The organism is Serratia sp. N21D137 (assembly GCF_047530005.1).
Classification (GTDB): Bacteria; Pseudomonadota; Gammaproteobacteria; order Enterobacterales; family Enterobacteriaceae; genus Chania; species Chania fonticola_B.
On the sequence record NZ_JBLJAJ010000013.1, the window covers coordinates 1 to 57,334 of the forward strand.

Annotated in this window: 52 protein-coding genes, 2 tRNA genes and 2 pseudogenes (1 of these 56 cut by a window edge); 30 read left to right on the top strand and 26 right to left on the bottom strand. The window is 52.9% G+C overall.

All coding sequences use genetic code 11. From position 1 onward, the window contains the following. Positions 1–246: 246 nt before the first annotated feature. The 3 genes from ACMV5H_RS12175 to ACMV5H_RS12185 are packed head-to-tail and all read left to right on the top strand — an operon-like array spanning position 247 to position 1,884. Positions 247–1,263: a transglutaminase-like domain-containing protein gene (locus tag ACMV5H_RS12175; RefSeq protein ID WP_414821904.1), complete on the top strand. Its 1,017-nt coding sequence runs from the start codon at positions 247–249 to the stop codon at positions 1,261–1,263. Next, positions 1,235–1,597, top strand: coding sequence for a mercuric transporter MerT family protein (locus ACMV5H_RS12180; protein ID WP_414821905.1), 363 nt, complete (start codon positions 1,235–1,237; stop codon positions 1,595–1,597). The genes ACMV5H_RS12175 and ACMV5H_RS12180 overlap by 29 nt, the downstream gene beginning before the upstream one ends. After that, positions 1,594–1,884, top strand: a complete 291-nt coding sequence (locus ACMV5H_RS12185; protein WP_021181095.1) for a heavy-metal-associated domain-containing protein — start codon at positions 1,594–1,596, stop codon at positions 1,882–1,884. Before ACMV5H_RS12180 ends, ACMV5H_RS12185 begins: the two co-directional genes overlap by 4 nt. Before the next feature lie 3 nt (positions 1,885–1,887). Here the strand turns inward: ACMV5H_RS12185 and ACMV5H_RS12190 are convergent, their stop codons facing one another. Continuing rightward, positions 1,888–3,666 carry an ATP-binding protein gene (locus ACMV5H_RS12190; protein ID WP_414821906.1) on the bottom strand — a complete coding sequence of 593 codons (1,779 nt, stop codon included), beginning with the start codon at positions 3,664–3,666 and terminating at the stop codon, positions 1,888–1,890. Beyond that, positions 3,663–4,295, bottom strand: a complete 633-nt coding sequence (locus ACMV5H_RS12195; protein WP_414821907.1) for a response regulator transcription factor — start codon at positions 4,293–4,295, stop codon at positions 3,663–3,665. Before ACMV5H_RS12195 ends, ACMV5H_RS12190 begins: the two co-directional genes overlap by 4 nt. Positions 4,296–4,658: 363 nt before the next feature. Between ACMV5H_RS12195 and ACMV5H_RS12200 the strand changes: the two genes are divergently transcribed. The 6 genes from ACMV5H_RS12200 to ACMV5H_RS12225 all read left to right on the top strand — a co-directional run bounded on the left by ACMV5H_RS12200 (position 4,659) and on the right by ACMV5H_RS12225 (position 13,594). Next, entirely contained in the window at positions 4,659–5,051 is a 393-nt protein-coding gene (locus ACMV5H_RS12200; RefSeq protein ID WP_258557340.1) for a hypothetical protein, read from the top strand. A 229-nt stretch (positions 5,052–5,280) separates the two neighbouring features. After that, on the top strand, positions 5,281–8,628 hold the full coding sequence (locus ACMV5H_RS12205) for an autotransporter outer membrane beta-barrel domain-containing protein (RefSeq protein WP_414821908.1): 3,348 nt from the start codon (positions 5,281–5,283) through the stop codon (positions 8,626–8,628). A 331-nt stretch (positions 8,629–8,959) separates the two neighbouring features. Next, positions 8,960–11,401, top strand: a complete 2,442-nt coding sequence (locus ACMV5H_RS12210) for a glycogen/starch/alpha-glucan phosphorylase (protein WP_414821909.1) — start codon at positions 8,960–8,962, stop codon at positions 11,399–11,401. A gap of 68 nt (positions 11,402–11,469) precedes the next feature. Next, complete coding sequence (locus ACMV5H_RS12215; RefSeq protein ID WP_115157987.1) at positions 11,470–12,765, top strand: PP2C family protein-serine/threonine phosphatase; 1,296 nt, start codon at positions 11,470–11,472, stop codon at positions 12,763–12,765. Positions 12,766–12,786: 21 nt separating this feature from the next. Further along, positions 12,787–13,125, top strand: coding sequence for an STAS domain-containing protein (locus ACMV5H_RS12220; protein ID WP_021806707.1), 339 nt, complete (start codon positions 12,787–12,789; stop codon positions 13,123–13,125). Between the two features lie 28 nt (positions 13,126–13,153). Beyond that, on the top strand, positions 13,154–13,594 hold the full coding sequence (locus ACMV5H_RS12225) for an ATP-binding protein (protein ID WP_414821910.1): 441 nt from the start codon (positions 13,154–13,156) through the stop codon (positions 13,592–13,594). Between the two features lie 10 nt (positions 13,595–13,604). Here ACMV5H_RS12225 and ACMV5H_RS12230 read toward each other — a convergent pair whose 3' ends face one another. The 3 genes from ACMV5H_RS12230 to ychF all read right to left on the bottom strand — a co-directional run bounded on the left by ACMV5H_RS12230 (position 13,605) and on the right by ychF (position 17,775). Further along, positions 13,605–15,923: a response regulator gene (locus tag ACMV5H_RS12230; protein ID WP_414821911.1), complete on the bottom strand. Its 2,319-nt coding sequence runs from the start codon at positions 15,921–15,923 to the stop codon at positions 13,605–13,607. Next, entirely contained in the window at positions 15,910–16,365 is a 456-nt protein-coding gene (locus tag ACMV5H_RS12235) for a hypothetical protein (protein WP_021806704.1), read from the bottom strand. Before ACMV5H_RS12235 ends, ACMV5H_RS12230 begins: the two co-directional genes overlap by 14 nt. 318 nt (positions 16,366–16,683) lie before the next feature. Continuing rightward, on the bottom strand, positions 16,684–17,775 hold the full coding sequence (ychF, locus tag ACMV5H_RS12240) for a redox-regulated ATPase YchF (protein ID WP_414821912.1): 1,092 nt from the start codon (positions 17,773–17,775) through the stop codon (positions 16,684–16,686). A gap of 918 nt (positions 17,776–18,693) precedes the next feature. Here ychF and ACMV5H_RS12245 point away from each other — a divergent pair. Then, positions 18,694–18,939: a hypothetical protein gene (locus tag ACMV5H_RS12245; RefSeq protein ID WP_021806703.1), complete on the top strand. Its 246-nt coding sequence runs from the start codon at positions 18,694–18,696 to the stop codon at positions 18,937–18,939. Between the two features lie 25 nt (positions 18,940–18,964). Here the strand turns inward: ACMV5H_RS12245 and pth are convergent, their stop codons facing one another. Beyond that, entirely contained in the window at positions 18,965–19,555 is a 591-nt protein-coding gene (pth, locus tag ACMV5H_RS12250; protein ID WP_414821913.1) for an aminoacyl-tRNA hydrolase, read from the bottom strand. A 365-nt stretch (positions 19,556–19,920) separates the two neighbouring features. Here pth and ychH point away from each other — a divergent pair, with 365 nt between their 5' ends. Next, positions 19,921–20,199 (top strand): stress-induced protein YchH, encoded by a 279-nt coding sequence (gene ychH, locus ACMV5H_RS12255; protein ID WP_021806701.1) that lies wholly within the window; start codon positions 19,921–19,923, stop codon positions 20,197–20,199. A gap of 181 nt (positions 20,200–20,380) precedes the next feature. Here ychH and prs read toward each other — a convergent pair whose 3' ends face one another. From prs to ACMV5H_RS12275, 4 genes are all read right to left on the bottom strand, one after another. Then, positions 20,381–21,328, bottom strand: coding sequence for a ribose-phosphate diphosphokinase (gene prs, locus ACMV5H_RS12260; protein WP_002211240.1), 948 nt, complete (start codon positions 21,326–21,328; stop codon positions 20,381–20,383). A 171-nt stretch (positions 21,329–21,499) separates the two neighbouring features. Next, on the bottom strand, positions 21,500–22,366 hold the full coding sequence (ispE, locus tag ACMV5H_RS12265; protein WP_021806700.1) for a 4-(cytidine 5'-diphospho)-2-C-methyl-D-erythritol kinase: 867 nt from the start codon (positions 22,364–22,366) through the stop codon (positions 21,500–21,502). Next, complete coding sequence (gene lolB / locus ACMV5H_RS12270) at positions 22,366–22,986, bottom strand: lipoprotein insertase outer membrane protein LolB (RefSeq protein ID WP_021181100.1); 621 nt, start codon at positions 22,984–22,986, stop codon at positions 22,366–22,368. Before lolB ends, ispE begins: the two co-directional genes overlap by 1 nt. A gap of 253 nt (positions 22,987–23,239) precedes the next feature. Beyond that, positions 23,240–24,385 carry a porin gene (locus ACMV5H_RS12275; protein WP_414821914.1) on the bottom strand — a complete coding sequence of 382 codons (1,146 nt, stop codon included), beginning with the start codon at positions 24,383–24,385 and terminating at the stop codon, positions 23,240–23,242. Between the two features lie 491 nt (positions 24,386–24,876). Between ACMV5H_RS12275 and hemA the strand changes: the two genes are divergently transcribed. The 6 genes from hemA to kdsA are packed head-to-tail and all read left to right on the top strand — an operon-like array spanning position 24,877 to position 30,206. Then, positions 24,877–26,139 carry a glutamyl-tRNA reductase gene (gene hemA, locus ACMV5H_RS12280; RefSeq protein ID WP_021806698.1) on the top strand — a complete coding sequence of 421 codons (1,263 nt, stop codon included), beginning with the start codon at positions 24,877–24,879 and terminating at the stop codon, positions 26,137–26,139. A gap of 32 nt (positions 26,140–26,171) precedes the next feature. Then, entirely contained in the window at positions 26,172–27,257 is a 1,086-nt protein-coding gene (gene prfA / locus ACMV5H_RS12285; RefSeq protein WP_021181103.1) for a peptide chain release factor 1, read from the top strand. After that, complete coding sequence (prmC, locus tag ACMV5H_RS12290; RefSeq protein ID WP_094981377.1) at positions 27,257–28,090, top strand: peptide chain release factor N(5)-glutamine methyltransferase; 834 nt, start codon at positions 27,257–27,259, stop codon at positions 28,088–28,090. The genes prfA and prmC overlap by 1 nt, the downstream gene beginning before the upstream one ends. Before the next feature lie 18 nt (positions 28,091–28,108). Then, positions 28,109–28,507: a SirB2 family protein gene (locus tag ACMV5H_RS12295; RefSeq protein ID WP_021181105.1), complete on the top strand. Its 399-nt coding sequence runs from the start codon at positions 28,109–28,111 to the stop codon at positions 28,505–28,507. Further along, positions 28,504–29,313, top strand: coding sequence for an invasion regulator SirB1 (gene sirB1, locus ACMV5H_RS12300; protein WP_021806696.1), 810 nt, complete (start codon positions 28,504–28,506; stop codon positions 29,311–29,313). The genes ACMV5H_RS12295 and sirB1 overlap by 4 nt, the downstream gene beginning before the upstream one ends. A 38-nt stretch (positions 29,314–29,351) precedes the next feature. Next, positions 29,352–30,206, top strand: a complete 855-nt coding sequence (gene kdsA, locus ACMV5H_RS12305; protein WP_414821915.1) for a 3-deoxy-8-phosphooctulonate synthase — start codon at positions 29,352–29,354, stop codon at positions 30,204–30,206. An 86-nt stretch (positions 30,207–30,292) separates the two neighbouring features. Here the strand turns inward: kdsA and dauA are convergent, their stop codons facing one another. Both dauA and ACMV5H_RS12315 read right to left on the bottom strand, forming a co-directional pair. Then, a complete protein-coding gene (gene dauA / locus ACMV5H_RS12310; RefSeq protein WP_021806695.1) occupies positions 30,293–31,984 on the bottom strand; it encodes a C4-dicarboxylic acid transporter DauA in 1,692 nt (563 codons plus the stop codon). A gap of 228 nt (positions 31,985–32,212) precedes the next feature. Next, complete coding sequence (locus ACMV5H_RS12315) at positions 32,213–32,698, bottom strand: heme-degrading domain-containing protein (protein ID WP_179247600.1); 486 nt, start codon at positions 32,696–32,698, stop codon at positions 32,213–32,215. Positions 32,699–32,899: 201 nt separating this feature from the next. Between ACMV5H_RS12315 and ACMV5H_RS12320 the strand changes: the two genes are divergently transcribed. Next, positions 32,900–34,015 (top strand): GGDEF domain-containing protein, encoded by a 1,116-nt coding sequence (locus tag ACMV5H_RS12320; protein ID WP_414821916.1) that lies wholly within the window; start codon positions 32,900–32,902, stop codon positions 34,013–34,015. Positions 34,016–34,052: 37 nt separating this feature from the next. Here ACMV5H_RS12320 and ACMV5H_RS12325 read toward each other — a convergent pair whose 3' ends face one another. The 3 genes from ACMV5H_RS12325 to ACMV5H_RS12335 all read right to left on the bottom strand — a co-directional run bounded on the left by ACMV5H_RS12325 (position 34,053) and on the right by ACMV5H_RS12335 (position 35,415). Next, on the bottom strand, positions 34,053–34,433 hold the full coding sequence (locus tag ACMV5H_RS12325; protein WP_037376011.1) for a DUF1622 domain-containing protein: 381 nt from the start codon (positions 34,431–34,433) through the stop codon (positions 34,053–34,055). Between the two features lie 100 nt (positions 34,434–34,533). Beyond that, the gene (locus ACMV5H_RS12330) at positions 34,534–34,743 is read right to left on the bottom strand and encodes a hypothetical protein (RefSeq protein ID WP_021806691.1); all 210 of its coding nucleotides are present in this window, start codon (positions 34,741–34,743) and stop codon (positions 34,534–34,536) included. Positions 34,744–35,325: 582 nt separating this feature from the next. Continuing rightward, positions 35,326–35,415, bottom strand: a tRNA-Ser gene (locus ACMV5H_RS12335). Between the two features lie 166 nt (positions 35,416–35,581). On the opposite strand from ACMV5H_RS12335, the pseudogene ACMV5H_RS12340 reads away from it, so the two are divergent. Next, positions 35,582–35,814: pseudogene (locus tag ACMV5H_RS12340) on the top strand (glycoside hydrolase family 88 protein); the annotation flags it as partial. A gap of 49 nt (positions 35,815–35,863) precedes the next feature. Here the strand turns inward: ACMV5H_RS12340 and lsrG are convergent. The 6 genes from lsrG to lsrA are packed head-to-tail and all read right to left on the bottom strand — an operon-like array spanning position 35,864 to position 41,814. Then, on the bottom strand, positions 35,864–36,175 hold the full coding sequence (gene lsrG, locus ACMV5H_RS12345; RefSeq protein ID WP_021806690.1) for a (4S)-4-hydroxy-5-phosphonooxypentane-2,3-dione isomerase: 312 nt from the start codon (positions 36,173–36,175) through the stop codon (positions 35,864–35,866). A 53-nt stretch (positions 36,176–36,228) separates the two neighbouring features. After that, on the bottom strand, positions 36,229–37,104 hold the full coding sequence (gene lsrF / locus ACMV5H_RS12350) for a 3-hydroxy-5-phosphonooxypentane-2,4-dione thiolase (RefSeq protein WP_414821917.1): 876 nt from the start codon (positions 37,102–37,104) through the stop codon (positions 36,229–36,231). Between the two features lie 33 nt (positions 37,105–37,137). Continuing rightward, on the bottom strand, positions 37,138–38,160 hold the full coding sequence (gene lsrB / locus ACMV5H_RS12355; protein WP_414821918.1) for an autoinducer 2 ABC transporter substrate-binding protein LsrB: 1,023 nt from the start codon (positions 38,158–38,160) through the stop codon (positions 37,138–37,140). 44 nt (positions 38,161–38,204) lie between these two features. Further along, a complete protein-coding gene (gene lsrD, locus ACMV5H_RS12360; protein WP_021806687.1) occupies positions 38,205–39,206 on the bottom strand; it encodes an autoinducer 2 ABC transporter permease LsrD in 1,002 nt (333 codons plus the stop codon). Continuing rightward, positions 39,203–40,252, bottom strand: coding sequence for an autoinducer 2 ABC transporter permease LsrC (lsrC, locus tag ACMV5H_RS12365; RefSeq protein ID WP_115158816.1), 1,050 nt, complete (start codon positions 40,250–40,252; stop codon positions 39,203–39,205). The genes lsrD and lsrC overlap by 4 nt, the downstream gene beginning before the upstream one ends. Next, the gene (gene lsrA, locus ACMV5H_RS12370; protein WP_414821919.1) at positions 40,246–41,814 is read right to left on the bottom strand and encodes an autoinducer 2 ABC transporter ATP-binding protein LsrA; all 1,569 of its coding nucleotides are present in this window, start codon (positions 41,812–41,814) and stop codon (positions 40,246–40,248) included. Before lsrA ends, lsrC begins: the two co-directional genes overlap by 7 nt. 249 nt (positions 41,815–42,063) lie before the next feature. Here lsrA and lsrR point away from each other — a divergent pair, with 249 nt between their 5' ends. From lsrR to ACMV5H_RS12390, 4 genes are all read left to right on the top strand, one after another. Next, positions 42,064–43,029, top strand: a complete 966-nt coding sequence (gene lsrR, locus ACMV5H_RS12375) for a transcriptional regulator LsrR (protein WP_059201007.1) — start codon at positions 42,064–42,066, stop codon at positions 43,027–43,029. 52 nt (positions 43,030–43,081) lie between these two features. Continuing rightward, on the top strand, positions 43,082–44,674 hold the full coding sequence (gene lsrK / locus ACMV5H_RS12380) for an autoinducer-2 kinase (protein ID WP_414821920.1): 1,593 nt from the start codon (positions 43,082–43,084) through the stop codon (positions 44,672–44,674). Positions 44,675–44,684: 10 nt separating this feature from the next. After that, positions 44,685–45,035 (top strand): cupin domain-containing protein, encoded by a 351-nt coding sequence (locus ACMV5H_RS12385; protein ID WP_115158819.1) that lies wholly within the window; start codon positions 44,685–44,687, stop codon positions 45,033–45,035. Positions 45,036–45,166: 131 nt separating this feature from the next. Then, on the top strand, positions 45,167–46,177 hold the full coding sequence (locus tag ACMV5H_RS12390; protein WP_021181122.1) for an AI-2E family transporter: 1,011 nt from the start codon (positions 45,167–45,169) through the stop codon (positions 46,175–46,177). A 274-nt stretch (positions 46,178–46,451) separates the two neighbouring features. On the opposite strand, the gene ACMV5H_RS12395 is transcribed toward ACMV5H_RS12390, so the two are convergent. Beyond that, a tRNA-Ser gene (locus ACMV5H_RS12395) sits at positions 46,452–46,541 on the bottom strand. 223 nt (positions 46,542–46,764) lie between these two features. On the opposite strand from ACMV5H_RS12395, the gene ghrA reads away from it, so the two are divergent. From ghrA to ACMV5H_RS12410, 3 genes are all read left to right on the top strand, one after another. Beyond that, positions 46,765–47,706: a glyoxylate/hydroxypyruvate reductase GhrA gene (ghrA, locus tag ACMV5H_RS12400; RefSeq protein WP_021806678.1), complete on the top strand. Its 942-nt coding sequence runs from the start codon at positions 46,765–46,767 to the stop codon at positions 47,704–47,706. 106 nt (positions 47,707–47,812) lie between these two features. Beyond that, positions 47,813–48,550, top strand: a complete 738-nt coding sequence (locus tag ACMV5H_RS12405; RefSeq protein WP_021806677.1) for a phosphatase — start codon at positions 47,813–47,815, stop codon at positions 48,548–48,550. Positions 48,551–48,588: 38 nt separating this feature from the next. Then, entirely contained in the window at positions 48,589–49,167 is a 579-nt protein-coding gene (locus ACMV5H_RS12410) for a molecular chaperone (RefSeq protein WP_021806676.1), read from the top strand. 40 nt (positions 49,168–49,207) lie between these two features. Here the strand turns inward: ACMV5H_RS12410 and ACMV5H_RS12415 are convergent, their stop codons facing one another. The 4 genes and pseudogenes from ACMV5H_RS12415 to mdtH form a co-directional block, all read right to left on the bottom strand. Further along, positions 49,208–49,771: a lipoprotein gene (locus ACMV5H_RS12415; protein ID WP_115158821.1), complete on the bottom strand. Its 564-nt coding sequence runs from the start codon at positions 49,769–49,771 to the stop codon at positions 49,208–49,210. A 144-nt stretch (positions 49,772–49,915) separates the two neighbouring features. Then, positions 49,916–51,556, bottom strand: a pseudogene (locus ACMV5H_RS12420) (ABC1 kinase family protein). Positions 51,557–51,587: 31 nt separating this feature from the next. Continuing rightward, the gene (grxB, locus tag ACMV5H_RS12425) at positions 51,588–52,235 is read right to left on the bottom strand and encodes a glutaredoxin 2 (RefSeq protein ID WP_414821921.1); all 648 of its coding nucleotides are present in this window, start codon (positions 52,233–52,235) and stop codon (positions 51,588–51,590) included. Between the two features lie 169 nt (positions 52,236–52,404). Beyond that, positions 52,405–53,610: a multidrug efflux MFS transporter MdtH gene (gene mdtH / locus ACMV5H_RS12430; RefSeq protein WP_021806673.1), complete on the bottom strand. Its 1,206-nt coding sequence runs from the start codon at positions 53,608–53,610 to the stop codon at positions 52,405–52,407. 334 nt (positions 53,611–53,944) lie between these two features. Between mdtH and rimJ the strand changes: the two genes are divergently transcribed. The 4 genes from rimJ to murJ form a co-directional block, all read left to right on the top strand. After that, entirely contained in the window at positions 53,945–54,529 is a 585-nt protein-coding gene (gene rimJ, locus ACMV5H_RS12435; protein ID WP_414821935.1) for a ribosomal protein S5-alanine N-acetyltransferase, read from the top strand. Between the two features lie 10 nt (positions 54,530–54,539). Then, positions 54,540–55,184: a YceH family protein gene (locus ACMV5H_RS12440; RefSeq protein ID WP_024486701.1), complete on the top strand. Its 645-nt coding sequence runs from the start codon at positions 54,540–54,542 to the stop codon at positions 55,182–55,184. Next, on the top strand, positions 55,177–56,094 hold the full coding sequence (locus ACMV5H_RS12445) for a Gfo/Idh/MocA family protein (RefSeq protein ID WP_059201002.1): 918 nt from the start codon (positions 55,177–55,179) through the stop codon (positions 56,092–56,094). The genes ACMV5H_RS12440 and ACMV5H_RS12445 overlap by 8 nt, the downstream gene beginning before the upstream one ends. Positions 56,095–56,213: 119 nt before the next feature. Continuing rightward, positions 56,214–57,334 carry the 5' portion of a murein biosynthesis integral membrane protein MurJ gene (gene murJ, locus ACMV5H_RS12450; RefSeq protein WP_414821922.1) on the top strand. It continues 415 nt past the right edge of the window, so 1,121 of the gene's 1,536 nt are visible here — the first part of the coding sequence; the start codon lies at positions 56,214–56,216; its stop codon lies beyond the right edge, outside the window.

The following is a 57,334-nucleotide window of genomic DNA, read 5'->3' on the forward strand; positions in this document are numbered from 1 at the left end:
TAGAGATTGACCTGCTTGTCGTTAAGCGCCACAACCTCTCCATTAGTTGGGAAATCGGACGCTTAGCTTACAAATCGGCCAAAGTAATTGACGCGACAGAGGTCAGAGTAATTGTCGCCTAATAGGCGTAAATTTCTCAAGGGGGCGGCGGCATTATCTTCTTTTGGGCTGATAAGCCCGGTCTGGTCTGAGTCGCGAAAAACGGATATCCCGGCGTCAACCTGCGTGGATAACAGAAGACGTTTTGTGATGACACAAACGTATCAATTGAAAGCGCCAGCAGGCTCAGAAGGTAAGGCCAATCTGTGGATCCCTGTCCCCCAGGACACCGCCTTCCAGCAACTGAAGCACATTTCTTTTTCTGGCAACTATCAGCAGGCCTACCTCACGGCAAATAATACCTACGCAGCCAAAACGTTGTTTGCTTCCTGGCCGGATTCCAAAGGCCCGATGGAACTGAAAGTGGAAATGCTGATTGAAACCTTGGACTGGGAACCGCTGAAGAGCAACCAACTGGCCGAATGGCACCTCCCGCAAACCGATCTGGTTTTCCCTGCAGAGATACAACCCTATCTTAACGCAACCCCACATATTCCGGTGGATGGGCTAGTGAAAGAAACGGCGTTGAAGATTATAGGCAGTGAGAAATCTCCTTTACAGCAGGCGAGGCTAATTCATGAATGGGTAAGAACCCATATGCATCGCGACGATGCGGTGATTGGCTGCGGTACTGGTGATGTGGGGCAAATCCTTAAGGCCGGCAAGCTGGGCGGGAAATGTACCGATATCAACTCCGTGTTCGTCGCGTTGTGCCGTGCCAGCGGGATCCCGGCGCGTGAGATGTTTGGTATTCGCTTGGGCGCATCCCGCAAGTTGGGGAGCTATTCTAAGAAGGCATTTGGCAGCGCTGATGAGCAAGGCGTGGCAAAAGTCAGCGGCGGGCAGCATTGCCGGGCGATGTTCTGGCTGGCAGGTTTCGGCTGGTTGCCGGCCGATCCGGCCGACGTTACTAAAATGCGTCTGGCAGAGAAAAAAGAAAACGGCGATGTCGCCGTTGAAGCCGTCAACGATTACCTGTTCGGCAACTGGGAAATGAACTGGGTTGGTTTTAACTACGCCCGTGATTTCGCGCTTTCGCCAGAGGCAGAGCAGGGGGATCTCAATAACTTTGGTTACCCCTATGCTGAAGTAGATGGCGACCCGTTAAACTTCTACGATCCGGCCGAATTTAGCTATGACTATGTCTCTGTCGAACAGCGTTAAGGGCAGCATAGTGACGCTGCTGGCGGCTCTGCTTGCCGCCGCAGCATCAACACTCTGTTGCCTCGGGCCGTTGTTGTATCTGGTGTTTGGTATCTCGGCTGCCGGGCTCACGGGGATCCTGGCGCTATCCTGGTTGCAGTGGCCCATGATTATTGTGGCTATCGGATTGATGCTGCGAGGATTTTGGCGGCTTTATCTGTCGCCACGCCCGGTTTGCGTGAACGTCGTCAGCCGTCGGGTACTGATTTGGCTTTACTGGCTATCAGTACCGTTGATGTTGGCGTTGATGACCTACCCCTACGTATTACCTTGGATTTGGGAAATGATGGAATGAAAAAGCGCATTTTTCTGCTGTTGGCCCTGGTGCTCATTGCGCCGCGGCTATGGGCGGAGAATCAGAAAGTCACTATTGATATCAAAGCCATGACCTGCTCACTGTGCGTCATCTCTATCAATAAAGCGTTGCGCTCTACTGATGGGGTGATTAAGGCCAAAGCCTCACTGAAAACGCACCAGGCGGAGGTGATTGTGCCCGAAGGTTTTGATAATCAGCTATTGCTGACGGCAATTTCCCGCACCGGCTATAGCGGCGAAATCCAGAGTGTGGCGCCAGCTCCTTAATTTTTACTCAGCATTTAGCCATTGTGAAAGCAAAGCATGAAGCTGTGAGGGTTCCAGTGGTTTATACAACACCATATACCCCTCGCTTTCTGCCTGCTGCAATATCGCCGAATTAAACTCACCGCTTACCATCGCCCCGCTGGCCTGCGGGAGCCGGTGGAATAACTCCTGCAAAATGTCGAAGCCACTTTCACCCGAACGCAGGCGCTGATCGCACAAAATGGCCTGGGGGGAGAATCCGCTCTCAAGCTCGGTAAACGCCTCTTGTGCCGAGGCAACGCAGCGAACCGTTACGCCCCAGGCCTGCATCAAGCTTGTCCAGGCGGAGGTGACTAAAGGGTCGTCATCGACCACCAGACAGGTGCCTGAAAGTGCTCGATGTGCAATCAGGAGGGGCTTTTGCACTGTGGCAAATGGCTCCATGACGGGAACCGTATTGCTGGCTGGCAGGCGCAGCCAAAAACGTGAACCTTTGCCTTCAATCGAACTCATCGCACACTCGACTTTCATCAGTTTCGCGCATCTAGCTACCACGGCCAGGCCTAACCCATGCCCGGCGCTGTCTATTCGCCAGGCAAGCTCAGGGCGATAGAAGGGGGAGAATATGCGGGATTTTTCGGCATCTGCAACGCCAATCCCCGTATCCCACACTTCCAGTAACCAATCCTTGCCCCGTGGACGAACTGCGATCAACACCCCACCTTGTTGGGTATAACGTAGCGCGTTGTGCGTCAGGTTGATTAACGACTGTTTGATCAATGAGAGATCGCCCAATGCTACGCAGCGTTGTCGAGGAAGCCTTGAGCGCAGGATCAAACCCCGGTTATTTGCCTCTTCACGAAATAGCGTGACGATCGAGTCAACTAACGGTGCCAGATCCACTTGGGTCTGGGGAACATTGACGGCTTTATTTTCAATGATGGTCAGGTCCAGCAGCGAGTTGAACATTAAATGCAAAGAACGCACGCTTTGTTGCAAATCATGGAGTTGTGGGTTTAACAGCGCATCGCGATTCTTATGGATGATCGCTTCTATCAAGAATCCCATCGCGTGGATGGGTTGACGAAGGTCATGGCTGGCGGTAGTCAGGAACAGGTTTTTGTCCTGCAATGCCTGCTCTGCTTCCTCTTTTGCCACGCGGAATTGCTCAGCCAGCAGGATACTGTCCTCTTCCAGGCGGACCTGCTGAAGGAAGAACGCATGGGAGGTCAAGGCATGGCGATAAATAGCAAAGCCATATAAGAGGTTAAGCAACACAATGATGGGCCAGGTATCACCGTATCGCCAGGGGATTAATAGCAACAAGATCCCCCAACAACTGATGAAAAACCGCTGGAATGCGCCCAGCAGTGGGGTCAGATGCGTGGCGTTGGCTGCAACGATAGCGGCGATGCTGATATTGAGCAGCAGAATAAAATCAAAGGAGGGGTTAATGGCCGTTACTGCCACCAGTGAAGACAAGCCGATGCCATGCAGCAATGCCAGCCGATTGACCCAAGGCAGCCACTGGGCCAGCATGGTGTTTTCTGTTGTCGTACTCAGCTTACGGCGATAGTGGCGATGACATAACCAGACAAACAGCGAGGCTAAAAAGTACAGCGCAATCCAGCAGACGATCGGGGTTAACGGTAAGCGCAGTTGATAGAGCCAGATGGCAAATACGATCCCGACGAAAGGGACCGCATAGATGCTGAATACCAACCGTGCCAACACATCGTTCAATAACCGGAGCTGTGAGTGCGGGTTGATATCTTGCGTGGTTTTATCGCTGATTGGGTTCATAGCGTGAAGCGGCGCCCCTGTAGCAACGTAATGGCTTTGATGCGGTTGGTGACACCCAGCTTGCCAAGGATACTGGTGATATGCTCTTTGATCGTCGGCTCTGACACGGCCATAGCGAGGGCGATACGTTTATTTGAGAATCCGCGCAGCATCATCGCCAGCACTTCTGTCTGACGTTTGGTGAGCCCGAATTCCAGCGCGTGAGAGGCTGATGACGGACAACAGGTCAATTCCGAGCTATCAGGAAACCAGACTTGCCCATGCTGAAGCGCGGTAACGGCAAGGTGGAAGGTTTGTGATGAGTCGTGCTTGTGAACGAAGCCGTGCGCCCCAGCCTCCCGAGCTTTATGTTGTACTTGGTTATTTTCATCCCCGCTGATGGCCAGCAGCCGAATATTGGCATCCTGCTGTAGCAACTCTTTAATGAGGTGGAGTGCTGTACCATCAGACAACCAGAAGTCCAGTACCAACAAGTGGGGGTAGCCGTTCTCTGCGATATGGCTATTGCACTCTTTGCGGCTGGAGGCAACATACACCTGCTGGTAACCACAGTGCGTATTTAAAAAAACGGCGATGCCATTCGCTACCATTGGGTGATCGTCAACGACCAATGCATAGGGCTTACTCACGTCACTTTCCTTTTGTCTCCAATGTAACGCCTGCATTGATCATGGCATGCCAGATCAGTGGCCTGACTAAACTACCAATATGGTCACCTTAAGTAAACCCTACTTTGGTAGGGTTGTAGTTATATCATGATAAAAATATTCTTATGCTAGGTTAATAAGCGGTTAAGGGGATAGGCGAATTCTTAGTTATTATGACATTGTTAAGAAGTACTATCAAATGTCATTAATGAAACAGACCTGGAGTGCGCAAGTTTTTCTGGTTTACCGCCATTAACGAATCACTGTCGCTAATAATTGGTGTTGGCGACAATAATAAATTTTTGAATATTAGGTCAAGACATGCGTATATCTATATGGAAGTTGATGGTGATTTTTCTGCTTGTCGGATGCAGTAGCATGGGGGAAGACAAATTCAGTGCATCGTATATGAAGGCCCATATTATACCTCACAAGACCACCAAGGCCGAGGTGCAGGCAATTTATGGTGTACCGGATGACCAGGACGTGAGTTCGGATGGTAGTGTAGTATGGAAGTATGAAGCGAGAGGCAACTTGAGCACGGCTTCCTCCATTGTTGGCTACATCCCCGGAGCGGGGGCCGTTTCCAGTGCTCTTGGCATGGCTAGCACGGCATCGAATGCTTCAGACAGTGCAGCCAAGGCATCGGCTAAAATGTCAGGCGATACTGAACACCATGGGACGCGTATTTATATCGATTTCGACAGTAAAGGGATAGTTGACCATTGGTATATGTAAATTGAACTGCGTTAGCTGCGTTTCGGTTAAATAATACTTGGATTTACATTACCCCGGATGAACATCCGGGGCATTCCTGCTTATCAGTGATGAAGAATAAAAACACCAGGGAACTCTCATCATAATGATTTTTTTGAATAACTAACAAGATGGTTTTTTCTATTTCCGCTTAAACCCGTCTTACATAATATCCCCAAGACAAATTAAACTCATTGGAGGAGTTTTTCATATGAATAAAATTTATCGTTTGGTACGCCAACGGCATACCGGCACTATGATCCCCGTTGCTGAGTTTTCCCGCGCTGGTGGCAAATCCGCACAAAATTGTAAAGTCGGAGTGACTCCCAGTTTGCTTCTGGCGATGGCGGGTCTGGTTGGAGTAGTAGGAAACGTAGGCGCGGCTGAAATCGTGATTGATGGCGGCACAGAAGAAACTGTACCGGGCACCAAGCCGGATGGCTGGAAAACGGGTAGCCGCGTTGATTTGGTGATTGGTGACACCGGTTCAGGCAAGTTAACCGTCAGCGATGGCGCTAAGGCAACGACTGTAGGGGCTGGCTATCTGGGTAGAGAAGCAGGCTCTGTTGGCAGTGCTTCAATCTCTGGTATCGACTCACGTTGGAAACTCTACAACTACGATCCCCTCTACGGCCAGGACTTGAAAGTGGGGGTGGGTGGCGAAGGTAACGTTTCCGTACTTGATGGCGGAACGCTGGACGTTGCATTTATTGAGCTGGGCGTGAAGAACGGTGCTAAAGGGGCGTTGACGATCGCGGGCGCGGGCTCGCAATTATTAGGCCATCAGATAATTGTGGGCAAGCAAGGCGTGGGTGAATTAACCCTTTCTGATGGCGGAAAATTTCGCATGGATACCTTCGACAAAGTGATCGTGGGTCATGATGCCAGTGGCGAAGGGACCATCAATGTCGACGGGGCCGGGAGCGAACTGTATTACGACATGTACGGCTCTTCAAACATCTATGTGGGCTACGCCGGTAAAGGGGTGATGAACGTGACCAATGGTGCCAAGGCTGGAGCACAGCAACTCAGCATTGGCACAACGGCCGGTGCCTATGGCGAGCTTAATCTTTCCGGAGTCGGTTCGGTAGTGACCTCCGGCGGTGTCATTGTCAGGGTAGGTGAAAAAGGCGAAGGAAAGGTCAGTATTACCGACGGTGCACTACTCAATGGCCGCGGCTCTGGCAGTTATATAGGTGATAGTCTCGGCGGGAAAGGGACCGCGCTGATTTCGGGGAATGGATCAAGCTGGAAGGCTGCAACGCTGACTGTAGGCAACAGCGGCGAAGGGCAGATGGATATCATCGACGGCGGCAGCATTGAGGCAGGCACAATGCGTATCGGTGCGCGTATCAAAAGTCAGGGCAATGTGCTGATCAGCGGAGCGGGTTCCTCAATCAAAGTAACCGGGCTTGATGTTGGTGTCGATGGTGTCGGCAGCCTGACCATCGCCAACGGTGCGCAAGTGACCAGCACGGGTGGCAAATTTGACGGTATGGCTATCGGTAAGCGTGAGCTTTATACCGGTACTGCACCCGCAAGTGGCACGGTTCTGGTCAAGGATACAGGCACGCTGCTGTCGGCCGGATATATCAACATCAGTGGGGATAACGGCGATGGCACCCTGACGGTCACTGATGGCGCAGTGGTCAAAGTGGGCAGCGAAGGTGTAGTGCGGGTCGGTAACAGTACCTTTTCCGGTAGTAGTTCGGTTAAACAGGCGGTGCTCAACATCGGTACTGGCGGTAAAGCCGGTTTTCTGGATACGCCAGAAGTCTTTGTGCATAGCCGCGGCGTTGTAAACCTCAATTACACTGATAATCAGGATCTCTCTGCCAAGCTGAGTGGTGCCGGGACCATCAATCATCTGGGGACGGGGATTACCCGCATGATGTCTACAGATAATATTTTCGGCGGTACGGTAAACGTTGTCGCCGGTACGCTGCAGGCAGGGGTAGCCAATGGATTTGGTGCTAACTTTTTAAGCCCTGCCGTTTTTAACGTGGGTAACGCAGGAACGCTGGATCTGGCGGGTTTCAGTTCTATCTTTAGTGGGTTAAGTAACGCGGGCACAGTCAGTCTGGGAGGCAATGGCCAGGCAGGAACGACATTGTCCCTGGCCAACACCAGCTTCTTTGGCGGCGGCGACGGCAGCTATAAAGGCGAAGGCGGTACGCTGCGGCTGAATACGGTACTCGGGGGGGATGACTCGGTGACCGATCGCCTGGTGATCACCGGCAGCAGCAGTGGTCAGTCGTGGTTACAGATCAACAACGTTGGCGGGCAGGGCGCGGCAACGGTTGAAGGGATTGAGGTGATCAGCGTTGCTAAAGAGTCTGACGGTGTGTTTAACCTGCAAAAACCGGTTGTCGCAGGTGCATACGAATATCTGCTGCATAAAGGGGGGAAACAGGATCCTGCCGACGGCAACTGGTACTTACGTTCTGAGGCAGTTAGCGTGCCCGAAATCCCTGAACCAGAAAAACCGAAGCCTGAGACACCAGAACCTGAAATACCGACTCCCGAAACCCCAAATCCAGAAACACCTAAGCCAGAGATCCCTGAGCCTGAAAAACCAGGGCCGATCACACCGCCGACCAGCGGTAAACCTTCTCTGCTGCGTGTTGATGCTGCCGCGTATCTGAATAATCAGAATGCCGCCGCGCATATGTTCGACCATAGCCGCACCGATCGTCTTGGGGAGCCTGGATTTGGCGCCAGAGGCAAGGACGGCCAGGGCGCGGTCTGGATACGAGCCCAGCGTAATAATCTTGATGCCGGCGTGGTTGGCGAGCAGTTGTCGGTCAAGACGGATCTTGATGTCATGCAGATTGGTGGAGAATTACAACATACCGTTGGTGAAGGCCGATTGCATACGGGCTTGATGCTGGGCTATGGCAGTGCTGACACCAGGGCGACTTCCGATCTCAGCGGGCGTGATGCCAAAGGCAAAGTCACGGGAACCAGCGTGGGTATTTACGGGACCTGGTACCAGAATGCTCAAGCACCAAGCGGGCTCTATCTGGACAGTTGGCTGCAATATGGTCGCTATGATAACGAGGTCAACGGCAGTGGGCTGGCACAGGAAAAGTATAAGTCCAATACCTGGAGTGGATCGTTGGAATTAGGTTATGCACTAGCGCTGTATGAAGATGCAAGCCGCGGCCTGTATCTGGAGCCTCAGGGCCAGGTGATTTTTACCCGTTATAGTGGCGATGCCCACACTGAAGATAACGGCACCCAGATTGCGGCGCAGCGTAAAAATCAGACCACGACTCGTCTTGGTGCCCGGTTGTTTAGCGATTCACTGGATCCTGCGGCCAAGCAGATCCAACCGTTCCTGCAACTGAACTGGTGGTCGGGTGGTAATGACGCGGCGATCGAGATGAACGGAACCAGGGTGAACCACAAACTGGCCGATAATGTTTACGAGGCTAAAGCAGGCGTCCAGGTTGAACTGGGTAAAGGCTGGAGTACCTCCGGTAATATTGGCATCCAGGGGGGCAAAGATGACTTCCGCGACGTTAATGGCCAACTGGGGTTGAGGTACAACTTCTGATCCAATAGGTAGAAAATGAAAACCCACGCAATTGCGTGGGTTTCAACGTTTTCAGCGCCGGTATTATATTCCACGACGCCATGATCCTTTCAGGTGTTAACGTCAGTCTCTTCAAGCAAAGCAGATATAAAGAACCTTAGGGCGCAACTCGGGTAACTTTCATATCTGGGTAATCAATGCATAGGCGCTTGAATTATTTAAATTTGATACTTAGCGATTTTATCCCAAGCGGCCATAAAACCGTCTACACTTTGCAGAGCAATGTTGAACGCTATCCACTTTCTCATCGTCGAGTTAACCAATTGGGTTGAAGGCTTTAATAGGGATTAACATGAAGACTAAGCAAAAACGTGTTGAAATACCTGGAGTTGAAGAGATAAAGCACAGTTTGATTAGTAAGTTGAGATACGATTTATGTTTGGAGCTTAAAGATGCCACCGCAACAGACATCTTTAATGCCCTGGCTCTGGCTCTGAGAGATTACCAGTTGGATAGCTTCTTCAATACCAAACGTTGTCAGGAGGAAGCAAGGCCTAAGCGACTCTACTATTTGTCGATGGAGTTTTTACTCGGCCAGTCGCTGCGTAATAATTTGATGAACCTGGGGTTGCTAACCAGTGCTAAACAGGCTGTGAGTGAGCTAGACTTTGATTTTGAAGAGATTATTAATCAAGAGCCGGATGCCGCACTGGGTAATGGGGGATTAGGTCGACTGGCCGCCTGTTTTATCGATTCAATGGCCACGTTGGATATTGCCGCTTCAGGCCATGGTATCAAATATGAGTATGGTCTGTTTAAACAATCCATACAGAATGGCAAGCAGGTTGAACAACCGGATGACTGGCACAGCACCCATTCTCCCTGGCTGATTGATCACCCTTCACAGCTGATGCTGATCCCTATCGGTGGTCATATCGAAGAGAGTGAAGATATTGATGGCAACTACAATCCTATGTGGATGGACTGGAAGGTCATCGTGGGTGTACCGCATGATTACTTCGTTACCGGCTATGGGGGTAATACGGTAAATAAACTGCGATTATACAGTGCCAGCGCCTCTGATTCATTCGACGTTCATATATTTAACCGCGGTGACTATCTGCGGGCGGTAAGCCAGAAAATAGCGTCAGAAAATATTTCGAAAATACTTTATCCGGCCGATGAGATCCCGTCAGGTAAGGAATTGCGTCTGACGCAAGAGTATTTCCTGGTTGCCTGCACCTTACGCGATATTCTGCAAGAATATGCTCAGCGCTCGGAGGACATCAGAGCATTACCCTATGCGGTTGCCATCCAGTTAAATGATACCCATCCGGCTCTGACCATCGTCGAGATGATGCGTACGCTGGTGGATGAATACCGGCTGGATTGGGAAATGGCCTGGAGCATCACGCAAAAAACTTGCGCGTTTACCAACCACACGTTGATGCCGGAAGCGTTAGAAACCTGGCCTGTTGCTCTGTTTGAGAAGTTGCTGCCACGCCACCTGCAGATTATCTACGAAATCAACCATCGGTTCCTTGCCGATATAGCTCAGAAATGGCCAGACAAACCGGAGTTGCTGGCCTCACTTTCGTTGTTTGAAGAAGGGCCCGAGAAAAAAATCCGTATGGCTAATCTGGCCATCGTTGGCAGCCATAAAGTGAATGGGGTGGCTAAATTGCACTCCGAGCTGATTAAACAGCAGTTGGTTCCGCACTTTTATTTTATCACCCCGGAAAAATTCACCAACCAAACTAACGGCGTAACGCCAAGGCGCTGGATCCAGCAAGCCAACCCGAACCTGGCCGAATTTTTGTCCCGCCAGTTAGGCGCCGGTTGGGTTACCGAGCTTGATGAATTGCAACGATTGAAAACGCTGGCCAGAGACAGTGCAGCCCTAGAGGAAATCCAGAGCATTAAACTGCATAATAAACAGGCGCTTTGCCGGCTCATCGCCACTCATCAGGGGATAAAGCTCGATCCGGCAGCCATGTTTGACAGCCAGGTAAAGCGTATCCATGAGTACAAAAGGCAATTGCTGAATATTCTGCACGTCATACACCTGTATTTGGGGATTGTTGAGTCTGGTCATGTTCTGATTCAGCCGAAGGTCCACCTGTTTTCTGGCAAGGCCGCGCCAGGCTATGCCATGGCCAAGCTGATTATTCAGTTGATTAATGAAGTGGCAAGGACGGTTAATCACGATCCGCGAACCAAAGGGCAGCTCAACGTGGTGTTCCTGGAGGATTATAAGGTCTCGTTGGCCGAACATATTATTCCTGCCACCGATCTTTCAGAACAGATCTCAACGGCTGGCACCGAAGCGTCAGGCACCAGTAACATGAAGTTTGCCATGAACGGGGCGTTGACCATCGGTACCATGGACGGCGCCAATATTGAGATCCGTGACGCGGTGGGGGCCGATAATTTTTATCTGTTTGGTGCCGATGCGGCTGAAATCAACACCCATCGGCAGGCGGGGTCCCATAATCAGGTCTACCAGGATGATCCGGCAATCAGAGAGGCCGTCGATGCCTTGGTATCAGGCCGCTTCAATCTGGACAAGTCGCTGTTTGAGCCGATTTACCGCATGCTGACAGAGGGCGATCACTACTGCCATTTGCTGGATTTTGACAGCTATCGTCAGGCCCAGCATCAGGCACTGCATGATTTTTCCCAACCCCAGTTGTGGCACCAGCGGACGCTGTTGAACATTGCTGGCATGGGGGGCCTTTCAAGCGATCGCACTATCAAGGGGTATGCCAACGAAATCTGGGGGATCCCTTGTTAAGGGGATCGCAATAGAACTGGCCTCGGTCAGGGTGACTTCAACCTGAGTTGAACATGGGATCATGACGTATGGAACCGCTTACCCTCGGTCAGCCTTCGGAGACACAGCCAGTGAGCGTGCTGATTGTAGACGATTCAAAAAGCTATCGGCATCTGATGGCGGCAGCCTTGACGAAATGGGGATTTAATGTCTGTGAGGCTGAAGATGGTCGGCAGGCATTGCAAAAGTTGAACCAACGGTCAATCCATATCGTCATCAGCGACTGGGAAATGCCCGTGATGGACGGAGTCGCCCTGTGCCAGGCTATCCGCAGTGGCGATTTCGGCCATTACGTTTATGTCATTCTAGTCACGGCCCGCCAGTCTTTGGACGATTTGGTGACGGGAATGGAATCGGGTGCCGATGACTTTTTATCGAAACCGGTGAATCAAAGCCAACTTCGTGCCAGGCTACACGCGGCAGAACGCGTGTTGACGCTCGAAAGCACGCTGGCAGCGCGTAATGAAAAGCTCACTTATGCTTATCAACAAATAGAGTCGGACCTGCAGGTGGCAGCCAAGCTGCAGCATAGTTTCCTGCCTGCCCATAACCTGTTATTGGCTGGGTTCGAGTTTGACTGGATGTTTTTACCTTCGGCATATGTGTCGGGGGATCTATTAAACTATTTCCCGCTGGGGGAGTACCACATCGCTTTCTTTAGCGTAGACGTTGCCGGGCATGGCGTGAGCGCCGCCATGTTGTCACTGGCGGTTCTACGTGAGTTTATGGCGGGCCGAATCAGTAGTCATTTGTTATTGGAACTCTCGGCAGAGGGGGAAAGGACTCCTGTGGCACCGCACCGCGTAGTAGGGGAGTTGAATCAGCGTTTTTGCCTGGATAATGAGCAGGTCACCAGTTATTACACGCTGATTTATGGTGTCATTGATACCCGTAACGGCAAGGGTATTCTTTGCCAGGCTGGGCATCCGACGCCGTTTATCATCCGCGCAGACGGAGATAGGGTTTGCGTTGGGGACGGAGGTATGCCCGTGGGGCTGTTTGAGGAAGCCGAATATCAGGATAGTGATTTTAACCTCGACATCGGGGATCGGCTCTATCTTTACAGCGATGGCATCATTGAATGTGAGAGTCACAGTCAGGAACTCTACGGCGACCAACGCTTACAGACATTACTAAGCGAAAACCGGCATTTGGCTAAGAACCAACTGTTTGCCAGGGTGGAAAATGCCTTGAACGCCTGGCGCTGCCATGAACCTTTGCAAAAACCGCACGCAAGGCTGATGCAGTCCTTTGCTGATGATATCTCGCTGATGGCTGTGGAACGTATCGGTGTAGCAACGTTTACCAGGCCAGAACAACTATGACATTGTGAAAAAGGAATCGTTATGAACTTTGAGATCCAGTCTGAGAGTGGCGTAGAAATCATTGCTCCTCTGGTCCGTCGCCTTGATGCGTCAGTGGCCGCGGTGTTCAAGCAGGAAGTATTGTCTTTTATTCAGCAGGGTAAAAACAGCATCCTGCTGGACTTCAGCCATGTCGAGTTTATCGACAGTAGCTGCCTCGGCGCGCTGGTTTCTATTCTCAAGACATTAAGTGGCCGCGGCGATCTGGCGCTCTGCGCCTTGAACAGCAACATTCAGAATATGTTCAAGCTCACGCGGATGGATCGGATTTTTATTATCGGCAGCGATCGCGCTGCGGCATTGAAGCTTATGCTGGGTTGAATCTGGCCTTGCGCTGAGGGAATGTCATATGACAAGTGCCAACACTACGCTGTGTTTACCGGCATCATTGGACAGCCTCGCGAAGCTGAGCAACGACCTGCATGACTTTGTTGCACCGTTTTCGCTGGATCCCGCGCTGGTTTATCAGCTTGATTTGGCCTCAAGTGAAGCCTTTAGCAATATTGTCAGACATGCGGTGAATTATGATGATACGCAGAGCATCGTTATTACCTTGGTCAATGATGGTCATCGCTTGACGCTCACTCTCTCGGATACTGGTTTGCCGATACCAGAGAACATTTTACAGCAATGGCGACAGCCTTCAGACCTGGCTCCAGACCCTCTCAATCAAACCAGTTGGCCGGAAGGCGGGATGGGCTTGATATTGATTCAAGCCATAATGGATCAGGTGCAGTATGAAACGGCTAATGGCCGCAATAGGTTGACGTTGACTAAGAACCTGTCGTAGCACGGAGGCATCAGGCTTCCTTTGCCGCTGCGAGGGAGGTCCGCAACCGCTGGCATAATTCATCCACGCCGCGATATTGAGCCGTGATTTCAGGCCAATCGGCTATTGCCGCAGCCTGCTCAATATTGCCTAACCTGCTTTCCAGGGGCTGGCAAACAAAGTGCAGGCACTCTCCTTTTAGCCGATGGGCGCTGCGCCTGATGGCTTCATAATCTTGTCTCTTTATGGCGTCATGTAGCGCACCAGTCAAGGAGGGGAATTCCTCCAGGAAGATCGCCACCAACTCGTTAAATAAGGCTTGATCGTCGCCTAACTGCGTCAGTGATTGTGCATAATCGAAGATCTCGTCTTCTGGGCGTGGTTGAGCCGCATTCAGGGTTCGCTCGAGCTCACTGGCAAGATTATCCAACAGAATGGGTTTGCTGACATAGCCGTCGAATCCTTGGGCCAGGCATCTTTCACGATCGCCTTTCATCGCATGTGCGGTCATGGCAATGATTGGTATGTGTTGGCCTGGTTGCTGTTGTTCGCCAGTTCGAAGGTGTTGTACCGCTTCGAGCCCATCCATTTCGGGCATTTGCAGGTCCATCAAAACCAGGTCGTATTGATCCTGCTGTAACTTTTGCAACGCCAATTTACCGTTGCCCACTACGTCGCAGGTATGACCCAATTTACGGATAAAGTTGATCGCCAATTGTTGATTAATAAGATTATCCTCCGCCACCAGAATGTGTATCCCAACCCCTGTAACCCTTACTGGTGCTTCCAGCACGGGCTCAGGATTGGCCATTTCTTGCGGAATAAAGCTGGCTATGATGGCCTCTAGTAACTCGTTGGCATCGATAGGTTTGGTTAAAAAGCTTGAAACGCCCACTTTACGCAATACGCCTGTGTCTATCCGATTCCCCATTGAACTGAGCATGATCAATTTACTTTGGCGAAGCTCCGGCGTTGACCTGATCTCCAGGGCTAGTGCCATGCCATCCATTTCCGGCATTTGCGAATCCAGCAGGATCAGCGGAAAGCGCTGGCCAGTGGCCATTAGCTCCAGTGCGGCCTGGCCAGAGTTGACCGTTTGTGGCTTGAGACCAACGTTGCGCAGCATGTCAAACAGCAACCTTTGGTTGGTTTCGTTATCATCCACCACTAATACGCTCATCCCATTCAACCGGGCCGGCAACGTTATTGTCGTACGGGCTGACGAGGGAGTAACAGGCAAGGAAAAATAGAAGTGGCTGCCGTGGCCAGGCTGGCTGGAAACCTGCAGTTTGCCGCCCATCATGGCAACCAGACGGGCTGAAATGGTTAATCCTAACCCTGTGCCGCCGTATTTGCGGGTGGTTGAACTGTCTGCCTGACTGAAAGATTCGAAAATAACCGCCTGTTTATCTTCGGCAATACCGATCCCGGTGTCGATAATACTGAATGTCAGCATCTTCGGGGTGGAGAGTGAAGGGGCGATCTGTAAAACCACTTCACCGGTATGGGTAAACTTGAGGGCATTACCAATCAGATTGGTCACGATCTGTCGTAAACGCAGGGCGTCACTATGCAGAATGGTCGGTACCTCAGGATGAATGTCTACCAGTAGCTCAATTCCCTTTTCGGAAAACTTGGGCATCAAAGGGCGGGTAATTTCATGGATTAGCTGGCGCAGGGAAAAGTCCTCAAACTCCAGGCTGACTTTCCCCGCCTCTATTTTCGAAAAGTCGAGAATATCATCGATGATTTTCAACAGGGCGCGAGCCGAGGAGTACACCATATTGATGTAATCACGTTGTTCTTTATTCAGATTGGTTTCGAGACACAATTGAGACATGCCCAGGATCCCATTCATTGGCGTGCGGATTTCATGGCTCATATTGGCCAGGAATTCACTCTTGGCCTGGTTCGCGGCGTGGGCTAATGCAACGGCCTGCTGGGACGAGGCCTCTGCTTCCTTGCGCTCGGTGATATCCTGTAAAGTCCCAATGACTCGCTGCACTTCCCCTTTGATACTGACGCTGATGATTTGCCCCTGGATCAGTAACCAGTGTTCGTCACCATTACTGTGTTTGACACGCACTTCACAGTCAAAAACGGGTAATACCGCCTTGTTGGCTTGATGAAGGCAACGTAGGACCAGCGGTAAGTCATCAGGATGAATGACCTGTTGCCAAAGCGATGAGGAAAACTCCCCATTCTCACGATTAACCCCTAGCAGTAATTTCAAGGCATCGTTAACCTGCCACAGATCCTGGGTACATTCCCAATCCCAGATGCCGATACGTGAGTTTTCTGCCGCCAGAATAAAGTTACTATTTGGGATAGAGCTGCTATTGGCGTGCATTTTTATTGCCTTGCACTGCATCATGGTGCAACTCTGCCTGCCGCCGCATAAACTCCAACCCTGGGGCCATAAAAATTGCCCATGCGGTCAGGACTTCTTCATCGCATAACGGATCGAGATCGCGTACCGTTTGCAAAACGGCTCGCCGCCAATAGGCAAAAACAGACGCGGGCAGATTCAAACCCTGGGAACTCTGTTCCCGCGCCACGTGCTCCAGATAGTCGGCCACGATATGGCTAGTGGCAACAGAAAGCATATAAAAAAAGGATTTGTAGATAATTTTTTGTTGCGCTTGCTGATGCTCGGGTGTGGGCTGAATTTTCAGCCCCTGCGTGCTTTCAACGAATAATTGGTAGAAATGAGAGAAAAACAGGTCGCCCTGGTCTTTGGCGGTGATCCGATCGTAACTGCTATTGAACAACGCTTCATAGTTGGTACTCACGGCATGCTCTCTTTTCGCTAGTTACCCGATAGTTGGTATGGCACCGTTATCCTATAAGGGAGGGCCAGGGAAGGTGATGACTTCTCGTGTAGAGAGCAAGTCGTTTTCATTAAATCAGTCTAGTTAACGCTTGGGGAAGCGCAAGGATAGGTGGTTATGGCGCATGGTTTTTTGGCTATGAGCGGGGGGCGTTCTGCGTGGATATGCCTGCTCTCAACATGGTAGATAGAGTGAAAATCACAAAAAAATCCACGCGAGGCGTGGATTTTAAGTGTTTTACTTGGTCTTCATAGATCATACTGAGATGAGTGACATCATTTAGACGTTAAACAAGAAGTTCATCACATCGCCATCTTTAACGACGTAGTCTTTCCCTTCTGAACGCATCTTGCCGGCCTCTTTGGCACCTTGCTCACCCTTGTAGGTGATAAAGTCTTCAAAGGCGATGGTCTGCGCACGGATAAAGCCTTTTTCAAAGTCGGTATGGATTTTACCGGCCGCTTGCGGGGCAGTAGCGCCAACTGGGATGGTCCAGGCACGCACTTCCTTCACGCCAGCGGTGAAGTAGGTTTGCAGATTGAGCAATTCATAACCTGCGCGGATCACGCGGTTCAGACCTGGTTCTTCCAGACCCAACTCAGCCATAAATTCAGCGCGGTCTTCATCTTCCAGCTCTGCGATGTCGGATTCGACAGCGGCGCAAACCGCTACCACCACGGAACCTTCTTCGGCAGCAATCTTGCGTACAACATCCAGATACGGGTTGTTCTCAAAACCGTCTTCGTTAACGTTGGCAATGTACATGGTTGGCTTCAGGGTCAGGAAGCTCAGGTAGCGGATCGCGGCTTTATCTTCAGTAGTCAGATCCAGCGCACGCAGCATACCGGCGTTTTCCAACTGCGGCAGGCATTTTTCCAGTGCGGCCAATTCGGCTTTTGCGTCTTTATCGCCGCCTTTGGCTTTCTTTTGCACACGGTGGATGGCGCGTTCGCAGGTATCAAGGTCGGACAGCGCCAACTCGGTGTTGATGACGTCGATATCGTCTGCCGGATCCACTTTGTTATTCACGTGAATGATGTTGTCATTTTCAAAGCAACGCACCACGTGGCCGATGGCTTCCGTTTCACGGATGTTGGTCAGGAACTGGTTACCCAGGCCTTCGCCTTTGGAAGCCCCTTTTACCAGCCCTGCGATATCAACGAATTCCATGGTGGTGGGCAGAATGCGTTGTGGTTTGACGATCTCAGCCAGTTGATCCAGACGTGCATCGGGCATCGGTACCACGCCGGTATTGGGTTCAATGGTACAGAACGGGAAGTTGGCCGCTTCGATACCCGCTTTGGTCAACGCATTGAACAGGGTGGATTTGCCAACGTTAGGCAGACCGACGATACCGCATTTGAATCCCATGTTTATATCACCTTAAATATCTTGACTATCAACAGGTTAACATTAGCCTGCTGCATAAAGGACGAAATTATCCCGCCATTATACACGTAATGGGCAGTTATCTCGATCTGCCCGTTGCTGGCGCTATCACCTGAGGTGTTCCTTACGGCTGCTAACGCCCGGGTCGGCTCAATTCAACGTCGGTAGAGGTGTTCTGTAGGCAAGGTACAGATCCAGGTTGAATACATCTGGCAAAAGGCCATAGAACACTAATAGCGGAGATTATTCTGGCTATTTGTTATCAGATATTTAGTAATATAAGTGAGTTAATGTTTTATTTTAAATGCATGTTTATCCACAAAGGCACTTTTTGTATAGGGTTATTCTGAGGCGTGCTGTTCCTCATCTAATGTATGACCTGGCAACATATCATAATAAAAGCTGGCGGATTACAGCGGGTAAAGAGTTACAGAACGTTAAACCTCAAGTTGTAACTTGTCTTATGGTGGGCTATCTATATAGGCTGGGAAATCCATTAATTTTAAGCTGAATCTTGTAATAAATATGATTATTATTTGTTCGTGCTGTCGATTTACAACCGTTTTTTTTTCAATAAGTAATTACCCTATTGCCATGTTTTTATTGTTGTTTTTTTATTTTTTGAATGGTTCTTTGTATTAAGCCTGAATAGTTAATATATTTAATATATAACTGATGCTGATTTTGAATATATAAGATTTATCTGCTTCAATTAAAAGAATTATCCTATACAGCAAGTAAGATATTGCCTCTAATGCCTAAGTAATATCTTAATTATATTGAGGTATGCCGAGAGGGTTAACGATAAATTTAACTATAAGTATTGTTGGGCGTATTTTTTTAAGATATTATCCGCGTATTATTTGCTGTGCTATTTGAATTCAAGGAGGAATTTATTCCATGAATGGGATTGATGTGCTTTCCGCACCGATTTTATTATTACTTTCAGTTATTTCTTTTATTATTCATTTCAGGAACGAGCGGAGGAAGAGCCTGATTGAGCGGCCTTTTTTTGGTGGAAATGCGGATTTGAAAAAGAAAACTACGCCGGATGTGGTTGATGTTGTTGTGCAAAACAGCGTGCAACCATGCTGTACCCGCAAACTGTGCCGCTATTGCCCGATAAGTAGTAGGCCAAGCAAGTGATAGTCACATTACTTGGCCTAACCGCTTAGCTAGTCGCTTTAAATGCATGCAAACGATTCATGGCTTTAGTCATACCTTCCTTCAGCAAGATCTCCGTGCAACGTAGCGACTCATCGATGGCATCATCAATCAGCGTTTGCTCTGATGCTGGCGGCTTACCCAGCACAAAGCCTACCACCTTGTTTTTATCACCTGGGTGGCCGATGCCAATACGCAAGCGATAAAAGTTCGGGTTATTGCCCAGCTTGCTCTGGATATCCTTCAGGCCATTGTGACCACCGTTGCTGCCACCTAATTTGAGTTTCGCCACTCCCGGTGGCAGATCCAACTCGTCGTGGGCTACCAGGATCTCCTCCGGCAGAATCCGGTAGAAGGTAGCCAAGGCGCCAACGGCTTTACCACTCAGGTTCATAAAGGTAGTAGGAACCAACAGCCGAACGTCGTTACCGGCCAAATTCAGGCGTGTGGTGTAACCGAAGAACTTACTCTCTTCCTTCAACGGCTGGTTGTAGCGTTGCGCCAGTAGGTCAACATACCATGCACCGGCATTGTGCCGTGTCTGGGCATACTCAGCGCCCGGGTTGGCCAGGCCAACAATCAGTTTGATACTGCTCACAAGAGATTCACTATGCTAGAAAAATGGAAAGGGCGTGCCCGTTGCCTTCCAGGTTGCAATCGCCTGAGGTTTCACAGCGGCACAGCTCGAAATTTATAGGCCGTTAGTGTACCTGCCTGCGTGCAGAATGACAAAAATCTGGCGTCGCCCCCGTGAATAGCTGAAAAGTGAATAATACATTAGTAAAATAATTCAGTTATCTCGCTAACTTTTAACATAAAGTAAAGAATTGTCAGCCTTTAGTTGCCATTTGTGATCGGTCACGCAATACCCATGCTGAAATAATGACTATACTTAACTAATCAAAGTGGGATAACGAGTTAGGATTTTCCCGCTATTGGCACATGGCACTCTGGAGGTGGCATATGAAACGTAAAAACGCTGAGGTCATTGGCAACGTTTTAATGGGAATGGGTATGGTGGTAATGGTTGGCGGGGTGGGATACTCCATCCTGGCTGAAGTATCACAGTTCAATTTGCCGCAGCTCTTTGCCCACGGCGCCATCATGAGTATCTTTATCGGCGCCTTGTTATGGCTGGCCGGTGCACGTATTGGTGGGCGCGAGCGGGTAGCAGATCGTTATTGGTGGGTAAAACACTTTGACAAACGCTGCCAAGACAACCCGCGCCGCCCCTCGCATTGATTAACCACAACCAGGGATCTGGCGTACAAAGGCAAGGGAGCTTGGCCGTATAAGGTTTAAGGTTATGTCCCGCATCCCGTAAAAAACCCGTTGTTGCTCACGCTTCAACGGGTTTTTCGTTTTCTGAGATGTTCACCCGAACAACCTGGCGCAGTGGAGGTAAACTGCGCCAGAGAAGGGATTAATGTTCGAACATCGCGGAAATTGACTCTTCATTGCTGATACGGCGGATAGCTTCAGCCAACATACCGGACAAGGTCAGAGTACGGACGTTTTTCAACGCCTTGATTTCTGCTGACAGCGGAATAGTGTCACAGACGATCACTTCATCAATCACCGAGTTCCTGATGTTATCCACGGCGTTACCGGAGAAGATCGGGTGCGTGGCGTAGGCAAATACGCGCTTGGCACCGCGTTCTTTCAACGCTTCGGCTGCTTTACACAAGGTACCACCGGTATCGATCATGTCATCGACCAGTACGCAGTCACGGCCTGCCACGTCCCCGATAATATGCATCACCTGAGAAACGTTTGCGCGAGGGCGACGTTTATCAATGATGGCCATGTCGGTATCGTTCAGCAGTTTGGCGATCGCGCGGGCGCGCACGACACCACCGATATCTGGGGAAACCACGATCGGGTTTTCCAGGTTCTGTTGCAACATGTCTTCCAGCAGGATCGGGCTTCCGAATACGTTATCTACCGGGACATCGAAGAAACCTTGGATCTGCTCGGCATGCAGATCGACTGTCAATACGCGGTCAACCCCTACGCTGGAGAGGAAGTCGGCAACAACTTTGGCAGTGATTGGCACACGCGCAGAACGCACGCGGCGATCCTGGCGGGCATAGCCGAAGTAAGGAATTACAGCAGTAATACGACCTGCGGAGGCGCGACGCAGGGCATCAACCATAACAACCAGTTCCATCAGGTTGTCGTTGGTGGGGGCACAGGTGGACTGGATGATGAAAATATCACCGCCGCGTACATTTTCGTTGATTTGCACGCTCACTTCGCCGTCGCTAAAACGACCTACAGCGGCGTCACCAAGGCTGGTGTACAAACGGTTGGCAATACGTTGTGCTAGTTCCGGGGTGGCGTTACCAGCAAAAAGCTTCATATCAGGCACGAGAAGAACCTCAGCATGCGTCCAGAGAAGATATTGTCATACGGTCTTCGCCAAGGGGCAGTTGGCGACGCCGACGCAATATACATACGGGTGTGTAAAACTAACTTGAACTGCAGAGCAGCGCAGAGATGACAGGGCCAGGTAGACGACCCTGCGCAACGACACGTTGAGCTACGGCTCAAACTGCCCGGAACGGATGCGATGTAGTGGTGAGACGTTAACGCCACGCGCTACAAATCCACGCAACCAGGCCGGGGCTTGATTTAACACCTGAAGAGCGGCGGGCTCGGAGTCGAATTCTGCAAACACACAAGCACCTGTGCCAGTCAGGCGTGACGGCGCGTATTGTAACAGCCATGAAAGAAGCTGTTCAACCTCGCGAAAACGTTTTCTTGCGATCGGTTCGCAATCATTTGCGTAAGGTGCCTGTAATAGGGCGTTCAGCGGGCGAACCGGGGTGTCTCTTTTTAATTCGGCATCGGCAAAAATCACCGGTGTGGGGATGCTGACACCGGGATGAGCGACCAAATACCACTTTTCTACCGGATTTGCTGGCTGTAGTTGCTCACCAATCCCTTCGGCAAATGCCGCATGGCCGCGCACAAAAACCGGGACATCGGCACCTAGGGTTAGCCCCATATCGGCCAACTGGTCGTCGCTCAGGCCACATTGCCAAAGTTCATTCAGCGCGACCAGTACCGTCGCCGCGTTGGAAGAGCCGCCGCCAAGGCCGCCACCCATCGGCAAGCGCTTGTCGATGCTGATGTCTGCCCCACGGGGAAGGGTGGCAATGGAATGGGTAGTGCAATGTTGCTGTAACAGACGAGCGGCCCGAACAATCAGGTTCTGCTCATCTGGCACCCCTTCTACGGGCGTTAGCAGCTGGATCTGGTCATCCTGGCGGGGAACGATGGTGAGCGTATCGCCGTAATCCAGGAACTGGAACAGCGTTTGCAACTGATGGTAGCCGTCTGCTCGACGGCCGGTGATATAGAGAAACAGGTTCAGCTTTGCCGGGGAGGGCCATTGGTGGATCATCACTTGAGCGTCCAGTTATCCATTTTCAGCTTGATGCGTTGATCGCCCTGTTGCAGCTCAAGGCGGCTCGGTAACGGGATTTTGAGATCGGTGTTGTAGTCCTGATAGGTGACAACCCAGGTCAGATCGCCCTGTTTGTAGGTCAGCTTGTTCAGGCGGTACTGGGAGTCCAGGCTGAAGTCGGTGGCTTGCCCTGGCAGGCCAAGCATCCACTGGCGCAGGTTATCCAGCGGGATCTGCATGCCGGTCAGCTTGCGGATCATCTCTTCCGGGTTGTCGCTGACATAGCGTTTGCCCTGGTTATCCGTTAGCTGCACTACGCTTTTTTGCACGTTAAGTTCAAGCTCGGTGCTGCCAAGCGGATTGGTCAGCAGCAGGCGGTAGCGGTCGGGCGTGTATTGTTGCCAGAAGAAGCGAGCATAGACTTTCTTCTGATCGGTAAGGTAAGCGAAAGCGCCCCGGGTCTGATATTGCTCAAGCTGTTGCACCGCTTGCTCATGAGCGAGCCACTGCGGAGACGTCGGGCTGGTGGCCGGGCCAGGCTTGGTGAGGGTACAGGCCGTCAGCACCAGGCTGGCTAATGGGATCAGGCGAAGCAAACTAACTTTGCGGATAGGCATAACGTTTTGTTGTCCTTTTGTCCTTGCGGGGCAGTGCGGGTTAGCATTTCTGCCACCACGCTAACGGGCGAGTGGCGTAACGTCAATAATACAATGGCGCAAAAGCCTTGCGGCAAGGGTGGTGTCTGGCGTGGGGAGGATTGTAAACGATGGCGGAGCTTTTTGGGTTGGAAATCTGTGGGCGTAGCATGCCACGCCCCTTCAGAGCGAGTCTGCCCTCAAAGCGCGCCGTATAATGGCGCGCTTTGGTGGGTCAGAAATCGTAACGCAAACGAACAACCGTCATATCGCCCAGATTATCGGTGCTGGACGTCAGCACGTGTTCAACGTCGGCGCGGAAACCGTAGTCAAACTGGAAGGAGATCCCCAAGCCATTATCAATACGCTGATAATCGCGGCCAGTGGTGTACTGCAGGCGGTCGCCCATAAAGTAAGGCATGATGGATTTCACCGCGTATTCGCCAACCGGGAAGCTATAACCGGCGAAGTATTCAATCCCCCAGGCATCCCCTGCGAAGTAGTTGTTAACATCCTTCTTCTTGGTAGTCAGGTAGTTGTCATACCAGCCGCCGCCGAAGCTGAGCGTCCAGTTATCCGGCTTCCAGCTCAATGCGGTACCGATGATGTTCTGATTGTAGTCTTTGTTGTCGTTATTACTGGGGTTGCGCATCTCGGCGCTGGTGTAGTTCCAGGCGGTGCCCCAGGTGAGGTCTTTGGTCAAGTGATAATCCACACCCAGCGAACCGCCGCCCTTGCGCTTGTAGCGCAGGCCGTTACCTGGCAAGTATTCATCGTCGTTGAACAGGTAAGCGGCATAAAGGTCAGCGTCGCCAAAGGTATTTTTATATTTCAGCATGCTGCGTGAACGATAGGAACCGTCATAATCGCCGTTAATGCCGTTGCCCGGCGCTTGGGCAAGCATGTCGTAATCCCAGATGTCGGTTTTGGCCCCGACCACGTCGTAATAAACGCTGTTTTGCTTACCGTAGGTCAATTGGCCCCAGGTTTTGCTTTTTAAACCGGTATACAGCATGCGCCGCGAGGTGTTGTTGGCACCCTCGGCGTAGTGATTGTCCCAACTGAACAGCGCCGGGATGTTGACGCCTAACTCGTAATAGTTGATCCAACTGATGTCGTCGAACAGATAGTAATCGGTGGCGAAGCGAAAACGTGTGCCGCCGTCAAAACCGTTGCGTTTATAAGAGCCGTTATCGCCATCGCCAGTCATCATATTGAACTGAGGACGAATACTGCCGCCAACGGTAAAGGTGAGGCGGCTAAGGGGATCGCCCGCTTGCGGGTCCTGCTTTAATAGGGTGATTTCAGCATGTGCTGCGAATGCGCTACAACCCGCTATGAGCCCTGCGGTAACCGCCTGGCTTAATCTACGTAATTTCATTGAACGTCCCTTCTTACGTGCTGCTCAAGATACGAAAACCCATCCATCGGCCAACACAGCCTGGGGCTTTCTGGTTTGCTCACTTTCCGGAAACAGAAAGTGAAATCCCGAAACGGTTTCTATGTAAATAGTTCGTCAGCTAACCATTTTGCGGGATTATGGGAACATGCCGAAAAAATTGCAATTAAAACAATGGAAACCGTAACTTATTGCGATTATCAGTAATGTGTAATGTTAAGCAGTGGGAATACGAAGGATGTCGCCAGCCAGGCTGAAAGGGGCGTTTGCAAGGGCTAGCGCTGCATTTCAGCGTTTTTCCCTTGAGGTTTCTGAGGAGTTTGAAACATACCGAGTTTTGTCGTGCTGACGGATTTGTCCCGCCAATACCAGCGATTGGCCGGAAGATGCGGTTGTCACTTTAATTGATGTCGCGCATCAAGTAGAATGCCGGACAACGAGAACCCGTACCAAGAGAAGTATTACTCGAAGCAATGACCCTTCTGGCGTTAGGTATTAATCACAAAACCGCTCCGGTTTCTCTGCGAGAACGGGTGACCTTCTCCCCAGAGTCGATCGACAAGGCGCTGAATAGCTTGCTGCAACAGCCATTGGTGCAGGGCGGCGTTGTGCTGTCTACCTGTAACCGCACCGAGCTGTACCTCAGCGTGGAGCAGCAGGATCATCTGCATGAACAACTGGTAGCCTGGTTATGTGATTATCACCATCTGCGTGCGGAAGACGTGCGCAAAAGCCTGTATTGGCATCACGGCGACGAGGCCGTCAGCCACCTGATGCGCGTTGCCAGCGGGTTAGACTCTTTGGTACTGGGTGAACCCCAGATCCTCGGGCAGGTAAAGAAAGCTTTTGCCGAATCCCAGCGTGGTCAGTCACTTTCCGGTGAGCTGGAGCGCCTGTTTCAGAAATCCTTCTCCGTTGCCAAGCGTGTACGCACTGAAACCGAAATCGGTGCCAGCGCGGTATCCGTTGCCTTTGCCGCCTGTGCGTTGGCGCGTCAAATCTTCGAATCTCTTGCCGAACTGAATGTGCTGTTGGTCGGCGCGGGGGAAACGATCGAGCTGGTTGCCCGCCATCTGCGTGAGCATAAAGTGCAGCATATGATCATCGCTAACCGCACCCGTGAACGCGCCCAGGTCTTGGCGCAAGAGGTGGGGGCAGAGGTGATCTCATTGCCGGAGATTGACGCACGTCTGGCAGATGCCGATATCATTATCAGCTCCACCGCCAGCCCGTTGCCCATCATCGGCAAGGGCATGGTCGAGCGGGCCCTGAAGGCACGCCGCAACCAGCCGATGTTGCTGGTGGATATTGCCGTTCCGCGCGATATAGAGCCGGAAGTGGGCAAACTGGCGAACGCCTATCTCTACACCGTGGATGACCTGCAGGCCATTATTCAGAGCAATATGGCACAACGGCAGGCGGCGGCCGTACAGGCCGAGACCATTGTGCAGCAGGAAAGCAGCAATTTCATGACCTGGCTGCGCTCACAGGGCGCGACAGATACCATCAGAGACTACCGTTCGCAGGCCGATCAAATCCGTGCGGAAATGGAGTCAAAAGCGCTGGCAGCGATTGCTCAAGGCGCTAACGTGGAGCAGGTGATCCATGAGCTGGCCCACAGATTAACCAATCGTCTTATTCATGCCCCTACCAAATCCCTCCAGCAGGCCGCCGGTGACGGCGACATGGAGCGGTTGCACATTTTACGCGACAGCCTCGGGCTGGATCAGCATTAGTTCTCTTTTATTAACAGGGTTTAAAACCACGCATGAAGCCTTCTATTGTTGCCAAACTGGAAGCGTTACAAGAGCGCCATGAAGAAGTTCAGGCGCTGCTCGGCGATGCCAGTGTCATTGCCGATCAGGATCGGTTCCGTGGCCTGTCGCGCGAATATGCGCAGTTGACCGACGTCAGCCGTTGTTTTCTGGAATGGCGTCAGGTGCAGGACGATCTCGCCACGGCAGAAATGATGCTGGACGATCCGGAAATGCGTGAAATGGCGCAGGAAGAGCTGAAACAGGCCAAAGCGGCGACGGAAGAACTGGAACAACAGCTGCAGGTGTTACTGCTGCCCAAGGATCCGGACGATGAGCGCGACTGCTTCCTCGAAGTGCGCGCCGGAACCGGTGGCGACGAAGCGGCCATCTTTGCTGGCGATCTGTTCCGTATGTATAGCCGTTACGCTGAAACTCGCCGCTGGCGAGTTGAGATCATGAGCGAAAACGTGGGCGAGCACGGCGGTTACAAAGAGGTGATTGCCAAAGTGTCTGGCGACGGCGTTTACGGTCAACTGAAGTTTGAATCTGGCGGTCACCGCGTTCAGCGCGTGCCGGAAACCGAATCTCAGGGGCGTATTCATACCTCTGCCTGCACGGTGGCGGTGATGCCAGCGGTGCCAGAGGCGGAGCTGCCAGAAATCAATGCGGGCGATCTGAAAATCGATACCTTCCGTTCTTCCGGGGCCGGTGGCCAGCACGTTAACACCACCGATTCGGCGATCCGTATTACCCACTTGCCAACCGGCATTGTGGTTGAATGCCAGGACGAACGTTCACAGCACAAGAACAAAGCCAAGGCGATGTCGGTGCTTGGGGCACGTATCCGCGCGGCAGAGATGGCGAAACGCCAGTTGGCAGAGGCTTCCACCCGCCGCAACCTGCTGGGCACCGGCGACCGTTCCGATCGTAACCGTACCTATAACTTCCCGCAGGGGCGTGTGACCGACCACCGTATCAACCTGACGCTGTATCGTCTGGATGAGGTGATGGAAGGCAAGCTTGATATGCTAATCCAGCCGATCGTGCAGGAATACCAGGCCGATCAGTTGGCTGCACTCTCTGCCGAGCCTGAGTAATGGATTATCAAACCTGGCTGAAAACCGCGACCTTACGCCTGACGCACAGTGATAGCGCCAAACGTGATGCGGAGATCCTGTTGGGTTTCGTAACCGGTCGGGCCAGAACCTACCTGTTGGCATTTGGCGAAACTCTGCTGACGGCAGAGCAGGCTGAGAAGCTAACGGTGCTGCTGGCTCGCCGTGAACGCGGGGAACCGGTGGCGTATCTGGTTGGCGAGCGTGAGTTCTGGTCGCTTCCGCTCTCGGTTTCGCCCGCTACGCTAATCCCGCGCCCGGATACCGAATGTTTGGTGGAGTTGGCTCTGGAGCGCCTGCCCGCAACGCCGTGTGCCATTCTGGATCTTGGTACCGGTACCGGCGCGATTGCCCTGGCGTTAGCCAGCGAACGGCCAGACTGCCAGCTTACCGGCATCGATCTGCAACCGGAAGCCGTGGCGCTGGCGCAGCATAACGCGCAAAAACTGGCGATTAACAATGCGCGCTTTTTGCAAGGGAGCTGGTTTACGCCGGTCGCCGGGCAAAAGTTTGCGCTGATCGCCAGTAACCCCCCCTATATTGATGAAGCCGATCCTCACCTTGCGCAGGGCGATGTCCGCTTTGAACCTGGCAGTGCGCTAGTGGCCGCCGAGCAGGGTCTGGCCGATCTGGCGGCGATCGTGCAGCAGGCCGCAGATTATTTAGAGCCGCAGGGTTGGCTGTTGCTTGAGCACGGTTGGCAACAGGGTGAAAATGTACGTACGCTGTTGAATGCTGCGGGATTTATCGCGGTGGCAACGCATCGCGACTATGGCGGCAACGATCGCGTGACTCTGGGCCAAAAACCACTATAAGAAACCAAGGAAACCACTATGGCCGCTTACATGGCGCTAAAACATCTGCATTTATTAACGGTAGCCATCAGCATTACGTTGTTTGTACTGCGTTTCTTCTGGAAGTGGCGTGCATCGCCGATGAGCAACAAGCGCTGGGTAAAGATCACGCCGCATATCAATGATACGGTGCTGTTTGCCACCGGTATTGCCCTGGTGGTGATGTTCAAACTTTACCCACTGCTTGGCATGGACTCGTGGCTGACCGAGAAGTTGTTTGGCGTTATTATCTATATCCTGTTGGGCTATGTCGCCTTGGGCAAGAAGACGCAAAGCTGGAATATCCGCACCTTGGCATTCGTTCTGGCACTGGGCTGTCTGTATCTGATCGTTAAACTTGCCACGACCAAAATACCGTTCTTGATGGGATACCTATGAGCAGCATTGCCGATTTTGAATTTAACACTTCCTCACTCAGTGAGGGGGTGATCCTGGTATCAAAGATCATTCGGCGGGACTTTCCGGTGGCGGAAGTTGAGCGCAAGTTACAACAGTTGAGTGAAGAAGCGCGCGCAATCATCCCGGACGATCTCAACCAGGATCAGCAGTTGGAAGCGCTTATCGAGTTATTCTTTAAAACCTGGGGATTCGGCGGTGCCAGCGGTGTTTATCGGCTCTCTGACGCTATCTGGCTGGATAAGGTGTTGGAAGCCCGCCAAGGTACGCCAGTCTCTCTGGGAACCATTTTCCTGCATATTGCCCACCAGTTGGATCTGCCGCTGATGCCGGTGATTTTCCCCACTCAGTTGATCATGCGTGCTGACTGGCTGGATGAGGAGATGTGGCTGGTCAACCCGCTGAACGGGGAAACGCTTAACGAACATCAGTTGCAGGTTTGGCTCAAGGGTAATCTGGGGCTGGGGGCTGAACTGGAAGATGACGATCTGGACGAATCGGAAAACATTCTGGTGGTGCGTAAGATGCTCGATACGCTGAAAGCCGCGCTGATGGATGAAAAGCAGATGGAAATTGCGTTGCGAGCCAGCGAGGCGGTGCTGAGTTTTGACCCGGACGACCCTTACGAGATCCGCGACCGTGGTTTGATTTATGCCCAGCTGGAATGCAACCATATCGCCATTTCCGATCTCAACTATTTTGTCGAGCAGTGTCCTGAAGACCCGGTGAGTGAAGTGATAAAAATTCAAATCCACTCCATCGAGCTCAAGCAGGTCACGCTGCATTAATTCACTGATTCCGATTTATTAATCAATAAGGTGCAAGCATGGAACAGAAAGTAGTCAGCATTGGCGACATCAAGGTAGCGAACGATCTGCCGTTTGTACTGTTCGGCGGTATGAACGTACTGGAATCACGCGATTTGGCGATGCGCATCTGCGAACATTATGTCACCGTGACGCAAAAACTGGGCATCCCTTACGTTTTCAAAGCCTCTTTTGATAAAGCCAACCGTTCATCTATCCATTCTTACCGTGGCCCAGGCCTGGAAGAAGGGATGAAGATTTTCCAGGAAATCAAAAGCACCTTCGGCGTGAAAATTATCACCGATGTGCACGAAGCCGCACAGGCGCAGCCAGTTTCTGAAGTGGTTGATGTGATCCAGCTGCCCGCCTTCCTGGCACGCCAGACCGACCTGGTTGAAGCCATGGCGAAAACCGGCGCGGTGATCAACGTCAAGAAACCGCAGTTCGTCAGCCCGGGCCAGATGGGTAATATCGTTGATAAATTCAAAGAAGGCGGCAACGATCAGGTTATTCTGTGCGATCGTGGCAGCAACTTTGGCTATGACAACCTGGTGGTCGACATGTTGGGTATCAACGTGATGAAGAATGTGACCGGTGGTCATCCGGTGATCTTTGACGTGACCCACGCCCTGCAAACTCGCGATCCGTTTGGTGCGGCCTCAGGCGGCCGCCGTGCGCAGGTTGCCGAGTTGGCTCGTGCTGCTATGGCGGTAGGTTTGGCTGGCCTGTTTATCGAGGCGCACCCAGATCCAAGCAATGCCAAATGCGATGGTCCTTCGGCGTTGCCGTTGGATAAGCTGGAACCGTTCCTGGTACAGATGAAAGCCATCGACGATCTGGTGAAAAGCTTTGCTGAGCTGGATACCAGCAACTAACGACTGCTGACAAATCGCTCAGTGGGGGCGCGCATGCTGCGCCCGCCAATCTGAAGGCCCGACATTAAGCTGTCGGGCCTTTTGCTTTAGTGGGCGTTCAGCGCGGTGAGCGCTTCTGGCAGGGTGGGGTAGAAATGCAGCTTACCATCGATTGGCTTCATGCGAGCACGAGCCAGGGTTTTTAGCGGCTGGAATGGAATATCGGTGATCACCAGCTGTTTTTCGGCGGGCAGGGCGTCGATATAACGTTGCAACGCGTTGAGCCCCCCGGCATCCAGCACCGGCACGGCATCCCATTGCAGTACGATGGTGTGATAGTTTTCACCGCGTACCAGCAGATCGTTGAACACGCGTTCGGCAGCGGCGAAGAACAGCGGACCGTTGACGCGCAGCACCAGCCGGCCATCTTCGGCGCTCAACTCGCTTAGGCGGGTCATGCGTGCGATTCGGCGCATAAACAGCAGTGAGGCCAGTACGATGCCAACGGTAATGGCAATCACCATATCAAACAGTACCGTTAGCGACATACACAGCAGCATCACCAAAATGTCGTCTTTAGGCGCCCGGCGCAGCAGATAAACCACTTTATGCGCCTCGCTCATGTTCCAGGCAACCAATAGCAACAGCGAAGCCATCGCCGCCAGCGGTAAGTAGGACAGCCACGGTGCCAGCATCAGCAAGGACAGCAGCACCATTAACGAGTGGATGATTGCCGAAACCGGTGAGGTTGCCCCTGCACGCACGTTGGCTGCCGAGCGGGCAATGGCGGCGGTTGCGGTGATCCCCCCGAAGAACGGGGCGATGATGTTACCCGCGCCCTGGCCAATCAGTTCGGCGTTGGAGTGGTGCTTTTTGCCCGTCATGCCATCCAACACTACCGCGCAAAGCAGCGATTCGATCGCCCCAAGCATTGCCATGGAAAAGGCTGCCGGTAATAGAGCGGAAAGCAGCTGCCAGCTTAGTTCCGTCGGTTTACCATCGCCAGCAGGCAGATGCCAGGGCAATAACCACTGCGGCAGGATCGGCGGGATACCTTGGCCTTGGCTGCCGTCGGCCAGTTCGAAACTGAAACGAGAGCCAATGGTCGCAACCTGATGATCGAACTGAGCCAGGATAGCCATCACTGCGGTGCCAGCCAACAAGGCGGGCAGGTGGCCGGGAATACGCAGCCCCAGCTTTGGCCAGAGCAGCAGGACTACCAGAGTGACCACGCCAATCAGCGTATCGCCATAGTCCAAGGTGGGTAAAGCATGCAACAGCGCATTCACCTTACCGATGTAGTTTTCCGGTACTTCCGCCAGCTGTAAGCCAAAGAAATCCTTCACCTGCATGGTGGCGATGGTAATGGCAATCCCGGAGGTAAACCCAAGCGTGACCGAAAGTGGAATGTACTCGATCAGGCGGCCAAGCCGCGCTAACCCCATAATCAGCAGGAATACGCCGGACAGCATGGTGGCAATCAATAAGCCAGAGAGCCCAAACTGCTGTGAAACGGGGAACAGGATCACCACAAACGCCGCGGTGGGGCCGGAAACGCTGTAGCGCGAACCGCCGCTGACGGCGATCACGATGCCAGCAATGGCGGCGGTATACAGCCCATACTGTGGGGGAACGCCGCTGGCAATGGCTAGCGCCATCGCCAGCGGTATGGCAATGATGCCGACGGTAACCCCGGCAATGGCATCTTTCAGTAGACGTTGAAGGGAATAGGGCTCGCGCCAGCAGGCATCTATCAGGGCGCTGAAAGGGCGGATACCGTTGATTTCGTGCGTTTTCATCAAAGTTGCAAACCAAGTCTATAAAAGAGAACGGAATGGCGGGCCATGGAGGTCCGTCTCGGAATAGCTGGTAGATACCATACCCCTTTCTGCCCGCCGATACCTAGATTTGTATCAAAGCATCTGGATTGTGATTAATTTATATTTGTTCAGCGGACTATGTGCGCCAAGCGCCAGCCTGTGCAGATCGTCCGCTGCGGATGGGGGGAAAAGCGCAGCTTTTATCGCTTAGTGTACTGCGGGTAAGGATAAGCCGAGAAACAGAGCAAGAGTGCTGACCAACAGATGATGGTCTTCGAGCTGCGGAGAGCCAGAAAGCGAGATGGAACCGACGCAACCCACATTGAGCAGGTTGATAGGGAATGCGCCGCCGTGGGCGGCATAGTCACGTACGCTAAGGCCATATCTTTCCTCCAGCGTAACCTGCCGCTGTTGCAGGCGTAAGCCCACGGCATAAGAGCTTTTATGAAAATGGTTGACCACGTTGCGCTTGCGCCGCACCCAGTCGGCAATGTCTGGCGTTGCCCCTGGCATGGCGTAATAAAACAGCGTTTGTCCGTTCAGCTGAATTTCGATAGCGATGGGTAATTGGCGATGTTCTGCGGCATTTTTTAGCGCTACACCCAGCTCCCACGCGGTGGCATGGTCGAAATGGTGGAAGGTAAGGTCCGTTTCTTGGGTCACCAGCGCTTGCAATTCATCATCGATATTCATCAGATTTTCCCCGTGGTGTGATGGATAACAGACTATCCTGAATTGAGGATAGGACATAGATTGCCTGGCAATAACATATACCCGCCTAGTCATTGTGATTTTTAGTATGATGAGCGCTGTCGGAAGCGGTATTACAGGGGGCCGTTGTCAAAAATAACCCGAAAAACTTCATTGCCGCATCCTGGAGTATGCCGAATAGTTATGACATATATTGCGTCGATCTCGTCTTTTTACAGTGACGCGTGCATCACCTATGCCACGCTGTCGGTCGCCTACTTTGCGCTTAGCAAAAATGCCCCTTTTTCCTTCCAGTCCGCCGTGTGCAAACGGGTGTTATTTGGTGTGCTGGCAGGGCTGGCGGTGTTGTATCTGAATCAGTCTCGGCTGTTGCTCACCGGTAATATTTATTACAGCTTTGCCATGATCCCGATGATTTTGGTGCTGTTTTTCGGAGGTGCAGTCAGTGGGATAGTGTGCTATCTGGTAAACTTTGGCTTTAACGGTGGCTTCACGCTGGATAATCTGTTTATCGGTTCGATCATCTTGCCGCTGTTGCTATCGGGGGTCTGGCGGAAAAAATCGAACCGGGTGTTTTACCTTACCATCGGTATCATTGCGCTTTACCGTATTGCCGTGGTCGGCTTGTTCGTCAACTTCCGTGAACTGTGGCTGGATATTCTGTTGTATCAGGCTGCATCGGCGCTTTGCCTGGCGATTTGCTACCACGCCCTGAGCTTTAAAGAGCGCCATATCAACGCCTTTTTCTCCATGCGCAACAAGGCGACGACCGACAGTCTGACCCACATCAACAACCGTGCCAGTGTGGACTACAAAATGATGCTGCAGCATGCTCAACGAGAGTCTTGTGGCCTGATGTTGCTGGATTTGGATAATTTCAAACAGGTCAATGACACCTATGGCCATTTGGCCGGTGACGGTGTGTTAGCCAGCGTAGGGGCCATTTTGCAAGAGTGCGTTCGCGATGAAGACTTTGTCGGGCGCTACGGTGGCGAGGAGTTTATGGTCATCACTTCCAGCTATGAACCGCAGCAGATTGCTGCCGTGGCGGAACGTATTCGCAGCAGGGTGGAAGGATTTGATTTTATTACCGATAACGGGTATCCGATCCGCATGACCATCTCCATCGGGACCTCGCTCTATCTGGCCGGTATGTCGGTGGAGAAAGCGATAGAAATGACGGATGAAGCGCTGTATGACGCTAAACGCGAGGGTAAAAACCGCGTGGTCAGCAGCCGGTTGATGTTGTTATCCCAGCTGGGGAGGAAGTTTAGCCCTATGGCGGCTAAGAAGTCTTAGCCTGGCCCAGGAGTTAACCGTGCTTTTTTTTACGTCTTCACTTTTTTCCTTCCAGCGTTGTTGCGTCGGTTTTAGCTTCGACAGCAACATTGTTTTCGGCATAATCTAACTCTTTAGATAAAAAGTAATTAAGGAATGTACGTATCACGGCAATGATGACCAGTTTAATCAACTCCTCCATGCTAGGGTTGATTGTCGTTGCCAAGATATCAGCCGCTAATTGAAACTCTAACGCCAAAGCAAGCCAGGTTCCAAAGCGCGCCCTGATTAAATAGAGTATAGACTGACTTTTAACTTTGGTTATTGTGGTATAAAGTGCCTTTACCAACCCGACAAAAACGCAAATAACGGATAGAAACTCTAAAAAAACCTGTAGCATTAGAGAGAAATAGATAATTATTTCTTTGATACTTTCCAATTAGATAGCTCCATTTTCCATGTTTATCAGCCTCTCACCAACAAACCGTGTTTAGTGAATGGCTTGGAATAGGGCGTTTTAGCTCAGGCCCTAAAGGATTTTACTTTTCGCTATGCTTGTTGTTTAAGTGGAGTGAAAAACACCTGTTGAAATAAGCCTTGAGGTGTTCTTCCATCGCGTGAACTTTTTCGTCAATGCGCTGGCAAAGGAATTCGTCGCTATTCATTGCCTCGACTCGTTGTAACGCTATTAAGTCAATTTCTTGTTTTTGTTCTTCAGTCAATTCGCCGCCAGTGTGCTGATTAGTCATGATGATACCTGTATCCTGAGTAAAGTAACTAAATTATAACGCTATGGGTATTGTAGCAAATACTTTCTAACTTTTGTTTAAACGGAGTGTGGCGATAAATTGTCCGTTTTTATCGTTGTGACGTTTACCACTACCTTGAAGCCGCGCCACTCAGACTGGCCTTTTACCAAAAGAAAGGGGACATGCAAAAAAGTCTGAGCGTGAATTCAGACTTTTTCTTTAGAATATGGCGGTGAGGTCGGACTTGATTCGCAAGCTCACCCTGCGGGCGGCCTGTCGGCCGTCCAAAATGTCTCTGCGCTGCGAGCCATTTTGTCGAACCCTGTCGAGGTTTCTCACCCCTCTCTGATTGGGGTACATGCAATAAAAAAGCCTGAACGTTAGTCCAGGCTTTCTCATTTAATATGGCGGTGAGAGAGGGCTTGATTCGCAAGCTCACCCTGCGGGCGGCCTGTCGGCCGTCCAAAATGTCTCTGCGCTGCGAGCCATTTTGTCGAACCCTGTCGAGGCTTCTCACCCCTCTCTGACTGGGGTACATGCAAAAAAAAGTCTGAACGTTAGTTCAGACTTTCTCTTGGAATATGGCGGTGAGAGAGGGGTTCGAACCCTCGATACACTTTCGCGTATACACACTTTCCAGGCGTGCTCCTTCAGCCACTCAGACACCTCACCGTACGTTGCGCTTGCTCAGTGCAACGGGGCGCTACTATAGGGAGAGTCGGCTAACCGGTCAAGAATATTTTTACGGTTTTAGCTCAGGTGGTTAAGCCGTGGTCGCTTTGCCGTAAATCAAGGCCGGAAAACCGGTTTTACTAGCCCATCGACATCCACACCTATCGCAGCCGCCGGTTTTGCGTTCGGGATCCTCAAGTCGGCGCGCAAACGGTATATCGATGCCAAGTATCTGCAGGTTGCCGAAAAAGCACTGCAAGGAAACAAATCAACACCGATGGCGAACTGATGCAGGCCTCGTTCGGAACCGCGATGGGCAAAAACCTTGACTATTATCGCCAGGTCCCGCTGACTTCGATACCTGGTGGTCAGGCAACGAGCTGCTGCCGTGGCCCGTAAGAGAGAGGCTGCTGAGATAACCTCTCTTCCCCCAACAGCGCAGGGGCTATCATCTCCCTTTCCCTGTGGGTGAGGGCATCAAACCAATAAAGACCGTCTTTTTGCGTGGGCCGGTCATCAAAGACTCCAGCTCTTTGACACAGGCCAGGTAGTGCGGGGTCGTTTTATGGAAAGCCACGGCCTGCTCATCGGCGTAAGCCTCGTAAATATAAAAGCGCGTAGGGATGTCAGGGTCCTGTAACACATCGAAGCGTAGGTTGCCCTTTTCCTGGATCGCGCCCAGATGGTTTTGCCGAAACACCTCGATAAACCGTTCAACCTTGTCGTCATGAACGTTAATTTCGACCAGGGTAACGTGCATAATCAGCCTCCTTGAATGGGCGGGCCTGGAAACCGGCCCGCATTTCAGCCGTATCAGCCTTTTTCGCTGAGGAAGAGTTCGTAGGCGTGTTCTACCGTTTCGTTCTGATGAACGATGGTGTGCACCGCCTTGATCATGGCAACCGGGCTTGCTGACTGGAAAATATTCCGCCCCATATCGACCCCGGCCGCCCCTTGATCGATGGCCTGGAAGCACATCTCCAGCGCCTCGCGCTCTGGCAGTTTTTTCCCACCGGCGATGACGATAGGGACTGGACAGCCAGCCACAATGCGTTCGAACCCTTTATCCACGTAGTAAGTCTTGATGATTTGCGCCCCCATCTCGGCGGCAATACGCGTGGCCAGTGAGAAATAGCGCTGATCGCGCGCCATATCTTTCCCTACGCCGGTCACCGCCATGGTGGGCATGCCGACTTTAAGACCTGCATCGACCAACTGGATGATGTTTTTAATCGACTGGTGTTCATGTTCCGTACCGATGTAAACCTGCGCGGCGACGGCACAGCTATTAAGACGGACCGCGTCGTCCATGGCGACAGCCACCGCCTCATTGCTCAATTCGGTCAGAATGGAGTTTGCTCCTGAAGCGCGCAGGACGATGGGTTTGTTAGTGGCAGGCGGGATCACGCTACGCAGAATACCCCGGGTACACATCAACACGTCTGCATGCTGAAACAGCGGCGCAATATTGATATCAATCCGCTCCAGCCCGGTCGTCGGGCCTTGGAAATAGCCGTGGTCAAAGGCCAGCATCACGGTTCGGTTAGTGCGGGGGTTGAAAATGCGTGCCAGGCGGGACTGCATACCCCAATCCAGCGCACCACACCCTTTTAAACTAAACAGGGCATTTTGCTGCGGTCGGTCAATATGGAAGTCTTTACCGTCTTTGATGTCATCTAAATCAGCCATTGTCTTACTCCCTCCAAATAATCGGGGCGATGGTTAGAAGTTGTATTTGTCGATATTGTCTTTATTGAACACCACGCGCTCAGGTAGCAGCACGATGCCATTGCCTTTTGCCTGGTAGTCATAGCCTTGAACGCTGTTTGGCGAAACCTCTACCTGGCCCACACCAGGGATGTCGAGCTTGTCGCCAACCTTCAATTCACCGTTTTTCAGCAGGGCGTTGGCCACGTAAACCGAAATTTTCCCCTGTTCGACCACATCCCACAGGCCGAACTCTTTAACCGTGCCGCGCTGAATATAAGGGCGCATGACGTTTGGGGTGCTGAATCCCACAATCGCCACGTTGTCACGCTTGAGGTTTTCTGCCGCCTGGGCCGCTGCGGGCAGGGCATTGGCATCCGGGGCGATGATGGCGTCCAGATCGCCGTAGGCTTTCAGGATCCCTTCGGCGGTTTGCAGTGACTTGGTGGCATCGTTGTAACCAAACTGCGTGGTGACCACTTCCCAGCCCGGATGGTCTTTCTCGATTTTACGTTTGGCTTCATTCACCCACTGGTTTTGGTCGGTGACCGTCGGGCTGGAATAGAAGAAGGCGACTTTGGCCTTTTCTTTCTTCACCTGATTGGCTGCCATATAGACCAACATGCCTCCGAGTAGGGCTGGCGTACCCTGATTGATGTAATAAGAGCGGCATTCGGGCTTGGTGTCTGAGTCCCAGGTCAATACCTTCACCCCACGCTGCATGGCTCGTTTTAGTGCCGGGCATAGTCCTTCCGGGGAGACGGCAGAGACGATAATGGCGTTATAGCCCTGGTTAACGAAGTTATTGATCAACTGAACCTGGCCGGAAACACTGGGCTCGGTTGGGCCATCGTAGGTTACGTCAACGCCCAGCTCTTTCCCCGCCTCTAATGCTCCATTACCGCCGCTGGTGAAAAAGCCGACGCCCACCAGCTTGGGGATAAAGGCAATGCGCTCTGCTGCCTGTACGCCAATGCTTAGCGAAGCCATGCCGAGTACGCTTAAAAGCGCGATTTTTTTGATACGTTGTAGGCTCATGTTGTTCTCCGTATATCGCGTTGTCAGAAGATGTATGTCATCGTTCAAACCTGATGGATGCTGCTGCGCCGTTGGATCCACTCTCTGATTTGATGCCGATGCAGGCTGATGGAGCGGCCAACGACGACAATAATCAGCAGCGCTCCGGAAAGTGCGCTGGAGATCTGATTGGGCACGCCAGCCATTTGTAATCCTTGTTGCAGATAACCGACCAGCAAGACGGCTACGGCGGTACCGAGAATGGAACCTGAGCCGCCGTAAATATTTGCCCCGCCAAGTACTACCGCCGTGATGGCTGGCATCAGGAAAGAGGCGCCGAGGTCGGAACGAGCCGAACCAAAGTAGGAAACCAGCAGCACCGCAGCGATGGCTGAAGCAAAGCCGGTCATTGCATAGAGTGCGTACAGCGTTCGGTTAACCGGGATCGCACTGTATTGCGCCACGCGCTGGCTTTGGCCAATCAGGAAGATGTTGCGCCCTGCATGTGTCCGGTGCATCAGCAGCCAGCACAGCAGCACACAGACCATAAAGAAGGTCAGCGGTACTGGTAGGCCGAACACGGTCAGGTTGGCGAAATCGGTAAAGACCATCGGGAATCCGCCGATGCCTTCATAGCCGGTGGCACCAGAGATGCCCGAAAGCAGCAGGGCGCTACCGCCAAACAGGTACATGGTGCCGAGGGTGATCACTAGAGGATTGATACCGGTGTAGATGATCAAGCCGGCGTTGATCAAACCGCACAGGGCGCCCAGGGCCAGCGTTATCGCTATTGCCAACGGCAAGGGCAGGCCCGCCTGGAACATCACTCCTAGCGCAATGGCGCACAGGCCAATGGTGGAACCAAATGAAATATCAATGCCGCCACTGACGATCACCATGGTTAACGGCAGTGCCACAATGCCAATACAGATAAAATCGCTGGTGCTGAACAGCAGGACATTAATGTCCAGCATGCGTGGATTTACGACCCCGAACGCCAGGATCTCAATCAGCAGCAGGGCGGCCAGCGCCAGTTCCCAGCCGAAACGTCGCCATTGTGCCATCATGCGATCTCCCGTTTTTTTCCCTGGGCAGGGCGTTGGGTGGTGTGAGGGGATGTGGGGGCCGAGGGGGGAGGATCGATAAACCTGGCATACTTCTGGCGGCGGATATTCTTTTGCAGGGCACAGCGCAGGCGGCCATCAAACACCAGAACCCCCAACAAAACCAGGCCAGCGATAAAGTCGTTCCACCAGGCAGGAATGCGCAACAGTACCAGCACGCTGTCGATCTGCGTCAGGAAATAGGCTCCCAAAATGGCCCCCACCACCGTGCCAGAGCCACCAAGCAGGCTGATACCTCCCAGCACGCAGGCGGCAATAGCCTTCATTTCCAGGCCGGTGCCGGTTTGATTTGGAATAAAGCCAATCTGTGCGGCAAACACGATCCCGGCGAGCGCTGCCATTAGCCCATTCAGTGAGAAAGCGATGATGCGGATGGCCTCGGTGCGGATACCGAGTTGACGAGCCCCCTGCAGGTTGTCACCGGTGGCATAGAAGCTGCGGCCGAATGAGGTTTTCAACAGTAGCCAGGCCATTAACGCCACCAGCAGTAAGGTTAGCCAGCCAATCGGTGAGATGCCCAGCAGCACCGGTGAAGAAAGCTGCTTGAGCGAGCTTGGCAACCCTTCGATCCATTTACCGCCGGTCCATAGCAGCATGATGCCACGATAAAGACCAAGGGTGCCCAGAGTGGCGACTATGGCAGGAATTTTAAACCAGGCGACCAGCACGCCATTAAAAAAGCCCGCCAGCAAACCGAGTAGCAGCGTGACGCCAAAGGCGACGGGCAAGCTGTACCCGGCATTGAGCGTTATCCCAAGCAGCACCGCACACATCCCGGTGATGGAACCGACGGAGACATCAATGTTACGGGTCAGCATGACCAGCGCCGCGCCGATGGCTAGCAGCATCAGGATTTGCGAACTGCTGAAGATCATGGTCAGCGTCTGAAAACTGAAATAGCTGCTATCAATGCTCCCCAGTAGCGCAAACAGAGCGATGATGGCCAGCAGCGCCGTCAGCTCTCGGTTGTTTTGTATTATCTTTAGCATGAGGTCTCCCCGTTGGTATGAGGTTGATAGGAGGAGGGAGATACGACGTGTTGTTCGCCAAAGGCCATATGCATGATGGTATCCACAGTAATCTCGTTGCCACACAGAGCGCTGCTTGCCACCTCGCCCTGGTGCATGATGCAGACGCGATCGGACATCATGGCTATCTCTTCGAGATCGGATGAAATAAACAGGATAGCGACATGCTGTTGGGCAATGCTCCGAATGAGCTGATAGATATCGTTGCGTGCACCGACGTCGACGCCACGGGTCGGTTCATCAACGATCAGCAACTGTGGCGATGCTTCTAGGCATTTGGCGATCAGTATTTTTTGTTGATTACCGCCAGACAGGGTGCGGGCCGGTTGTTCTGGGTGGTTGAATTTGATATTCAGTGCCCGGCGATAACGTTCAAGCGTAGCGTTATCACGCTGTGGATGGGCCCAGAACCCGCCGTTATTATGGGTCAGGGCACAGACGTTCCAGGATAACGATGAATCAAGATACAGCCCGGAAGACTGCCGGTCTTCCGGTAAATAGATCAGCCCGCGCTGCAACCGCTGGCGGGTGCTCAGTTGCGCGATCTCTTCACCATTGAGCAGGATGCTGCCCGCACTGGCTGGGCGTAATCCATACAGCGTTTCAGCCAACTCGGTGCGCCCGGAACCGACTAGGCCAGCCAGACCCAGGATTTCCCCGGCGTGGACGTTGAGTGTCACCTGCCGGAAGCCTTCTCCAGTGAGTTCCCTCAACTGCAATACGGCTTTGCCCTGAGGGTTGGCTGGCCGATTGCCAGGCAGTTCGAGCCACAGTTTCTGGCTAGCGGAGAGATCCACATTACGGGCGGCTGGGGTGATTGCCTGAATAATCTCATCCGTGGTCAGCGAGGCGGTTTTCCCCGTCAGGGCGATTTTGCCGTCACGCATTACGCTAACGCGGTCGGCAATCTGGCGGATTTCCGGCAGCTTATGGGAAATAAAGACGATACCGACACCTTTGCCAAGCAGTTCATGCAGGCGGGCAAATAGTCTGTCCGTTTCGGCAGGCGTCAGCGACGCCGTGGGTTCATCCAGGATCAGGATCTGGGAATCACGCATTAATCCCCGCATGATCTCTACAATCTGGCGGTCAGCCACATCCAGCGACCCTGCCATACTGTTGGGCTCAAGCTTGCATCCCAACAGTTCGAGTAATTGCTGCATTTTTTCAACAGCAGCCCGCTTGGCAGGCAGACCAAACAGAATATTCTCTTTAACCGACAGGCTGGGGAACAACAGCGGTTCCTGCGGCACCAGATAGATCCCCAGTTGATGCGCTTTTACCGGGGTCAGGCTGGCACAACGCTGGCCATTGATCTCGATAGCGCCGCCGTCCGGTGGTACTACGCCAGCAATGATCTTCATCAGCGTGGACTTCCCTGCGCCATTGCCACCGAGCAGGGCATGTACCTCCCCGGCGTGCAAGGTAAAGTCGATGCCTTTCAGCACCTCAACACCGGAATAGTGCTTATTGATATTTTGTACACAGAGCAGAGGTGGGTCTGGGTATTCACCGGTTTGCATCTTGCCTCCGTTCACTCAAAGATGAGCGACTGAGTTGAACAAATATTTTTTAGAAAACTAATTGTTCATAACCTTAGTCATGGTTTGGCGATAAAACCATCACTGCGATCACGTTTTTTGAATAATTGTGTTCTGTAGAAACCGATGTTCAAATTTGGTGTATATTTGTGGCATGACTCACAGCTATTGTTGAGCGATAGCGGAACAATTGTGTTCAAGATTTAAAAATGTTCAAAGAGAAGCGGATTTATGACGATAAATGACAGTGCATTGATTACCGAACATGGCATGTGCGAGGAGGAGCAGGTTGCCCGCATCGCCTGGTTCTATTATCACGATGGGCTGACGCAAAGCGAGATCAGTACCCGGCTTGGGCTAACGCGGCTTAAAGTTTCGCGTTTGCTGGAGAAAGGGCATCAGTCTGGGATCATTCGGGTGCAGATTAACTCCCGCTTTGAAGGTTGCCTACAGTATGAAGATGCGTTGAAAAAACATTTTGACCTGAAAAACATTCGCGTATTGCCCTCTTTGGCCGATGCTGATGACAGCGCGAGGTTGGGGATCGGTGCGGCACACATGCTGATGGAATCGCTGCAGCCGCAACAGATGTTGGCGGCGGGATTTGGTGAGGCCGCCATGAGCACCTTGAAAAGGCTCAGCGGCTTCATTTCTTCGCAGCAAATTCGCCTGGTTACGCTTTCCGGTGGTGTCGGGCCTTATATGACCGGGATTGGTCAGTTGGATGCGGCCTGCAGCGTCAGCATGATCCCAGCGCCATTGCGCGCTTCCTCTGCCGATATTGCCCGTACCCTGCGGGATGAAAATAGCGTCAGGGACGTGCTGCTTGCGGCCCAGGCTGCCGATGTCGCCGTCGTTGGGATCGGTGCGGTGAGTCAAAAAGATGCCGCTACCATTTTACGCGCTGGCTATATCACCGAAGGCGAGCAACTGATGATTGGCCGCAAAGGCGCTGTTGGCGATATTCTTGGCTACTTTTTCGATGCCAGCGGCGACATTATTCCCGACATGCAAATTCATCAAGAATTGATAGGGCTGAGCTTGAGCGCGCTTGCCACCATACCTACCGTTGTCGGGGTTGCGGGGGGAGTAGCAAAAGCCGAAGCGATCGTGGCGGCATTGAAGGGCGGCTATATCAACGCGTTGGTCACCGATCAGGACACGGCGGCAGAAATGCTCAAACTTATTGGAAAGTAAAGGTTAATAACGATGTAACAGACTGTCTCAAACACCAGCCGAGGACAAACTCATGGCTCGACTCTGTACTCCTGCCACATCAGGCCAATACCTGATGGCTCTGGATGCCGGTACCGGCAGCATCAGAGCGGTAATTTTTGATTTGGAAGGCAATCAAGTCTCAGTAGGGCAAGCCGAATGGCAACATTTGGCAGTCCCTGATGTACCGGGCTCCATGGAATTCGATCTTGCCAAAAATTGGCACCTCACCTGCCAATGCATCCATCAGGCGTTAAAGATGGCGGCCATTGCGCCGGAGACGATTGCGTCGGTAGCTGCGTGTTCAATGCGTGAAGGGATTGTGATCTATGATGCAGAAGGTCAGCCGATCTGGGCATGTGCCAACGTAGATGCACGGGCAACACGTGAGGTCAGCGAGTTAAAAGAGATCCACAACCATACTTTCGAAGATGAGGTTTACCGTTGTTCAGGGCAGACACTGGCACTCAGCGCCATGCCCCGGCTACTGTGGTTGGCGCATTACCGCCCTGATATCTATCGCCAGGCAGCCGCGGTCACCATGATCAGTGACTGGCTGGCTTATATGCTTAGCGGTGAACTTGCGGTCGACCCATCAAATGCCGGGACGACCGGGTTGCTTGATCTGGTCACACGAGACTGGAGAAAAGGCCTGTTGGAAATGGCGGGCCTGCGCTCTGACATCCTTTCACCGGTAAAAGAGACGGGAACGCCGTTGGGGTCGGTGACGGCCAATGCCGCGTCATTGTCAGGCCTGAGGGCGGGCACACCGGTGATTGTCGGGGGAGGTGATGTCCAACTGGGATGCGTGGGTCTTGGCATTGTCAGGCCAGCACAGACCGCCGTATTGGGCGGAACGTTCTGGCAGCAGGTGGTGAACCTTCCTGCGCCGGTTACCGATCCCAATATGAATGTGCGCATTAACCCGCATGTGATCCCGGGAATGGCTCAGGCTGAATCCATCAGCTTTTTTACCGGCCTGACCATGCGTTGGTTCCGCGATGCCTTCTGCGCCGAGGAGAAGCTGATTGGTGAACGTCTGGGCGTGGATACCTATGCCTTGCTGGAAGATATGGCCAGGCGGGTACCATCAGGTGCTCATGGCATTATGCCTATCTTCTCCGATGTCATGCGCTTTAAGAACTGGTATCACGCCGCCCCCTCATTTATCAACCTGTCGATCGATCCGGAAAAGTGCAACAAAGCTACGTTGTTCCGCGCCCTTGAAGAGAACGCGGCCATCGTGTCGGCCTGTAATCTACAACAAATCGCCGAGTTTTCAGGTGTCAAAGCCGATTCGCTGGTGTTTGCCGGCGGTGGTTCAAAAGGCACGCTCTGGAGCCAGATCCTGGCCGATGTCACCGGGCTGACCGTACGAGTCCCGGTGGTTAAGGAAGCTACCGCGCTGGGATGTGCTATTGCGGCTGGTGTGGGGGTAGGGGTCTATTCGTCGTTGGCAGATGCGGGGGAGAGCCTGGTGCGTTGGGATAGGGAACATATCCCGAACCCAGATAACAGTGAGGTTTATCAACATGCACGTCAAAAATGGCTGGAGGTGTATCTGGATCAACTTGGTTTGGTTGATCACGGGTTGACGACCTCAATGTGGAAGGCACCCGGCCTTTAAAGGAGGCATCATGATCAAGACCAATGAAATGGATCACGACTATCGCTTCGGCGACAATGGCCCCAAATACCTGATCCGTGGGCCGATGTGCGATATGGGCGTCGTGGTGTTACAGCCAGGGCAGTCATTCAGAAATCACCGTCACAAGGAGGTTTGCGAAGTCTTTTATACTATCAGTGGAGAAGTGTGCCTGTATCTGGAAGGGGAGATGCACATGCTGCGTGAAGGGGATGTGTTGCAGTGTGATCCTGGCGAGGCGCATTTCCTGGTCAATACTGGCTCGATACCGTGGAAAGGGGTATTTGTGAAATCGCCGCATATTTTAGGGGATAGTCATCCCGCAGAGCCTGAGAGTTATTAAGGCGAAAGCCTGAGTTCCCGCCTTGAAGCCAGGTGATTTAAGTTGTCCTGTTCTGTTTGGCATGTTAAATAAAACATAATACTAAAACAGGTACTTAAAAATCCTATCCTCTCAAGGACAAGCGAGTAACAATGCAGATAATGAATGTCAAACAGGCCAGGATAATCAGTTTCATCTTTGTGATGGGGGGGATCCTGCTGCTGTTGCCGTTGCATCTTCTTACCTGCTTTATGGCGGGTTTTCTGGTCTACGAGATCGTGAATATCCTTACGCCACATTTTCAGAAGGTGATTGGCGGCCATCGGGCCAGGTGGCTGGTGGTGGCGGTGATCAGCACGTTGGTGGTCAGCCTGTTGATCGCCATTGTGGGGAGTATCGTCGGCTATCTGATGCAGGATATGAAGAACATCTCTGGCATCAACACCCGTATTGCGTTCATCCTGCAGGATGTCCAGCAAGAGGTGGCAAAATATATGCCGGGCTATCTGCCGTTGAGTGTGGCAGAACTGAAGAACGAGATCCTGAGCCGTCTGCAACAGCACATAGCGCTGCTGCAGACTATGGGCAAAAGCGTGCTGCATGGCCTGGTGACCATGCTGATCGGGATGGTGCTCGGAGCCATCGTCTCACTGTATAACATTGATAGCAGCGAGGAGCGGCCATTACTGAAAAGTGAGCTGATGAAAAGGATTTCCCTGCTATCGCAGGCGTTCCGCAATATTGTGTTTGCTCAGGTTAAAATATCGGCAATCAATACCTTCTTCTCGGCTATCTTTATCCTTGGTGTGCTACCGCTGTGCGGGATCCATATCCCGTTGGCGAAAACGCTGGTGGTGTTTACCTTTATCTTTGGCCTGCTGCCGGTGATCGGCAATCTGATCTCCAATACCATTGTTTTCATCTCTGGCCTGTCGGTTTCACTCGGAGTGGCACTGATTGCGCTGCTCTACCTGATCGTGATCCACAAGTTTGAGTATTTCCTCAATGCCCGCATTGTCGGCACTAAGATCAGGGCTAACTCCTGGGAGATCTTGCTGGCGATGTTGGTGTTTGAGGCGGCATTCGGCCTGGCTGGCGTGGTTGCCGCTCCTATCTATTACGCCTATCTGAAAAGTGAACTCAGGGAAGCCAAGCTGATTTGAAGGGGGGGAACCCTGTCGAGACTTCTCACCCCTCCCAGAGAGTGGTACATGCAATAAAAAAGCCTGAATATGAATTCAGGCTTTCTCATTTAATATGGCGGTGAGGGAGGGCTTGATTCGCAAGCTCACCCTACGGGCGGCCGGTCGGCCGTCCAAAATGTCTCTGCGATGCGAGCCATTTTGTCGAACCCTGCCGAGGCTTCTCACCCCTCCCAGACTGGGGAATATGCAAAAAAAAGAGTCTGAACGTAAGTTCAGACTCTTTCTTATAAGATGGCGGTGAGGGAGGGGTTCGAACCCTCGATACACTTACGCGTATACACACTTTCCAGGCGTGCTCCTTCAGCCACTCAGACACCTCACCGTTTTGTCATCGGCAACGTTTACGTTGTCGACGGGCGCTAATGTAGGAGAATCTGATCCCAGCGTCAATAGTCTTGTGACATTACCGCGCGCGTTTAGCCAAACTTCCAGCAATCTGCTGATTTGTCGCACGATAATTCCTCCCTCCCAGTGTCAGTTTATTCTTGCATCGTGCGGCAAAGCGCGAAAGGATAACTAAAATCCACCCAACAAGGGAACCGGCAGTGAATATCATTTTCTATCACCCGTTTTTTGATGCGCAAGAGTGGCTGGCAGGCATGGCGAAGCGCTTACCACAGGCGAATATCCGGGCATGGCAACCGGGCGACGATCGTCCGGCGGACTACGCGCTGGTATGGCGGCCACCTTATGAGATGCTGGCCAACCGCCGCGATCTGAAAGGGATCTTTGCCCTGGGGGCTGGCGTCGACGCCATCCTTGAACAGGAGCGCCAGCATCCCGGCAGCCTACCGGCGGGAGTGCCGGTGATCCGGCTGGAGGATACCGGCATGGCACAGCAGATGGATGAATACGCGTTGGCCGGCGTGTTGCGTTATTTTCGCCGTTTTGATGAGTATCAGTTGCAGCAACAGCAGCAGAACTGGTTGCCGCTTGAGCCTCATCAGCAGAGCGATTTCACTATCGGCATTCTGGGCGCTGGGGTGTTGGGGAAAAGCGTGGCACAAAAGCTGGTGGCGTTCGGTTTTAACGTCCGCTGCTGGAGCCGCAGCCCCAAGCAGATTGAGCATGTACAGAGTTTTGCCGGGCAACCTCAGCTAGCAGCGTTTCTTGATGGCACGCGCTTGCTGATCAACCTGTTGCCTAATACGCCTGAAACGGCGGGTATCCTCAACCGCCAGTTGTTTAGCCGTTTGGTGCCGGGCGCTTACCTGATCAACATTGCGCGCGGTGCCCATCTGGTGGAAGACGATCTGCTGGCGATGTTGGCACAAGGACAACTGACGGCCGCCATGCTTGACGTCTTCGTCAACGAACCTTTGCCGTCCGCTCATGCCTTCTGGCGTCATCCTCGTGTCACGATTACGCCGCATATTGCTGCTGTTACCCTACCGGAACAGGCGATGGATCAGGTTAGCGCCAACCTTCTGCGGCTTGAGGCGGGTGAACAGCCTTCAGGCCTGGTTGATATTCAGCGTGGCTATTGATGCTTTCACAACCCGCTAACATGTCGATAGCGGCGTTAACTGCTATCATGAACAAGGATCGGCCCGCCATCCGCTGACCCTGGCGAGGGCCTAAGAAGGAGAAAGAATGTACCCCGTTGATTTACATATGCATACCGTAGCCAGTACCCATGCCTATAGCACCCTGCACGACTATATCGCCGAAGCGAAACAAAAAGGCATCAAACTGTTCGCCATCACTGACCACGGGCCGGATATGGCCGATGCACCACACTACTGGCACTTTATGAACATGCGTGTGTGGCCACGCCTGGTGGATGGCATTGGCATTCTGCGCGGCATTGAAGCCAATATCAAAAACCTGGCCGGTGATATCGACTGCACCGGACCCATGCTCAACGAAATCGATCTGATTATTGCCGGGTTCCATGAGCCGGTATTTGCACCGCAGGATCGGGCCGCCAACACTGAGGCGATGATTGCCGCCATGGCGCAGGGCGATGTCCATATCATCAGCCATCCGGGCAACCCCAAATATCCGGTCGATATCCCGGCGATAGCCGCAGCGGCAGCCAAATATCAGGTAGCGCTGGAACTGAATAACTCTTCGTTTATTCATTCACGCAAGGGCAGTGAATCAAACTGCCGTGCGATAGCGGCCGCCGTGCGTGACGCGGGCGGCTGGCTGGCATTAGGCTCAGACTCGCACGTGGCTTTTGCTCTCGGTGGTTTTGAACACTGCGAACGTATCATTGAAGAAGTGAATTTCCCGCAGGAGCGCATTTTAAATGTGTCACCGCGCCGGATCCTGAGCTTTCTTGAGCAGCGTGGAAGACCGGCAATTGCGGAATTAGCCGATCTGTGACATCGTCACGGCAAATTTTAGTTTTATAGGGTGTTATCATGAATGAGTTTTCCGTTGTCTGCCGGGTGTTGGGCACGCTGTTTTACCGCCAGCCACAGGATCCGTTGTTGGAGCCGCTGTTTACCTTGATCAAAGAGGGCAAACTGCAACAGCACTGGCCGCTCGAGCAGGACGAACTGCTGACTCGTTTGCAACAGCATTGTACCGATCCGCAGTTGGCCGCCGATTTTAACGCTCTGTTTGTCGGCAGCGAATGTAGTGTGTCACCACTGCGTTCGTCCTACGTTGAAGGTGCCAGCGAAGCGGACGTGCGGGTATTTCTCCAGCAGCGTGGGATGCCATTAGGCGAAGCGCCAGCCGATCATTTCGGTTTGCTGCTGCTGGCCGCCTCCTGGCTGGAAGATCAGTCGCAGGAAGATGAGGTCCAGGCGCAAATCACGCTGTTTAACGAGTTCTTGCTGCCTTGGTGTGGCCGCTTCCTGGGTAAGGTTGAAGCACATGCCACCAGCGGTTTTTACCGTACTTTGTCAGAGATCGCTCGCCACGCCATCGCAGCTATGTGTGATGAGCTAGCAGAATATGAGCAGGATGAAGAAGGGAAGGACGAACAAGAGTAAATGAGCGAGGGCGCAGCAAGCACTGCGCCCCTAACAACGATTAGTCGGTAAACGGGATCACCAACTGACCGGGCTTCACTTCCAACCCTTTAGCCAGTTTGAGTGCCATGGCTTCCGTTTTGCTCTTATCCGCATTGAGAACATATACCGGTTTCTGATCGAAATACGATTTCAACGACTGGTTCAGGTAAGGCGATAAAGCCTTCATCACCGTATCCATCTTCTCCGGCTGTACCTGGTAATCGACCAACTCCATGTCTTTGAGGAAGATCGCTCCCTTTTCGCGGTCGTAGACCGGTTGCGCCTTCAACGTTAGCTGCAAATCGGAGGCCTGTGGCCCGAGGATCGAAGTGATATTGACCTTGGCATTAGCAGACAGTGTCACCTTGTTAGGTTCAGTGCGGCCAATCTGGCTCTGCAACTGGGTTAACACGATATTGGCATCAACCAACCCCGGCACGCCGATCTGCTTTTGGTAGTCGTTGTGTTTTTGCAGGTAATTATTCACTTCCTGCTCGCTGACGCTGTATTGGGTAAGCTGGTTACAGCCGACAAGCGTACCGGCAACGACCAGGGCGGCCATGCCCATCAGGATCTTCTTCATTCAAACCTCGTAAAACGAAAATGCGGCAGACTTTGACTGTTGCAAACCAAAGGTGACTGCCAGCAAAGAAAAATTTCAGCTTGCAGGATAACAGATGACGCGGCGCAAAGGGTTTTTTACCTGGTCGGATAAGGCTGAAATTACCTATCGCCGCAGCCGCCATACCAACAGCACCACGCCTCCCAGACAGGTTAACCCGCCAAGCGCCGGGAACAGAGGAATTCCCCACAGCTGGCTGGTGGAACGCATTAGATAGGGAGCCAGCCCCAGTGCGAATGCCGCCGTGACGATCGCAATGGCCAGCGTGACAGCCGCACGTTCCAGAGCCTTGCTGAGCTGGCTGAGGTTCTTGACGTTGATTTCGGCGTCTATCTTGCCCTGCTTTAAACGGCGCATCAGCAAACGAATGGCCTGCGGAAGTTCCTCTCCGGCGTCCAGCGCCTCACCACCCAGCAATAGAGCACGACGGCGCAGCGCTTCAGGCGTATAGCGCTGGAGCATCACCTGGCGCAGCATCGGTTTCAGGGTGGCAACGATATCAAAGGCGGGATCCAAGCGGTGCAAAACGCCATCTGCGGTGATCAGTGCCTTGAATAACAGCACCAGATCGGGGGGCAACTGTAGTTGGTGCTCGCGGGCCATCACCAACAGGTCGGTGAGTGCCTTGCCTAGCGTCAGGGTGCTCGAAGCCTGCTTATCGAGAAAGTTTTGCGCAGCTTGTTCCAGATCGATCAGATCCAGCTCCTGGCTGTCAGACCAGGCGATCAGCGTATTGACGATGCCGTCGCTCTGGCGCTCCGCAATGGCCTGCAGCAACAGCAGCAGCTGATTGCGCCGCCGTTCCGACAGTTGGCCAACCATGCCAAAATCGATAAACCCTACGTGGTTGTCACCCAGGGCCATTACGTTACCGGGATGAGGATCGGCGTGATAAAGCCGATGTTCCAGCACCATGGCCATAAAAGCCTGCGCGCCACGCTGTGCCAGCAACGGGCCATCGAACCCGGCGGCGGCTAATTGTTGGGGATTTTCGGGCGCGATGCCGGGTAGATATTGTTGTACCAGCAGGCGTTTTGACGAGTGCTGCCAATAAATTTTCGGGATCACCACGTCGGGCTGTTTGGCAAAGTGTTGCGCAACCCGATCGCAATTATTACCTTCATGCGTCAGGTCCAGCTCGTGATTAAGCGCGGTAGCCAGCGTTTGCACCATCTGGTGCGGGCGATAACGCGCCAGCGCCGGGCTTTGTTGCTCCACGGTTTCTGCCAGATAGGCCAACAGGCGCAGATCGGCATGAATGGTTTTGGCTAATCCGGGGCGCAACACTTTTACCACCACCGACTAGCCACTGTGCAGGCGGGCGCGGTAGATTTGTGCCATGGAGGCGGCGGCTAGCGGGATCGGATCAAATTGGGCAAAGACCTGCTGAGGGTCGCTGCCCAGGTCGGCGGTGATCTGCGCAGCCAGCTTTTCCCAAGGAAGGGTTGTCGCCTGGCTATGCAGGCGCTCCAGCTCGTCGGTCCAGCGCTGTTCCAGCAGGTCGGTGCGGGTGGCCAGGATCTGGCCGAATTTAACGAAGGTGGGCCCCAGAGCTTCCAGAGCCGCGCGCAGACGTTCTGGCAATGTCTGATTATCAACCTCCACGCCGCCGCTGCTCAGGCCGCCAAGCATCTTGCCTAACCCGAGCAGCCTGATCACGTCCTGCAAACCGTAACGGATCAGTACGGATGAGATTTCTTGCAGCCTGGCGCGGTCACGAGCGGTGACAAAAAACATTTTTAGCATCTGCGCGTGGCTCCCTTATCGCCGTTGCGGATCATTGCTCCATATCGAACAGCAACGGAATATCAACGCGCTGCGCCATGCGGTTGCGGTAAGCCTCCACGTTGTCCGGCAGGGCGACACCGGCCACGATCGACAGTGAGCGTAACAGCGGGAACAGATGGATATCATCTTCACTGAGAGTGCCGTTGACCGCTTCCGAAGACTGGATCAGCGGGGAGAGCGTGGCCAGATCCTCTTCCAATTGGGCGATCAGGTCGGCACTGTCGGCCAGTAACACGGCAAAATCACCGCTGGCAGCCTGTTTTTTGTCCCTGAAATAGCGGCGTGCGTTGTCAGTGGCGAACTCTTCGAAATCGGCATTGGCAAAGCGCGGTAACAGCAGTTTGTTGACGTAGGTGGCAGTGTGTTGCAACCACGCGGCGATGGCCGGATTGGTTTTCCCCGTCAGTAGCGGTTTACCGTCCAGGTTATCGACGTAATGCACGATATCCATGCTTTCGGGTAGATAGCTACCGTCGTCTTTTTGCAGGATAGGCGCCATTTTCTTGCCGATCATGCTGGTGGGGGTGATTTCGTCATCGCTTAGCAGGGTCACCAAACGCACCGGCAAATCCTTGAGGCCGAATATCATGCGGGCCTTTACGCAGAACGGGCAGTGATCGTAAATAAACAGTTTCATGCTTGCTCCTGTTGTCGGGTTTAGCAGCCAGTCTGGGCCGCTGCGCAGGTTGTTGTGGGATGATGCTCCATCATAAGCCTTTCTGCGCCGTTTTTTGTACTATCAGGATAGCAACTTTGGCAGATTAGGTCGCCAGAGACTGGGCGCAAGGGATGCGCCCGGGCAAAAATCAGCCACCACGGAGGATTGCGGGGGCCGCAGTACGCGGATTAAATTGCCAGTACAAGGCAAACAGCGTGATAAAGCCCACCAGCCCCAGCAGGAACCAGGGCAACTCCGGCATGCCCATCGCATTGCCGGTGTCATACATCCAGCCACCGCCGGTATAACCCAATGCGCCGCCGAGTGCCAACCCCAGGCGGCTAAAGCCCATGTAGCTGCCGCGTGCCCGTGAGTCGGCCAGCGAGGCGCTCAAGGTCTCACGCGCCGGTTCAGCAATGATCGATCCCAGATAGAAGCAGCAGATCAGAGTAAACACCGCTTGCAGGCTGGTGGCAAAGCCGACAGGCAATAGGCTGAGGGTCATCAGCAGCAAGCCGGCCATCAGGCGTTGTTCCAACCGGAAGTGTTTTTCGCTCCAACGTGCCAGCGGGTATAGCAATGAAAGCGATAGCGCAGCTTCTATGGCGTACATCCATTTGACCGCCGCCGGCGAACCGGCGATTTCGTTGACCACGATTGGCAGCATCAACATTACCTGTACCGATAACATGTAATAGCCGGTCAACGTCAACACATAGGTCAGGAAGCGGCGATCGCGCAGCACGCGCATCATGCCATCTTTCATCGGTGCGCGTATGGTAGAGATCCGGTAGTTGGGTAACAGCCAGGCATTCCAACCGGCGGCCAGTACGAAAATACCCGCGCCCACCCAGCAGACGAAATGAAAATCGTACTGCAGCAGCCAACTGCCGATTAACGCACCGATCACGGCACCGGCGCTGTCTTGCATCATCAGCAGCGAATAGAAACGGCTGCGCTCATGTGGGCGGGTCAGCTTGATCACCAGCGCGGTACGGGGCGGATCGAACAGGGTGCCGCCAATAGCGGACAGCGCGCAGGAAAACCACAGTATCCAGGGTTGATCGGCCATCGCCATGGTGGCAAAGCCCGCAGCGCGCAGCAGCATACCGGTGACGATCATCGGTTTGGCGCCAAAACGATCGGCAATTGCCCCGCCAAAGATCCCCAATCCCTGCTGAATGAGCTGGCGTAATCCCAGAGCCAGCCCCACGACCACGGCCGCCCAGCCAAGTTGATCGACAAAGCGAATAGAAATAAGTGGGAAGACGACGAAAAAGCCTAAAACCACCAACAGGTTATCGAACAATAAAAAATACTTACCCAAGCTCCGAGCTTGCGATACCAGAGACATGCTTCACCACGAGCAGTTGAAAGGAGAGAAAGACTACCCGGTTATTCTCTACCCAATACATGATGGCTGATAGGGGGGAGATAGATAATATTTTTTAATCGTCAATACGTTACCTGAGTGGCAAAACTACACTTAAAACTGGGCAAAACGGCTAACTGGCGATTTACTGAGCGCTCAGGGGCTTACCTGCCGGGCGGGCTACGGTTATATTACCGGGGGAATACGCGGTTTTACGCCGATAGTCTGCCATGAGTCATGCGAGATAACGCCTGGGCCCGTAGACGTTGACCCAATCAATACTTCTTATCGAACCGTTCAGACCGCGGGGGAAATGATGTTTGGCTATCGCTCTGCATCACCGAAAATACGCCTTACCACCGACCGGCTGGTTGTCCGTTTAGTTCACGAACGTGATACCTATCGCCTGGCCGAATACTATGCCGAAAACCGGGCGTTCCTGAAGCCCTGGGAGCCGGTGCGCGATGATAGCCACTGTTACCCTTCCGGCTGGCAAGCTCGCCTGGGTATGATCACGGAAATGCAAAAGCAGGGCAGTGCCTACTATTTTATCCTGCTCGATCCGGAAGAACTCCATGTGTGCGGCGTCGCCAACTTCAGCAATGTGCTGCGTGGATCGTTCCATGCCTGCTTCCTGGGGTACTCCCTGGGTGAGAAGTGGCAGGGGCAGGGGCTGATGTACGAAGCGTTGCAAACGGCCATCCGTTATATGCAGCGCCAACAGCGGATGCATCGCATCATGGCCAACTATATGCCGCATAACCAACGCAGCGGAGCGTTGCTGACCCGGCTCGGTTTTGAACGCGAAGGCTATGCCAAGGATTACCTGCTGATCGACGGACAGTGGCAGGATCATGTACTCACCGCATTGACCAATAAAGAGTGGCAACCACCACGCTGAGGCCGTACCAATGAAATATGAATTAAATGCCAAAGAAGCCCGAGTGATTGGCTGCATGATGGAAAAGCAGGTGACCACCCCTGACCAATATCCGCTTTCCCTCAATGCCATAACGCTGGCCTGCAATCAAAAAACCAACCGCGAGCCGGTGATGGACCTGTCGGAAAGCGAAGTCCAGCAGCAGCTTGATTTACTGTTAAGAAGGCACTTCCTGCGTACCTTAAGTGGTTTTGGTAATCGGGTAGTGAAGTATGAGCAGCGTTTTTGCAACTCCGAGTTCGGCCAACTGAAACTGTCACCGGCCGAAGTGGCGGTGATTGCGACCCTGTTATTACGCGGCGCGCAGACGCCGGGTGAACTGCGCACCCGCACCAACCGGATGCATGAATTCAACGACGTCAGCGAAGTGGAAGAAGTGTTGCAACAGTTGACGACGCGTGAGGATGGGCCGTTCGTGGTGCGTTTGCCGCGTGAGCCAGGCAAGCGTGAGAGCCGGTTTATGCACCTGTTCAGCGGCCAGATTGATGCGGCTCCGGCTGAAGCTGAGGAGGCCAATGCGGGTGAATTGACTGAACGGGTGGTGCGTTTGGAGGCCGAAGTTGCCGAATTGAAACAGCAGGTGCAGCAGCTACTGGCGCGGGGTTCACATGAGTAAACTACGTATCGGAGTAGTGGGTTTAGGCGGTATCGCGCAAAAGGCTTACTTGCCCATTCTTTCTCAAGCGGTGGACTGGCAGCTTGTTGGCGGCTTTTCACCGAATCAGCAAAAAGCCCAGCCGGTATGCGACAGCTATCGTATGCCCTATTTCTCTCGCCTTGATAGCCTGGCGCAACAGTGTGATGCGGTGTTCGTACACAGCAGCACTGCCAGCCATTTTCAGGTAGTGGGTGAACTGTTAGCGCAGGGCGTACACGTCTATGTGGATAAACCACTGGCGGAAACGTTGGAGCAGGGCGAACAGCTGATCGAACTGGCCGCAAAGCAGGGCGTAGCATTGATGGTGGGTTTCAACCGCCGTTTTGCGCCGCTGTATCGCCAGTTGAAACAGCAAATGCAGCTACCGGCCTCGATCCGCATGGACAAACACCGCGCCGATAGCGTCGGGCCAAATGACCTGCGATTCACCCTGCTGGATGATTATCTGCACGTGGTGGATACCGCGCTGTGGTTAGGCGGCGGTAGCGCCAGCTTGCAGAGTGGCCAGTTGCGCGCAAACGAAGCGGGCGAGATGCTTTACGCGGAACACCACTTTGCCTGCGGTGACACCATCGTTACGACCAGTATGCACCGGCGTGCTGGCAGCCAACGGGAGAGCGTGCAGGCAGTCACCAACGGTGCGGTCTATCAACTGAACGATATGCGACAATGGCTGCGGGAAGACCCGCAAGGCGTGCTCGAGAAACCAGCCCCAGGCTGGCAAACCACGCTGGAACAACGCGGTTTTGCCGGTGCAGTTCACCATTTTATTCAGTCCATCAGCAACCAGACCGCTCCGGAAACTGCCGGAGAACAGGCCATTTACGCCCAGCGATTGATCGAGAAAATGCTGCGTGATGCCAGTTAACCCCATGTAACATATGGCGGTAGCTATTAATGGCGTGGAGCCGTAGACTAACGCCACTCAACTGACGCCTGCCGATGCAGGCGTTGATATTTACCCGTCGTACTCATCAGAAAAACCACATGAATCTACTTAAATCACTGGCAGCCGTTAGCTCGATGACCATGTTTTCACGGGTGCTGGGCTTTGCGCGTGATGCCATCGTGGCACGCGTTTTTGGGGCAGGGATGGCTACGGATGCTTTCTTTGTGGCGTTCAAGCTGCCAAACCTTTTACGCCGCATCTTTGCGGAAGGGGCTTTCTCCCAGGCGTTTGTGCCGATCCTGGCGGAATACAAAAGCCAGCAGGGTGAAGAGGCAACGCGCACCTTTGTTGCCTACGTTTCCGGCCTGTTGACGCTGGTGCTGGCGGTAGTGACCGTGCTTGGCATGCTGGCCGCGCCCTGGGTGATCTTTATTACGGCTCCGGGGTTTACCGATACGCCGGATAAGTTTGCCCTGACCTCGTCGCTGTTGCGTATCACCTTCCCTTATATCCTGTTGATTTCGCTGGCCTCGCTGGTGGGGGCGATCCTCAATACCTGGAACCGTTTCTCCATTCCGGCCTTTGCGCCAACGCTGTTGAACGTCAGCATGATTGGCTTTGCGCTGTTTGCCGCGCCGTACTTCAATCCACCGGTGCTGGCTTTGGCCTGGGCGGTGGTAGTGGGGGGCGTGCTGCAACTGGGTTATCAATTACCGCACCTCAAGAAAATTGGCATGCTGGTATTGCCACGCCTGAAGCTAAATGACGCGGGCGTATGGCGCGTGATGCGTCAGATGGGGCCCGCAATCCTGGGGGTTTCGGTCAGTCAGATTTCGCTGATCATCAACACCATCTTTGCCTCTTTCCTGGTCTCTGGCTCGGTGTCGTGGATGTATTATGCCGACCGCCTGATGGAATTCCCTTCCGGGGTGCTGGGCGTAGCATTGGGCACCATCCTGCTGCCGTCCTTGGCGAAGAGTTTTTCCAGCGGTAATCATGAACAATATAACCGCCTGATGGACTGGGGCCTGCGTCTGTGCTTTGTGCTGGCTTTACCGAGTGCCATCGCGTTGGGCATCCTGGCCAAGCCGCTTACCGTCTCGTTGTTCCAGTACGGCAAGTTCTCCGCCTTTGATGCGGCGATGACCCAGCGTGCGCTGGTGGCCTACTCGGTTGGCTTGATGGGCCTGATCGTGGTGAAAGTGCTGGCACCGGGTTT

Excerpts from the sequence above, each read along its gene's own strand:
- sirB1 (WP_021806696.1), top strand. The coding sequence starts at position 28,504 with ATGAGCAGCATTGCCGATTTTGAATTTAACACTTCCTCACTCAGTGAG.
- ACMV5H_RS12180 (WP_414821905.1), top strand. The coding sequence starts at position 1,235 with ATGACTATGTCTCTGTCGAACAGCGTTAAGGGCAGCATAGTGACGCTG.
- ACMV5H_RS12245 (WP_021806703.1), top strand. The coding sequence starts at position 18,694 with ATGAATGGGATTGATGTGCTTTCCGCACCGATTTTATTATTACTTTCA.
- prfA (WP_021181103.1), top strand. The coding sequence starts at position 26,172 with ATGAAGCCTTCTATTGTTGCCAAACTGGAAGCGTTACAAGAGCGCCAT.
- ACMV5H_RS12275 (WP_414821914.1), bottom strand. The coding sequence starts at position 24,385 with ATGAAATTACGTAGATTAAGCCAGGCGGTTACCGCAGGGCTCATAGCG.
- ACMV5H_RS12205 (WP_414821908.1), top strand. The coding sequence starts at position 5,281 with ATGAATAAAATTTATCGTTTGGTACGCCAACGGCATACCGGCACTATG.
- lsrG (WP_021806690.1), bottom strand. The coding sequence starts at position 36,175 with ATGCACGTTACCCTGGTCGAAATTAACGTTCATGACGACAAGGTTGAA.
- lolB (WP_021181100.1), bottom strand. The coding sequence starts at position 22,986 with ATGCCTATCCGCAAAGTTAGTTTGCTTCGCCTGATCCCATTAGCCAGC.
- rimJ (WP_414821935.1), top strand. The coding sequence starts at position 53,945 with ATGTTTGGCTATCGCTCTGCATCACCGAAAATACGCCTTACCACCGAC.
- kdsA (WP_414821915.1), top strand. The coding sequence starts at position 29,352 with ATGGAACAGAAAGTAGTCAGCATTGGCGACATCAAGGTAGCGAACGAT.
- lsrK (WP_414821920.1), top strand. The coding sequence starts at position 43,082 with ATGGCTCGACTCTGTACTCCTGCCACATCAGGCCAATACCTGATGGCT.
- ispE (WP_021806700.1), bottom strand. The coding sequence starts at position 22,366 with ATGATCCACCAATGGCCCTCCCCGGCAAAGCTGAACCTGTTTCTCTAT.
- lsrR (WP_059201007.1), top strand. The coding sequence starts at position 42,064 with ATGACGATAAATGACAGTGCATTGATTACCGAACATGGCATGTGCGAG.
- grxB (WP_414821921.1), bottom strand. The coding sequence starts at position 52,235 with ATGAAACTGTTTATTTACGATCACTGCCCGTTCTGCGTAAAGGCCCGC.
- prmC (WP_094981377.1), top strand. The coding sequence starts at position 27,257 with ATGGATTATCAAACCTGGCTGAAAACCGCGACCTTACGCCTGACGCAC.
- ACMV5H_RS12440 (WP_024486701.1), top strand. The coding sequence starts at position 54,540 with ATGAAATATGAATTAAATGCCAAAGAAGCCCGAGTGATTGGCTGCATG.
- ACMV5H_RS12390 (WP_021181122.1), top strand. The coding sequence starts at position 45,167 with ATGCAGATAATGAATGTCAAACAGGCCAGGATAATCAGTTTCATCTTT.
- ACMV5H_RS12230 (WP_414821911.1), bottom strand. The coding sequence starts at position 15,923 with ATGCACGCCAATAGCAGCTCTATCCCAAATAGTAACTTTATTCTGGCG.
- ACMV5H_RS12315 (WP_179247600.1), bottom strand. The coding sequence starts at position 32,698 with ATGAATATCGATGATGAATTGCAAGCGCTGGTGACCCAAGAAACGGAC.
- ACMV5H_RS12445 (WP_059201002.1), top strand. The coding sequence starts at position 55,177 with ATGAGTAAACTACGTATCGGAGTAGTGGGTTTAGGCGGTATCGCGCAA.
- lsrC (WP_115158816.1), bottom strand. The coding sequence starts at position 40,252 with ATGCTAAAGATAATACAAAACAACCGAGAGCTGACGGCGCTGCTGGCC.
- ychF (WP_414821912.1), bottom strand. The coding sequence starts at position 17,775 with ATGGGATTCAAATGCGGTATCGTCGGTCTGCCTAACGTTGGCAAATCC.
- ACMV5H_RS12295 (WP_021181105.1), top strand. The coding sequence starts at position 28,109 with ATGGCCGCTTACATGGCGCTAAAACATCTGCATTTATTAACGGTAGCC.
- ACMV5H_RS12220 (WP_021806707.1), top strand. The coding sequence starts at position 12,787 with ATGAACTTTGAGATCCAGTCTGAGAGTGGCGTAGAAATCATTGCTCCT.
- ychH (WP_021806701.1), top strand. The coding sequence starts at position 19,921 with ATGAAACGTAAAAACGCTGAGGTCATTGGCAACGTTTTAATGGGAATG.
- ACMV5H_RS12415 (WP_115158821.1), bottom strand. The coding sequence starts at position 49,771 with ATGAAGAAGATCCTGATGGGCATGGCCGCCCTGGTCGTTGCCGGTACG.
- ACMV5H_RS12330 (WP_021806691.1), bottom strand. The coding sequence starts at position 34,743 with ATGACTAATCAGCACACTGGCGGCGAATTGACTGAAGAACAAAAACAA.
- dauA (WP_021806695.1), bottom strand. The coding sequence starts at position 31,984 with ATGAAAACGCACGAAATCAACGGTATCCGCCCTTTCAGCGCCCTGATA.
- ACMV5H_RS12385 (WP_115158819.1), top strand. The coding sequence starts at position 44,685 with ATGATCAAGACCAATGAAATGGATCACGACTATCGCTTCGGCGACAAT.
- ACMV5H_RS12185 (WP_021181095.1), top strand. The coding sequence starts at position 1,594 with ATGAAAAAGCGCATTTTTCTGCTGTTGGCCCTGGTGCTCATTGCGCCG.
- ACMV5H_RS12225 (WP_414821910.1), top strand. The coding sequence starts at position 13,154 with ATGACAAGTGCCAACACTACGCTGTGTTTACCGGCATCATTGGACAGC.
- ACMV5H_RS12200 (WP_258557340.1), top strand. The coding sequence starts at position 4,659 with ATGGTGATTTTTCTGCTTGTCGGATGCAGTAGCATGGGGGAAGACAAA.
- lsrD (WP_021806687.1), bottom strand. The coding sequence starts at position 39,206 with ATGATGGCACAATGGCGACGTTTCGGCTGGGAACTGGCGCTGGCCGCC.
- ACMV5H_RS12215 (WP_115157987.1), top strand. The coding sequence starts at position 11,470 with ATGGAACCGCTTACCCTCGGTCAGCCTTCGGAGACACAGCCAGTGAGC.
- lsrB (WP_414821918.1), bottom strand. The coding sequence starts at position 38,160 with ATGAGCCTACAACGTATCAAAAAAATCGCGCTTTTAAGCGTACTCGGC.
- ACMV5H_RS12190 (WP_414821906.1), bottom strand. The coding sequence starts at position 3,666 with ATGAACCCAATCAGCGATAAAACCACGCAAGATATCAACCCGCACTCA.
- mdtH (WP_021806673.1), bottom strand. The coding sequence starts at position 53,610 with ATGTCTCTGGTATCGCAAGCTCGGAGCTTGGGTAAGTATTTTTTATTG.
- ACMV5H_RS12210 (WP_414821909.1), top strand. The coding sequence starts at position 8,960 with ATGAAGACTAAGCAAAAACGTGTTGAAATACCTGGAGTTGAAGAGATA.
- ACMV5H_RS12410 (WP_021806676.1), top strand. The coding sequence starts at position 48,589 with ATGAATGAGTTTTCCGTTGTCTGCCGGGTGTTGGGCACGCTGTTTTAC.
- lsrA (WP_414821919.1), bottom strand. The coding sequence starts at position 41,814 with ATGCAAACCGGTGAATACCCAGACCCACCTCTGCTCTGTGTACAAAAT.
- ACMV5H_RS12405 (WP_021806677.1), top strand. The coding sequence starts at position 47,813 with ATGTACCCCGTTGATTTACATATGCATACCGTAGCCAGTACCCATGCC.
- ACMV5H_RS12320 (WP_414821916.1), top strand. The coding sequence starts at position 32,900 with ATGACATATATTGCGTCGATCTCGTCTTTTTACAGTGACGCGTGCATC.
- hemA (WP_021806698.1), top strand. The coding sequence starts at position 24,877 with ATGACCCTTCTGGCGTTAGGTATTAATCACAAAACCGCTCCGGTTTCT.
- lsrF (WP_414821917.1), bottom strand. The coding sequence starts at position 37,104 with ATGGCTGATTTAGATGACATCAAAGACGGTAAAGACTTCCATATTGAC.